The 46119-nt window shown below is 39.0% G+C and carries 43 protein-coding genes, 2 tRNA genes and 2 pseudogenes (1 of these 47 running past the window's edge); 33 read left to right on the top strand and 14 right to left on the bottom strand.

What is annotated here, in order from left to right; all coding sequences use genetic code 11:
• The 7 genes and pseudogenes from BO26_RS00955 to catA form a co-directional block, all read left to right on the top strand.
• Nucleotides 1-1037 (top strand): T6SS immunity protein Tli4 family protein (locus BO26_RS00955; RefSeq protein WP_036768175.1); only part of this gene is annotated, 1037 nt, incomplete at its 5' end.
• A gap of 84 nt (nucleotides 1038-1121) precedes the next feature.
• Nucleotides 1122-2249 (top strand): hypothetical protein, encoded by a 1128-nt coding sequence (locus BO26_RS00950; protein ID WP_036768154.1) that lies wholly within the window; start codon nucleotides 1122-1124, stop codon nucleotides 2247-2249.
• Between the two features lie 394 nt (nucleotides 2250-2643).
• Nucleotides 2644-2813, top strand: a pseudogene (locus tag BO26_RS21785) (mRNA interferase).
• A 50-nt stretch (nucleotides 2814-2863) separates the two neighbouring features.
• Nucleotides 2864-3286, top strand: a complete 423-nt coding sequence (locus tag BO26_RS00945) for a type II toxin-antitoxin system HicB family antitoxin (protein ID WP_036768174.1) — start codon at nucleotides 2864-2866, stop codon at nucleotides 3284-3286.
• 706 nt (nucleotides 3287-3992) lie between these two features.
• Nucleotides 3993-4523: a hypothetical protein gene (locus tag BO26_RS00940; protein WP_036768173.1), complete on the top strand. Its 531-nt coding sequence runs from the start codon at nucleotides 3993-3995 to the stop codon at nucleotides 4521-4523.
• A 170-nt stretch (nucleotides 4524-4693) separates the two neighbouring features.
• Nucleotides 4694-4882: a hypothetical protein gene (locus BO26_RS00935; RefSeq protein WP_036768153.1), complete on the top strand. Its 189-nt coding sequence runs from the start codon at nucleotides 4694-4696 to the stop codon at nucleotides 4880-4882.
• A gap of 487 nt (nucleotides 4883-5369) precedes the next feature.
• Nucleotides 5370-6008 (top strand): type A chloramphenicol O-acetyltransferase, encoded by a 639-nt coding sequence (gene catA / locus BO26_RS00930; protein ID WP_036768152.1) that lies wholly within the window; start codon nucleotides 5370-5372, stop codon nucleotides 6006-6008.
• 208 nt (nucleotides 6009-6216) lie between these two features.
• Here catA and BO26_RS00925 read toward each other — a convergent pair whose 3' ends face one another.
• The gene (locus tag BO26_RS00925) at nucleotides 6217-6633 is read right to left on the bottom strand and encodes a winged helix-turn-helix domain-containing protein (RefSeq protein ID WP_236637225.1); all 417 of its coding nucleotides are present in this window, start codon (nucleotides 6631-6633) and stop codon (nucleotides 6217-6219) included.
• A gap of 743 nt (nucleotides 6634-7376) precedes the next feature.
• Here BO26_RS00925 and BO26_RS00920 point away from each other — a divergent pair.
• From BO26_RS00920 to BO26_RS00820, 21 genes are all read left to right on the top strand, one after another.
• Nucleotides 7377-7826, top strand: a complete 450-nt coding sequence (locus BO26_RS00920) for a phage tail protein (RefSeq protein ID WP_036768151.1) — start codon at nucleotides 7377-7379, stop codon at nucleotides 7824-7826.
• Between the two features lie 63 nt (nucleotides 7827-7889).
• Complete coding sequence (locus BO26_RS00915; protein WP_036768172.1) at nucleotides 7890-8990, top strand: phage tail sheath family protein; 1101 nt, start codon at nucleotides 7890-7892, stop codon at nucleotides 8988-8990.
• Nucleotides 8991-9037: 47 nt separating this feature from the next.
• The gene (locus BO26_RS00910; RefSeq protein WP_036768150.1) at nucleotides 9038-10519 is read left to right on the top strand and encodes a phage tail sheath family protein; all 1482 of its coding nucleotides are present in this window, start codon (nucleotides 9038-9040) and stop codon (nucleotides 10517-10519) included.
• 53 nt (nucleotides 10520-10572) lie between these two features.
• On the top strand, nucleotides 10573-11772 hold the full coding sequence (locus BO26_RS00905) for a phage tail sheath family protein (RefSeq protein WP_036768149.1): 1200 nt from the start codon (nucleotides 10573-10575) through the stop codon (nucleotides 11770-11772).
• Nucleotides 11773-11785: 13 nt separating this feature from the next.
• On the top strand, nucleotides 11786-12244 hold the full coding sequence (locus BO26_RS00900; RefSeq protein ID WP_036768148.1) for a phage tail protein: 459 nt from the start codon (nucleotides 11786-11788) through the stop codon (nucleotides 12242-12244).
• On the top strand, nucleotides 12241-12420 hold the full coding sequence (locus BO26_RS00895; protein ID WP_036768147.1) for a DUF5908 family protein: 180 nt from the start codon (nucleotides 12241-12243) through the stop codon (nucleotides 12418-12420). The genes BO26_RS00900 and BO26_RS00895 overlap by 4 nt, the downstream gene beginning before the upstream one ends.
• Nucleotides 12407-13090 (top strand): CIS tube protein, encoded by a 684-nt coding sequence (locus tag BO26_RS00890; RefSeq protein WP_036768146.1) that lies wholly within the window; start codon nucleotides 12407-12409, stop codon nucleotides 13088-13090. The genes BO26_RS00895 and BO26_RS00890 overlap by 14 nt, the downstream gene beginning before the upstream one ends.
• The gene (locus BO26_RS00885; RefSeq protein WP_036768145.1) at nucleotides 13087-14688 is read left to right on the top strand and encodes a phage baseplate assembly protein V; all 1602 of its coding nucleotides are present in this window, start codon (nucleotides 13087-13089) and stop codon (nucleotides 14686-14688) included. The genes BO26_RS00890 and BO26_RS00885 overlap by 4 nt, the downstream gene beginning before the upstream one ends.
• A gap of 12 nt (nucleotides 14689-14700) precedes the next feature.
• Nucleotides 14701-15144, top strand: a complete 444-nt coding sequence (locus BO26_RS00880; RefSeq protein WP_036768144.1) for a GPW/gp25 family protein — start codon at nucleotides 14701-14703, stop codon at nucleotides 15142-15144.
• Complete coding sequence (locus BO26_RS00875) at nucleotides 15141-15554, top strand: hypothetical protein (protein WP_036768143.1); 414 nt, start codon at nucleotides 15141-15143, stop codon at nucleotides 15552-15554. The genes BO26_RS00880 and BO26_RS00875 overlap by 4 nt, the downstream gene beginning before the upstream one ends.
• A 68-nt stretch (nucleotides 15555-15622) precedes the next feature.
• On the top strand, nucleotides 15623-18358 hold the full coding sequence (locus BO26_RS23845) for a hypothetical protein (protein ID WP_036768142.1): 2736 nt from the start codon (nucleotides 15623-15625) through the stop codon (nucleotides 18356-18358).
• On the top strand, nucleotides 18351-21320 hold the full coding sequence (locus BO26_RS00865) for a hypothetical protein (protein ID WP_036768141.1): 2970 nt from the start codon (nucleotides 18351-18353) through the stop codon (nucleotides 21318-21320). Before BO26_RS23845 ends, BO26_RS00865 begins: the two co-directional genes overlap by 8 nt.
• Before the next feature lie 138 nt (nucleotides 21321-21458).
• The gene (locus BO26_RS00860; RefSeq protein ID WP_036768140.1) at nucleotides 21459-22307 is read left to right on the top strand and encodes a phage tail protein; all 849 of its coding nucleotides are present in this window, start codon (nucleotides 21459-21461) and stop codon (nucleotides 22305-22307) included.
• A gap of 62 nt (nucleotides 22308-22369) precedes the next feature.
• On the top strand, nucleotides 22370-24265 hold the full coding sequence (locus BO26_RS00855; protein WP_036768139.1) for a contractile injection system tape measure protein: 1896 nt from the start codon (nucleotides 22370-22372) through the stop codon (nucleotides 24263-24265).
• 9 nt (nucleotides 24266-24274) lie between these two features.
• Nucleotides 24275-26359: an ATP-binding protein gene (locus BO26_RS00850; RefSeq protein ID WP_036768138.1), complete on the top strand. Its 2085-nt coding sequence runs from the start codon at nucleotides 24275-24277 to the stop codon at nucleotides 26357-26359.
• Between the two features lie 24 nt (nucleotides 26360-26383).
• The gene (locus tag BO26_RS00845) at nucleotides 26384-27283 is read left to right on the top strand and encodes a Pvc16 family protein (protein WP_036768137.1); all 900 of its coding nucleotides are present in this window, start codon (nucleotides 26384-26386) and stop codon (nucleotides 27281-27283) included.
• A gap of 164 nt (nucleotides 27284-27447) precedes the next feature.
• Nucleotides 27448-28347 carry a cycle-inhibiting factor gene (locus BO26_RS00840; protein WP_036768136.1) on the top strand — a complete coding sequence of 300 codons (900 nt, stop codon included), beginning with the start codon at nucleotides 27448-27450 and terminating at the stop codon, nucleotides 28345-28347.
• A 306-nt stretch (nucleotides 28348-28653) separates the two neighbouring features.
• Nucleotides 28654-29583 carry a YwqJ-related putative deaminase gene (locus BO26_RS00835; protein ID WP_036768135.1) on the top strand — a complete coding sequence of 310 codons (930 nt, stop codon included), beginning with the start codon at nucleotides 28654-28656 and terminating at the stop codon, nucleotides 29581-29583.
• 68 nt (nucleotides 29584-29651) lie between these two features.
• Nucleotides 29652-30488 carry a hypothetical protein gene (locus BO26_RS00830; RefSeq protein ID WP_036768134.1) on the top strand — a complete coding sequence of 279 codons (837 nt, stop codon included), beginning with the start codon at nucleotides 29652-29654 and terminating at the stop codon, nucleotides 30486-30488.
• A gap of 339 nt (nucleotides 30489-30827) precedes the next feature.
• Nucleotides 30828-31721, top strand: coding sequence for a hypothetical protein (locus tag BO26_RS00825; protein WP_051690818.1), 894 nt, complete (start codon nucleotides 30828-30830; stop codon nucleotides 31719-31721).
• Nucleotides 31714-32115 (top strand): DUF1240 domain-containing protein, encoded by a 402-nt coding sequence (locus BO26_RS00820; RefSeq protein WP_036768133.1) that lies wholly within the window; start codon nucleotides 31714-31716, stop codon nucleotides 32113-32115. The genes BO26_RS00825 and BO26_RS00820 overlap by 8 nt, the downstream gene beginning before the upstream one ends.
• A gap of 29 nt (nucleotides 32116-32144) precedes the next feature.
• Here BO26_RS00820 and BO26_RS00815 read toward each other — a convergent pair whose 3' ends face one another.
• Complete coding sequence (locus BO26_RS00815; RefSeq protein ID WP_036768132.1) at nucleotides 32145-32624, bottom strand: Hcp family type VI secretion system effector; 480 nt, start codon at nucleotides 32622-32624, stop codon at nucleotides 32145-32147.
• A 453-nt stretch (nucleotides 32625-33077) separates the two neighbouring features.
• On the opposite strand from BO26_RS00815, the gene BO26_RS23355 reads away from it, so the two are divergent.
• The 3 genes from BO26_RS23355 (at nucleotide 33078) to BO26_RS00805 (ending at nucleotide 34529) form a co-directional block, all read left to right on the top strand.
• Nucleotides 33078-33251 carry a hypothetical protein gene (locus BO26_RS23355; protein WP_157835513.1) on the top strand — a complete coding sequence of 58 codons (174 nt, stop codon included), beginning with the start codon at nucleotides 33078-33080 and terminating at the stop codon, nucleotides 33249-33251.
• A gap of 116 nt (nucleotides 33252-33367) precedes the next feature.
• Nucleotides 33368-34099, top strand: coding sequence for a hypothetical protein (locus tag BO26_RS00810; RefSeq protein ID WP_036768131.1), 732 nt, complete (start codon nucleotides 33368-33370; stop codon nucleotides 34097-34099).
• Complete coding sequence (locus BO26_RS00805; RefSeq protein WP_236637224.1) at nucleotides 34092-34529, top strand: DUF1240 domain-containing protein; 438 nt, start codon at nucleotides 34092-34094, stop codon at nucleotides 34527-34529. Before BO26_RS00810 ends, BO26_RS00805 begins: the two co-directional genes overlap by 8 nt.
• 28 nt (nucleotides 34530-34557) lie before the next feature.
• Here BO26_RS00805 and BO26_RS24565 read toward each other — a convergent pair.
• The 12 genes and pseudogenes from BO26_RS24565 to BO26_RS00755 form a co-directional block, all read right to left on the bottom strand.
• Nucleotides 34558-34638: pseudogene (locus BO26_RS24565) on the bottom strand (type VI secretion system tube protein Hcp); the annotation flags it as partial.
• A gap of 231 nt (nucleotides 34639-34869) precedes the next feature.
• Nucleotides 34870-36255 (bottom strand): GntP family permease, encoded by a 1386-nt coding sequence (locus BO26_RS00800; protein WP_036768129.1) that lies wholly within the window; start codon nucleotides 36253-36255, stop codon nucleotides 34870-34872.
• 2 nt (nucleotides 36256-36257) lie between these two features.
• Nucleotides 36258-37223 carry a D-erythronate dehydrogenase gene (gene denD, locus BO26_RS00795; RefSeq protein ID WP_036768128.1) on the bottom strand — a complete coding sequence of 322 codons (966 nt, stop codon included), beginning with the start codon at nucleotides 37221-37223 and terminating at the stop codon, nucleotides 36258-36260.
• 207 nt (nucleotides 37224-37430) lie between these two features.
• Nucleotides 37431-38207: a DeoR/GlpR family DNA-binding transcription regulator gene (locus BO26_RS00790; RefSeq protein ID WP_036768127.1), complete on the bottom strand. Its 777-nt coding sequence runs from the start codon at nucleotides 38205-38207 to the stop codon at nucleotides 37431-37433.
• Nucleotides 38208-38218: 11 nt separating this feature from the next.
• A complete protein-coding gene (gene otnI / locus BO26_RS00785; protein WP_036768126.1) occupies nucleotides 38219-38998 on the bottom strand; it encodes a 2-oxo-tetronate isomerase in 780 nt (259 codons plus the stop codon).
• A 144-nt stretch (nucleotides 38999-39142) separates the two neighbouring features.
• On the bottom strand, nucleotides 39143-39778 hold the full coding sequence (gene otnC, locus BO26_RS00780) for a 3-oxo-tetronate 4-phosphate decarboxylase (protein ID WP_036768125.1): 636 nt from the start codon (nucleotides 39776-39778) through the stop codon (nucleotides 39143-39145).
• A complete protein-coding gene (gene otnK / locus BO26_RS00775; protein WP_036768124.1) occupies nucleotides 39771-41048 on the bottom strand; it encodes a 3-oxo-tetronate kinase in 1278 nt (425 codons plus the stop codon). Before otnK ends, otnC begins: the two co-directional genes overlap by 8 nt.
• Complete coding sequence (gene ltnD / locus BO26_RS00770) at nucleotides 41048-41953, bottom strand: L-threonate dehydrogenase (RefSeq protein ID WP_036768123.1); 906 nt, start codon at nucleotides 41951-41953, stop codon at nucleotides 41048-41050. The genes otnK and ltnD overlap by 1 nt, the downstream gene beginning before the upstream one ends.
• Nucleotides 41954-42330: 377 nt before the next feature.
• A tRNA-Tyr gene (locus tag BO26_RS00765) sits at nucleotides 42331-42415 on the bottom strand.
• A gap of 149 nt (nucleotides 42416-42564) precedes the next feature.
• Nucleotides 42565-42724 (bottom strand) — tRNA-Tyr (locus BO26_RS21780).
• 282 nt (nucleotides 42725-43006) lie between these two features.
• On the bottom strand, nucleotides 43007-43855 hold the full coding sequence (gene purU / locus BO26_RS00760) for a formyltetrahydrofolate deformylase (protein ID WP_036768122.1): 849 nt from the start codon (nucleotides 43853-43855) through the stop codon (nucleotides 43007-43009).
• Between the two features lie 60 nt (nucleotides 43856-43915).
• On the bottom strand, nucleotides 43916-44377 hold the full coding sequence (locus BO26_RS00755; RefSeq protein WP_036768121.1) for a YchJ family protein: 462 nt from the start codon (nucleotides 44375-44377) through the stop codon (nucleotides 43916-43918).
• 157 nt (nucleotides 44378-44534) lie between these two features.
• On the opposite strand from BO26_RS00755, the gene rssB reads away from it, so the two are divergent.
• Both rssB and galU read left to right on the top strand, forming a co-directional pair.
• The gene (gene rssB / locus BO26_RS00750; RefSeq protein ID WP_036768120.1) at nucleotides 44535-45560 is read left to right on the top strand and encodes a two-component system response regulator RssB; all 1026 of its coding nucleotides are present in this window, start codon (nucleotides 44535-44537) and stop codon (nucleotides 45558-45560) included.
• 443 nt (nucleotides 45561-46003) lie between these two features.
• Nucleotides 46004-46119, top strand: the beginning of a protein-coding gene (gene galU / locus BO26_RS00745) for a UTP--glucose-1-phosphate uridylyltransferase GalU (RefSeq protein WP_036768119.1). 808 nt of this gene lie beyond the right edge of the window; the window shows 116 of its 924 coding nt (coding positions 1-116); the start codon lies at nucleotides 46004-46006; its stop codon lies off the right edge, out of view.

The following is a 46119-nucleotide window of genomic DNA, read 5'->3' as shown; positions in this document are numbered from 1 at the left end:
ATTTCCCTGACCCTTATCACCCCAATTTAACTGAGAAGGAAAAGAAAGTGACAACAGAAATGTTAGCTAATATGCAGACCCGTTGTGTGGGTCGTTATTTGATTGATATCCCTGCGGCATTTGGCAATATTATTCATGATGGGATATTTATTGGTAAGGCGGCAATACAAACTGAACGTTTGTATCCACCGGAGTTTAAATATCGGATAGAGTCAAGGGAGCGGGAATTGAAGACGATGAAATATGTTAAACCAAAAGATATGCCTTTCTTAAAGAAAGTCTATCGCCTTCAGGATAATATGGAAGGTGTAATTTTCGACAGGAATGAAGGTCCTGGTGTTCCTGGTTATGCCCGAGTATTAGAAGCGCATTTATATAGTCATGGAGTTGCTTTTACCGTAACAATGGAATTTATTGAATTATCAGATGATAAGTACAAAGCAGACAGGGATGATTTTATCAAAGGTGGGTTTTCAGAAAGGCGGTACAATGAGTTGTATCAAACCCGGGAGAAAATGAAGGAATTGTTATCCAGAATCAGTGGCAGAAGAGATACCGAAATCCCGACAGTGGCAGGAACTTGCATTCCTGATGGGTTTATTGCTGGTAGTCATAATGAGAAAGAGAGTATGGGTTTTGTCTATCGGGGAAATAAGGATGATAATTTTTCGTTCAGTGTTGAAATCCTTAATTATCTGACAGGGGAAAGTACTTTGCTTGAACGTATTGATAAAATTGAAAAGGATTTGCATGCTCATCGTGGTGGAATAGCCAGAAAAGGGAAACGGGAAGTCAACGGCATTCATGCAGAGGAGTTATTAGCAATTGGTCTGCAACCTTTTGACAATAATCCCCGCTATCAATTTGAGTTAGTTGCGAATGAAACTGCCGGAGATTATAAAAATCCCTATGTCAGTATTATGTTAATGAATTATCAGTTACCCCCAACGCCCTATACGGGAGATGAACTGATTACGTTTTGGGATACGGTAATAAGTACCTTTCGTAAAAGGCCGGGGGCTTTTGAATCCCGATAAAATACATTTTTTTAAATAATGAACTTATGAGAGGTTGAAATATGATTTCAATCCTGTGTTTCATCACAATATGGAGTTACCGTTATGAGCTGGCCTATTCCTGAAATACCTGAACTTAAAGCAGTAGAACCTTTGCGTTATCGGCGGTGGTTTATCATTTTGCTTTTAATGTTGGCTGTTGGCACACTCGTTGGCGTCTTTCTGAACGGTACTAGTGATTTATTTCACATTGCGATTTATGGCAGCTTACCGGCTTTCTTTGTGTGGTTGATGTTATTTGGCGCGGTGCTGAACCGTTATGAGCGATATTGCTCGGCTGCGTATGCTTGGGAAGAGGCCAGCGCCGAAACTCATTTTCAGTGGCAGCAGTGGAGCAGAAAGCAACTGGCAGTAGTTGGTAATATTATTTTGACGCCTGAACAGCAAGGTATGGCGCCATTATTAGGTGATCCGAAAGATATTCCTGCTTTTCCTCATCAAGGACGGGCGCTGTATTTGCCATTGAAAGATATCCGGCAATTATTGGATAACATTGATCGTGATTTTGAGAAACAGTGTCCGGGTTATCGCTACCATTTGCACAGAGTTTACCTTGCAGAAACGCCTTCTATCGACTTGTATCCGTACCAAAAAGTTGTTCGTCGGAAGTGGAAAGTGGAGCTTGTACGTATAGCAAATAGGGATGAGATCGATAAGTTATACAATGAACCGGCTTTTGAGGGGATAGTAATGGTTATTGCATTCCAGTGCTGGCCCTCTGAAAGCGATAATAAGGTATATAGCGAATTTGTATCTGCTCAATTATTCTCATCGACAAAATTTGCTATCCAGAAAAAGTTAAACATCCTGGCTGGTATGGGAAGGGCATTACCTTCGTTACCGGGAGAAATAATACAAGATCTGCATATATTGTTTGAATATAACCGTATTGATAAAAAAAATATGTGGCATCTTTGGGGAACAGGTATTACTGATGATGTACTGACTAAACTGGCAATTTATAGCCATGAGCATTCACTTAATTTCTCTCCGGAAAACCCGATTCATTTAATTGACCGTACTTTTGGTCCACCGGGGCCGCTGTCTGCGTTTTTGGTATCCGCTATGCTAACTGAGGAAGTCAGTTTGACAAAGAGTGACCATATCATCATTAATCAACTACCCGAGGGTAGTGCAGTACTCTATTTAATGACAAAAGAATTACACTTGTGAGAAATATAAATTAATCTCAAAGAAATAATCAAAACATCTTCATAATGATGAATCATAATTAATGATTAAAGCGGCTCATAAATTTATGAAGTGAGCCGCAGGCGATAGTTGAATTAGTTTGATTGTTTCTTATTTAATTTACCTCCATTTGTGCATGTTTAATAGAATTAAAAAATAATATTTGGCAGAATAATAAATCTGCTAGAAACACCAGCAGAGAGTTATTTATGTAATTGGGGAATTATTAGGCGGCAACAAAAAAGCCAATATACCAACAGCTAAAGCTTAATTGATAAATGACTCTTGCCGTTTTGAATATGAAAGTAAACATAAATGCTGATCTGGTAATCAAAATTGTTTACTATAACTGCATGCTCAACAAACAGGAGGAGTGGTGAAGCAAAGCGAGTTCAGGCGGTGGCTTGAATCTCAGGGGGTTGAGGTTTGGAATGGGACAGATCATTTGAAACTGAGATACAAGGGAAAACGAAGCGTAATGCCAAGATACCTTTCCGCTGAGAAGAGCCACTCAGAAAAGCAATCATCAAGCAGTTAGGATTGTAACAAACCAGCTCCTTTTGGGGCTGGTACTTGCTATGCGGCACCCAATAATTATGCGATATCCAGTAAACTTGCAGCCAGTCGACGACGAGGGGGGCTTTGTGGTGTCGTTTCCCGATATACCGGAAGCCCTCACACAAGGCGATACGCGTGAGGAAGCGCTAGAAATGGCGCGTGATGCACTGATTACCGCCTTTGAATTTTACTTTGAAGATAACGAAAAAGTGCCGTTACCTAGTGAGGTAACGGGTGATTTTGTTGAGGTACCAATAAGTATCGCGGCAAAAATTGCGATGTTAAATACGTTTATCGATTCAGGTTTAACACAAGTTGAGCTTGCCGAGCGTATTACCGTTAAGAAACAGGAAATGCAACGTATCTTTGACTTACGGCATGCAACAAAAATCGATACGGTTCAGCGTGCCATGGGGGCAATGGGTAAAAGTCTTGAGGTATCCGTTGTTTCGTACTCATAACATAAGATTAGCATTTCTCACATCATAAACATTCCAGGCCGCGCATTGCGTGGCCTTTTTGTTATAGGTGAAATATGGAAAAAAAGATAATGAGCATGATAGGAAAATGCCGTGAACAAAAGCCTTAACTTGTTCTATACCCAATAGATTTCAATTTGCAGCACGGTGGCAAATGAACGCATCCCCAGGAGCATAGATAACTATGTGACTGAGGTAAGTGAACGCAGCCAACAAAGAGGCAACTTGAAGGATGAAGGGTATATATCACTTTTGTATTTAGGGTGATTGTCGATGGTTAATGTAAATGCAGATTCCAAGCTCATAATTTTATTGGCTGTTATTATTGCTAGAATAAGTAAGAGATGACCAAGACACGTATTCCATCTGCATTAGCAGAGTCCTTTATATGGATTGGTGTTTAACATTTGGGGTGTGGTTCAAACCCCGAGCCTTCTTCATATAGATTGTAGGTAAATAATGTTATTCTGTTTTAGAGTCTCTTAAGTCAAAACGTCGGAATTCCCCATCGGTTTGAAAATCTTGTAGCTGATAAAAGCGATGACTAACATATTTATCCCATTATTAATGTATTAAATGTATTAATTGTGGATAACTTGTCTTCTAATGCATAAATTTAAGATGTGACACGGTATTAAAATGTTGTATGATCAGTAATAATAATTATCAATATATTGGAGTGTTGATAGTGTCTGAAGATTACCAATCTGCTGTCTTCAAGAGTGTGCAAGATCGCTTGAAATCTAAGTACCCAGAGCCTTCATTAAAATTAGAATATCCGAGTGAGCAAGCCCTCCAAGATCTAGATGCTGTAAAGGATTTAGGATATTTTACGTGGGTTCCTTCGTTGAAATCGACCGTATTCACTAGCTACACTTATGATCACCCGATAAAATTAGTTGTTTATTATAGAGGGCAGCCTGTTGGCTATGCTTTTGGTGGGTATAATGATCAGTGTTCATCTGTTGAAATAAGCTGGATGGAAAAAAGGAAGGATGCTCATGCAGATTTAAAAAATCAAATGCTTGGGCTGGCATTGGATTCGTATTCTGCTTATGGCATTTTTTTGAAAAAAATAGGGTATTCTGTGGATAAGTTAGCAATTGTGTCGCCGCTGGAAGGTGTGAAGAAATATTACTTGGAAAGCGGGTTTAGATATGATGAGGACTACAACAGGAGCACTCCAGCGATGATTCTTAAGCTTAAAAATGTACAATAATGAACAAAATAAGTTGAAATAGCTTAGGTTATATTGCATATTAAGTAAACTTAAAACATGTGATACCACTCAAAGATAGGGTGGTTTTTTGTCAAGTAGAGTAAATTTCAAATACTGACATATTAAGGACGCTTCTTTTCTTAAGAAAGAGCCGTATCTGAGGGGATATCATGTCATACTCAATGCAGCGAATAGAGGAAATGGCTGAAGAGATCGTTTCTGGACTTTTTGCAGATGGTAGAACTCCAATGGAACAATTTGGTATTAATTGGAAGCAGGCTGAACGCTTAGAGCGTAATGCTCCCTGGATAGTCATGGGGCATGAGCCAGATGAAGATTGTTTACAACATGTGCGTTGAGGTGTATGAAACGCAAACCAGTCGTTAAAACCCTAAAAATATGAATTCATATATAGCCTCGCCTAGTTGCGGGGCTTTCTCATTGTCGGTTGTTGGAGTAACAGAATGGAATTGTCAGTCAGCAGGAGCGGATAAAACGCTTGTCTAATTTGGATGATAAACATACAGAGTAACTTGCTAAATACTAAATCTGAAATTGACGTTCTTCAGGCAGCTGAACAAGATTGTTTTGATTTCCGAAGATGATTGTTGAGAGCGAGAAGCAAAGTGTGAGTTTTTTATGGTGTGGAGTCTCTTATTGTCTAATTTATAAAGATAACATTGCATTGGTAGTTATTTATTTTTAGCTAATATATAATTTTTCTTCATCAGAAGCTGAGTATTTAATCCAATTTCATACCGGAGTGATTATGATCACAACGCAAACAGAAAGACTAGCCCTTCTAATTTAATCAATTTATTAAATTTTACATTAGAAGGGGCACATATGAGTTACTCAAAGGTTGATATAGATCTCTGGAATAGGAAAGAGCATTTCTTGCATTACCGTAATGTCGTGCAATGCGGATTTAGTCTGACAACAAAAATTGATATTACCCATTTGTTATCTTCGTTGGTAGAAAAACAATATAAATTCTACCCGACCATGATTTATTTAATATCAAAGGTTGTGAACTCTTACTCTGATTTCAGAATGGCTATAAAAGATGAAGAGTTAGTTGTATGGGATAGTGTGAATCCTGCTTATACAATCTTTCACAAGGAAACAGAAACATTCTCAGCGATTTGGACTGAGTTCAATTCCGATCTGCCAGAGTTTATGAAAAACTATTCTGCTGATTATGAAACTTATAAAGATGATCTTCGTTTTTTTTCTAAACCAGAACTACCTGAAAACCACTTTCATATATCGTCAGTGCCGTGGGTAAGTTTTGATGGGTTTAACTTGAACGTTGCGAATTTTACAGATTATTTTCCACCCATATTTACGATGGGAAAATTTTACAAGAATGGAAATCAAGCGCAGTTGCCTTTGGCAATTCAAGTGCATCATGCTACTTGTGATGGTTTCCATGTGGGGCGTGCTATTAATAAATTACAAGAGCTATGTGACGACTTTATTTAGTTAAAGTCAACCTGAATTTTCATAATGATGAATCATAATTAATGATTAAAGCGGCTCATAAATTTATGAAGTGAGCCGCAGGCGATAGTTGAATTAATTTGATTGTTTCTTATTTAATTTACCTCCATTTATGAGTGTTTAATAGAGTTGAAAATGAAAAATAATATTTTATTAATATTTCCTTCAATTATTAAAATATAAATCATAATTATTTCTCAGTTAAAAAAGGGGCGGTATATAAGATAGTCGATAACCAGATGCTTGCTGTGATAAACATAATAATAAACTTGGTAAAACGCCAATAAGATGATTTGGGGATTGTATTGGTGGGGATAAGTGATTTGGTATTTTTGCACTGACTATCTTCTTGTTCTTTATCTTGAAATGGCAAAATAAAACGATAGCCTTGTCGGTATACAGTGTGTATTGCTTCGCCTAGCTCACAATAGCGCAGTGTCCGGCGTAATTTACAGATCAATTGTAGTAGATTAGTTTCTGCTACTCCGTTTTTGCGTTCGGGCCAAACCAGAGGGATGAGTTGTTCCCGGTTTAAGATGTTCCCTTGTGATGCATGTTCCCACAATGCGAGTAGCAGGCGTTTCTCTTTCTCCGTAATGATAAACATATTCTTACCGTGGATTATTTTGTTGGAATCACAGTCCAAATAAACATCTCTAGTTATTTTCAGCATAATGCATTCTCTGCCTCTGTTTAGTGTTTATCTATCCGCCATAGCCAGGGGGCTCAAATAGGCTTATGCCTGCTAAAATTTATATAATTTCTGCATTAATAATGCAAGAAAATAAATAATTTAAAATTCTTTATTTTGTTTTGTAATGCATGTTATTTTCCTGCCTATTATTAAGAAGTAAAATTAATGATAATTATTTATTTATCAATTTTATTTATATTTTTTCCGGCGATTATTTTTTATTTATGAAATGAAAGAGAGTTTTATAATATAGATGAAAAATTTTTAGGTATTATTAAGTTTTTACAAGTCGTTTTTATGTAAATCAGAAAATAGATGGCTATGAGTAATAACCCAGTTGACAGGGAAGTATTGGGTGATTGTATTGCGTCATTGATCAAGAACAGCGATGCAAATAATTAGTTTTTATTTTTAACTTTTATTTAGGTATGGCTGAGTGATTATTGGTCAGTGAATGGCTCTAGTGTGATGTTTATCACGTATTAATTTAGTTGGTTCAGGTGTTAGTTAGGTCGCCTCATTTCTTCTATGAGGATTTGGATATAAAAGCCGGGCTAATACACCAGAGGAATTAGGCATGATACCTAAGGGCGGTAGCGTACCTGAAATGATGAATGTTTTAGCTCAATATAAATTTTTTTAGGAAGGAAATAACGATGTCTACAACTGCCGATCAAATTGCTGTTCAATACCCAATCCCAACCTACCGTTTTGTCGTTACCATTGGTGATGAGCAAATGTGTTTTCAAAGCGTATCAGGATTAGATATCAGCTATGACACAATTGAATATCGTGATGGCGTGGGTAATTGGTTACAAATGCCTGGTCAGCGTCAAAGACCCACTATTACCTTGAAGCGAGGTATCTTTAAAGGTCAATCTAAGTTGTACGATTGGATTAATTCCATTTCTCTTAATCAGATAGAGAAGAAAGATATTTCTATCAGTCTGACCGATGAAACAGGTTCAAATCTGCTGATTACCTGGAATATTGCTAATGCTTTCCCAGAAAAGCTGACTGCGCCCAGTTTTGATGCAACCAGTAATGAAGTTGCGGTGCAGGAGATGAGCTTGAAAGCAGATCGGGTTACTGTTGAATTCCATTAATACACTGTTTGGTGTCAGGAATAATCTGGCACGTCAATGCAGTGCTTTTTAAAGGCTAATATTATGACAATCGATACATCTTATCCGGGTGTCTATATTGAAGAAGATGCTTCATTGGCACTTTCTGTCCGTACAAGTGCAACGGCCGTTCCTGTTTTTGCTGTTGCAAATAACAATTCATTAATGTCGAAGCATACCTATATTCGCATTAGTAGCTGGTTTGACTATCTGACACGAAAAGAAGGGCAATTTAATTCAGCTGATATGCTTGATGTTTCACTACGTGCTTATTTTATTCATGGCGGTGGATATGGTTATTTGGTTAAAACCAAAGACTTAGTTAATCAGATTCCAGAACTTGACGATGTAACCTTGTTGGTTGCTGCCGGAGAAGACATCAAAGAGGCTGTAAGTACACTTTGTAAACCGGGTAAAGGATTATTCGCTATTTTTGATGGTCCGAAGGGTGATACCGAGATAAAAACACCAGAAAAAATACTTAAATCTTACCCAGGGACCCCTTATGGCGCAGTTTACTACCCCTGGCTAACGGCTGAATGGGGAGATAAAAAAGCTCCCGTTGATATTCCACCCAGTGCCGTGATGGCCGGTATTTATGCCAATGTCGATAATAGCCGGGGTGTTTGGCAAGCACCGGCTAACGTCCCTATCCAAGGCGGATTACAACCTAAATACCCGGTGACTGATGATTTACAAGGGGAATATAACAAAGGTAAAAATAAGGCAGATAAGGCGTTGAATATGATCCGTACCTTTCCTAAGGGCAGCACGCTTGTCTGGGGAGCCAGAACACTTGAGGGTAGTGATAACTGGCGTTATATCTCGGTTCGTCGCCTGTTTAACAGTGCAGAAAGGGATATCAAAAACGCCATGAGTTTCGCCGTATTTGAACCCAACAGCCAACCCACCTGGGAAGTTGTGCGCCGGGCTATTGATAATTATCTCTATTCCCTTTGGCAACAAGGTGGATTGGTGGGAAATAAAGCGGATCAGGCTTATTTTGTTCAAATAGGTAAAGGTACCACCATGACTGATGACGATATTAAACGGGGCAGAATGATCGTCAAAGTGGGTATGGCAGCGGTTCGCCCAGCCGAATTTATTATCTTGCAGTTTAGTCAGTCAATTGGGCAAGCCCGGTAAATCATGGTGGCCACTGTTAACCATCTAAATTAAATGAGGACGTTATAATGCCTTCTGTCGCATATACTACACCCGGTGTCTATATTGAAGAAGATGCTTCATTATCGTTATCAATTAGCTCCAGCCCAACAGCGATTCCGGTTTTTATTGGTAAGTTTTTCAGAAAAGATGGGTGTCCAATAGAACAGGGTAGCTGTATTAAAATCACCAGTTGGTTGGATTTTACCTCCCAGTTTTCATTTTCGCCTGTAGTGTCAATAAAGGCTGAGGCTACTAAGGTTGAGCCTCAGCTTGAACCTAAGCCTAAAACTACGGAACCCAAAAACATTCAGAGAGTTGCTGTTAATGAAGTTAATGATTTGCAGAATGAAGATAAAGATGAGGAGGAGGGCAAAGGTAATAAAAATAAAGGAGAGGAAAAAGAGGTTAAATACACCTATACCTATGTTGCCACTGTCACGGCCACGTCTTTAAGTGCCTTTGCTGTGCAGCATTATTTTAATAATGGCGGTGGTGTCTGTTATTTGTTGCCATTGGTAGCAACTGATACAGGTACTGCGACAACAGAATTAGCAACATTGCCAGATCTGATTGAAAAACAGCAGGAGATTACTTTATTGCTCTGTGCTGAAACGGATACGACGTTAGTAAACTGCATGAAACAGGATGTTTACAATGCGATAAATTCCTTGTTGCAAAAAAAAGTGGGTTATTTTCTGATTGCTGATGGCAAAAGTGAGACAGATAAACCTGATACCCAACCGGATAAAACCGCTGTCTATTACCCGGATTTAAAGACCTCTTTTACTTATAGCCAGCCAACGGATGCGGATATTGTGCTAAGTGGTTATAAGGGGAATAAAGAGGTGAATACGCTAGCTGCGCTAAAAACGGCTTCGTCAGATGAATATACTAAAGCTAAGGAAGAAGTCGGTAAAAAATGGCAAGCAGCTAACGTACCCACAACACCAATTACCTTGCCACCCAGCGCCGCAGTTGCGGGGGCTTATGCGGCAACCGATGCCAGTCGTGGTGTTTGGAAGGCACCGGCCAACGTAGTATTGAATAATGCTATACCAAACAAGGTGATCACGGATGATAAGCAAGGTGCTATGAATGAAGCTGGCATTAATGCTATCCGTCACTTTACCGGCAAAGGCACACTGATTTGGGGCGCACGTACCCTGAAAGAAAGTGATGACTGGTGCTATATTCCGGTACGTCGCTTATTTAATAGTGCAGAACGGGATATCAAACAGGCAATGCAAGTTGCTGTCTTTGAACCTAATAGCCAGCCAACCTGGGAGCGAGTACGGTCAGCCATTGACAACTATCTCCACCAACTTTGGCAACAAGGGGCGCTGGTCGGTAGTAACCCCCAGGAAGCCTATTTTGTGCAAATTGGTCAAGATATCACCATGTCCGAGACAAATATTAGGGATGGAGAAATGATCGTCAAGGTTGGGATGGCGGCGGTCCGTCCGGCTGAATTTATTATCCTGCAATTTTCGCAAAACGTAGCACAGTAACTGCATTAAGACGCGGTTTAACGCTGCGTCTGTTTACTGCTAAGGAGATAATAATGGAGATAATAAAACAGCCGGGCGTAACAGTAACGGAGAACCTGATATCCCAGAAACAGGATAATGAATTTATTGGTGTACCTGTCTTTATTGGCGATATACAACGTCTTGTAAATGAAAGCAGTAGCGATAAAGTCGTTAAACTTACCAGCCTGACCGATTTTACTCTGATATTTGCGCAGTCAGGATTAATGTACTATTCCGTGCGCCATTTCTTTGAAAATGGGGGGCAGCAAGCCTATGTATTGCCATTGGATCTTGACGAGCAATTAAAAGATTTTCAATCATTAATCGCAGCGTTACAACAGGATTGGATGAAACAGGCCATTTCCGCAGAGAGTGCTATCACATTGATTGTGATTCCTGATATTGCCCGCTTTAATCGGATGGGGGATCTCAGCGCAAAAATAGATCTTTGGTTGCAGTTTTGGCAATCAGTGCTCGATCTGTGTAAGAGTCGGCGTGGCATTATAGGCTTGCTGGATGCCCCTGATGACCCAGCATTGGCTGCTAAATGTTTAGCGCAGTTTTCCTCAAGTGATCGGCAATGGGGCGCGGTATATTGGCCGGCACTGAAAAGTGCTTATCAGGACGCAGGGCAAAATACTGTCGTGCTTTCGCCTACGGCTGCGGTTGCTGCCGTCATCCAGAATAACGATAATCAGAAAGGTATCTGGACAGCCCCCGCTAATGTGGCTTTAGCCAAAGTGGTTAGTCCGATACGTTCTTTTATTGAAGCTAATGCCTTCTTTAATCGGGATGACGATACTCCGCTGAATCTGATTCGCAGTTTTCCCGGCAAAGGGATTAAAATTTGGGGGTGTCGAACTCTGGACAACACACCCGACTCCCCCTGGCGCTATATCCAAATTCGCCGTCTGGTTTCCTATATTGAAGCTCATATGACCCGACTCGGTCATGCCTTCGTTTTCGAACCCAATAACCCGATCACCTGGATGAAACTTAAAGGCCAAACGTATAACTGGCTACATCAATTGTGGTTAAAAGGTGGACTGCGGGGGACTGAGGAAGAACGAGCATTTGACATCTTACTCGGTGTTGAAGAATCAATGAGTGAAGCGGATATACGGGCCGGGAGAATGATCATGAAAATCAGGCTAGCGCTGTTAATTCCGTCAGAATTTATTGAGCTGAGTCTGACGTTTGATACGCGTAACGGTACAACCAGGTTAAGTTAAACAGGGGCAAAATATGCAAAACTTCTACACCCCGTCAGTATCACACCGTTTTATCGCCAGTTTTTTGTTTAACAATATTCCCAGTCCACTTGATATTGCCTTTCAGCGGATATCGGGTCTGAGTCGTGAATTGCAAACCACTCAACACAGTCAGGGCGGGGAAAATGCCAGAAATATTTGGCTAGCCGATAAGATCCAGCATAGTAGTTTAGTGTTGGAGCGTGGTGTTATGACGGTGACGCCGCTCACTCTGGCATTTGATCATGTCTTGCGCGGGGAAAAAGCGATTTATACTGATGTGGTCATTATGTTGCTGAATGAAAATTATTTACCCGTGGCAAGCTGGACAGTGAGTAACGCATTACCGGTTCGTTGGTCTACTGGTGACTTTGATGCTAATAGCAATGCTGTTTTGGTGAACTCTTTGGAGTTACGTTATCAGGATATGCTCTGGTTAGGAGTGACAGCATGACGGTAGAAATTAAAGAACTGATTATTCAGGCAAAAGTCACTGATTCCACAGGTGATTTATCATCCCCACGAACATTAGCTCAGGAAGAGTTAGATAATGCCCGCCTGATTGAAAGGGTGAAGCGAGAAGTGTTAGAGGCATTACGTGAAGCAGGAGGCCATTATGAGCTTAATTGAGCGTAGTTTATCCAAACTCACACTAACGGCTTTTAAAGATCGGGAAGGGAAAATCTTGGTGGGCAGTTTACAAGTCATGTATAACCCTGATGCAATCCAGTTCAATTATCAGGCCAGTTATAAAAAGGGTGAAAGCATTACCAATACCCATCAAAGCAACCACTATATGTCATCTCAGCCTGCTAGCCTGTCGTTAGATCTCTTGTTTGATGCATCTATGCCCGGCAACAATACGCCCATTGAAGCCCAACTGACGATTCTGAAAACCCTCTGTGCCGTTGATGCCGGTACTAAAGCACCCCATTACCTTAAAATCAAATGGGGCAAAATGCGCTGGGAAAATAAAGGTTATTTTGCTTGTCGGGCCAACGGCCTCAACATTCATTACACCTTATTTGATCGGGATGCTACGCCGTTGCGGGCAACGGCTACCTTATCTGTGGTGGCAGATGAAAGTCTTGTTATTCAGGCTACCGAGCAACAATTAAAATCGCCACCGGTTACTGCGGTCAGTGTAACCGATATGCTTTCTCTACCCTTGATCGCATTGGGGGCTGGCGCTTCTCTGGCGGGCGGTATCGATTATCTTTCTCTGGCCTGGCAAAACGGTTTGGATAATCTGGATGATTTCACTCCAGGACAAACGCTGCAAGCACGGAGGAAGGCATGAATATACCCGAGATCGCCATTAAGATAGATGGCAAAACGCTCAGCCAATTTACGGTTATCAGTCTGACAATAAACCACCATATTAATGGCATCCCTTCGGCGAACCTGACTTTGGGCATTATTGGTGATGCGAGTCAGGTCTTCGAGGCAAAGGCTCAGGCTGAATTGGCAAGTTGCCGTCCGAATCATGAGCTTATCGTGCAGATCCAGAAAAATGTATTATTTAAAGGTGTCATCGTTCGGCAGACACTGGGACTTAAAGGTCAGGATAGTGTGATTATTCTGACGGCAAAACATCCGCTGCAAAAATTAACTCACAGTTTCCACTCGCAGCTATTTAGTAAACAGAGTGATGAGGCGATTATCAGAAAGCTATTCAGTCAGGTGGGCCTATCTGTGACGATAAAACAGGCTCCTCAGCTGAAAGCGGTTCATGAGCAAATGGTTCAGTTTCGCTGTAATGACTGGGCGTTCTTAAAAAGTCGGCTTAATGCCACTCATACCTGGTTGCTACCCGGTAACGATGCTATTACGTTGGTCACGCCTGAATCACTGAATCATTCAACCGTGCACACTATTCGTCAGCGTGGTAGCCATCAGGACGTTGTGCTGTTTGAGGCTAATCTGCAATGGGATAATCAGCGCAGTCCTAAAATAGTAAGTGTGCAGTCTTGGGATATTAGCCAACAAAAACTATCGAAAGCCATTCAGGTAAAAAATAGTGGACTGGGGAAAAACCAACTTGCTACAGATAATCTGAAATCACTGACCGATCAGGAATGGCAATGGATTTTCAGCTATCCGTTGGATAATGAACAAACGAAACATGTTGCTCAAGGCATCATGGACAACCGGAGAAGTCATAACATATCCGGCAGTTTTGAAGTTGAAGGTCATGATCGCTATCAACCGGGTCATATTCTGGCATTAAACGGCTTTGGTCAGGGGATGGATGGTCAGGCAATTATCACCGGTGTCAATCAGACAATCACTCAACGGCAAGGTTGGCGTACCCGGTTAACTTTAGGCATGCAATCAGATGCAGAACAAGCTGTCCCGCAAGTTAAAGAGTTACATATCGGTATCGTGGAGAAATACCAACAAGACAGCCAGTCACTGGAGCGTATCCCGGTTAAAATCCCTGCTTTTAACTTGACCAATGGTGTGCTTTTTGCCCGGTTGGGTAAACCTTATGCCAGTCATGAAAGTGGATTCTGCTTCTACCCTGAACCGGGGGATGAGGTGATTATTGGTTTCTTTGAATGCGATCCCCGTTTTCCGGTGATATTAGGCTCCATGCATAACCCTAAAAATAAATCGCCGTTAGAACCCAGTGAAAAAAATTTGGTGAAAACGTTAGTAATTAAACAAGGAGATAACCAGCAGGCATTGCTATTCGATAATAAAGAGAAAACCCTCGTATTTAATAGTGGAAAAAATACGTTATCTCTGCAACAAGATAAAGATATCACGATTAATTCTGCTAAAAATTTAATAGCTCATGCACAGGAAATTAATATTCAGGCAGAAAAATCCCTGTCCGCCGCTGGAAAGTCTGGGGTAGAGATTAAAGGGGCGAAAATTAATTTAACCCAATAATAGGACAGTAAAATGACAAACAAAATATTGGCTGATATTTATGGTCGCGGCTGGGCATTTCCGCCACAGTTTTTTATCGATGAAAATATTCTTGAAGCACAATCCGGCGTAAAAATGGCGGAAGGAGCAGAACATGTTCGCCAGAGTATGAAAATCCTGTTTTTAACGGAACCTGGCGAACGGATTATGCGTGAAGATTATGGTTGTGGCCTGAATGATTATATGTTTGAAAATATCAGTGATGAACTGATCGCACGAATTCAAACGCGCATAGAAGAGCGAATATTACGTTATGAACCCCGTGCAGAAGTGACAGAAATTCAGGGGAGCCAGAGAACCGATTTGCCTAATACCTTACATGTTCAGGTGACTTATGCCCTGAGAGGTAGCGAAATAAGCCAGCAAATTGAAGGTATTCTTGAGATTGGCGAAGGACCGATACAGGTGATCTTATGAGTAAACAACTGGTTGTTGATGGCGACATCCTGCTATTCGAACCGTTGTTTGGTAACCGGCAGGTCATCATTTTGGGACCCGCAACGATCAGAGGCAGCGGGCACGCGCAAATCCGGGGGAAAAAGATCGTTATTGCGGGGGACGAAAAAAAAGTACAGTTTCAAGCTCAGTATATTACCCCCAGCCACCCGATACCCGGTATGGGCATGGTCACTATTGCTCAGTTAGATGCTAGCCAGCAGATAAACTTTTGTCGCAGCCCTGTCACGATGATTATTGTCGGGCAACAATTTACTGCCCGTTTTACTCCGTCACAACTGGCAACTAGTCAGGCTGGCCTAGATGTGGCAACACCCAGTATGGGAAAAGGTCGTTTTATTGCCAGTCAATATGCCGTTAGTGCCGGGTAGATAATTCAAATAACCATGATCTCCTGAAAACATATTAAGGTTATATTTAAATAACAGGTGGCGTAAATATGGAACAGACCGGATTAAATAATAAACTTACCGCTATCGTACCGGATACCGCTTTTAAACTTGATGAAAGAAGTATATTGGATATTTTAAATTGGTTGAAAACATATGCGGAAAAAATCCCCTTTGATCAAAGGAAAAAACAATTCTGGGACAGTTTCTACTTTATTCAGGAAAATCATCCTCATCACTTAGCGGATATTTACCAAAATGCGAATAAAGCAAATGGCCTTTTACCCGCACATCAGGCATTTTTACTGGCTTTTTTAAAACTATTAGAAACGACTAAAATATTATTCAATACCTTCCCGGCACGACATCGTAATCTTTATTACCGGGAGTTATTGGGTTTGAAACCCAGAAATGCTCGGGCGGATCAGGTTGCGATAGGTATTACCCTGAATTCTGATTGTACTGAATATCTTATTCCGAAAGGAACGCTTTTTGATGCCGGGCATGATAGCGCGGGAAATCCGTTACAGTATGTGGCCGAATCCGATTTATTGGCGAATCAGGGAGTGTTGACCGATTTGTATTGGTGTCGAAAAGAGGGTGATGGCTGGAAATCGGCAATACTACTTAATCTTGCAGATGACATTAAATTACCTGAAAACGGTATCCAGCTTTTTAGTTCGACATCCCATGATGTTCCGGTTCTTTCTGGCTATCTGATTACTTCGCCTCTATTTGCCATGTCAGCAGGAAAACGCAGTATTAAAGTGACACTGGCGAGCAAGTGGAAGGGGAATCGTGATCACATCACCGCTCAGATCAGTTCGGGAGATCATTGGCTTTCACTACCGAAACCTTCTATAACAACGGAAATAAAAGGGGATACTGAAGTCTATTGCCTTACATTTTACTTGTCAGCTAATAATGATCCCATCACGCCTCCTGATGGCTTGGATAATATGACATTTAAGGTACCGGTATTAAAGCTAGGTACCACTCATGGCTCGATTTTGCCTGAGATTACCGGCATAGAAGTCAGTGTTAATGGTAACCGCAGTGTGTACTATGCCTCTGATGGCGGTATTGAACAAACGGATACAACCAGCTTTCCCTTTGGTCAATTGCCGTCGTTAGGCTCTGGTTTTAATTTGGTTGCCCCGGAATGGTATGGCACTGAAAACGCAACAGTGACAATGACTCCTCAATGGATTGGATTGCCTATAAGCAGTTTTTCAACATGGTATGACAAATATGATCCGAAGCCTGCCAGTAATGGGGTGTTCAAAGTGCGGGGTTACTTAGTCACATCTCAAAAGAGAAATGTTCTTAATGACGCTAAATCTCAATCATTATTCGGTGGAGATAAAGAACCCCAAGGACAAAGCCTAGAATTTACCTTACCAGCAATGGATTACCCTCTTGCAGACAGCCCAGAGCCTAATGATTGGCCTGCATCGGTGCGTATAGAACTGGTTGAGCAAGATTTTATGCACACCCAATACTGGCAAGCGCCTAAAGATAAGAATTTACCCTATACACCACAAATCAGTGCGTTACAGGTTCAATTCAGCGCTAAAGCTAAAGCTAAACAATTTGCTGTTTATCCTCTGGCACCTTTTGGCCGTGGCGAGGCAGCAGCAGAAACATCAGCATTCACCCATGAGGCATTTTATTTGGGATTTACGGGGATACTGCCAGGGCAAACGCTATCTTTATATTGGCAGTTAGAAGGTCTTAAGGCGCTTAATTTATCCTGGTTTTATCTCAACCAGCACAATATCTGGAGTCCATTGGATAAACTTGTTCACGACCAAACTCGTAACCTATTTGACCGGGGTATCTGGCGTGCCTTATTGCCGGAGGACGCGGCAAGTCAAGTCGCTATGATGCCGGCGGGACGGTACTGGCTGAAAGCAGAGATAACCAATCAGATTGAACCGCGGGATTATCCACGCATTAAGGGCCTGTTGTATAACGCCACAATTGCCACCTTAATTAATTCAGAAACAGTTGCACAGGATCATTTTATCAATGGATTGGCCGCCGACAGTATTAAACAACCGGTCACTGCATCCGTTGCGATCAGTGGTGTTACCCAACCTTGGGCATCCTGGAATGGTCATCCGGCAGAAACTGAGCAAGCCTTTTTGAAACGGATTCCTACCCGGCTATCTCATCGTAACCGAGTGTTGAGTTGGGGGAATATGGTGACATTGCTAAAAGATCATTTTATTAGCTTATTTGATGTCAGACACCATTCTGGCAATAAATTAACCACGATTCCGGCACCAGAAAAGCAACAATTGATCGTGATCCCAGACAACCGTCATAAAGATAACGATGATGCGCTACGTCCTGAATTGAACCAGTCTCAATTGAAAGAGATGGTTGAATGGTTAGGTCGATTAAGTAGCCCCTGGGCAGCCATTGAAATTAACAATCCTACCTACGTTAACGTCCTGATCCGTTATCAACTGGCATTTGTTGCCGGTATTAGTCCCGCCTATGGCTATTATCAACTACAACGAGAATTGAGTCGGCAATATATGCCATGGGGAGAAAATCCTATTATTGGTGTTGCAATCGGTCGTCACATTGATTATTACCAGCTGTTAGCCACGATTCAGCGATCACCTTTGGTCGAGCGGGTGATGAACTTAACGTTGGAAAAAGATAATCAGCTTGAGGCTAATACAGGTAAAAGTATTGAAGCTGACGATAATGAAGTACTGATTTTAGTTTGGCCTGAAAAGAATTCCTCAAACCAAGGAGTTAACAATGAATAATCAGGATGCATTGTTTTCCATCGTCAAAGATGATATTGCCTTTGATACCTTACTCACTCAGGCTAAGACGATTATTAAGCAACAATCCGGGCAATGCTGGAGTGATATGGGGGAAAATGATCCCGGTATTACTCTATTAGAAGCCTGTTGCTATAGTGCATCTGATCTAGCCTACCGCCATTCACTACCACTTCGAGATCTTCTCACGCCTGAACAAGAGGAACAGATATCCGGTGATGGTATTTTTCCACAAGAGTTTGGCCCGCAACAAATGCTGACCTGTGGCCCCATTACCGCGGAGGATTATCGCCGGGCATTGTTGGATTTGCACAGTGGCGACACTTTAAATAGTGACGACACAGTTCATGGTTATTTTTTATTTAATGATGTACTGCTGATATGTGAACCTGAAGGCCAACGCTATGAATACTGGTATAACAAAGAGAAGCGTGAATATAGATTTAAAAATTCTGGAACAGATGGCAAATTAACCCTAAGAGGAAACTACTGGCTTTATTTACTCCCAAGTCGGGAAACTGAAACCAATAAAACTCAGGCTGAGAAAATTCTGCAAGAATTCCTGAAAGACAACCGTAATTTGGGAGAATTCGTCAGTAAAATTATTTGGCTGGAACCCGTCGATCTACCATTACAGATTGATATTCAGCTAAATGATGATGTCAAAGATATCGCTGACATATTGGCTAAAATTTATATGACAGCGGAAGAAATAGTGATTGAAAAGCCATTACGCTATACCACTGAGGCAATGAAGGAACAGGGTTACAGTAATGAAGAAATTTTTGATGGGCCTTATTTACATCACGGTTGGATACCTGAATTACCACCGCTCAAAAATTACGACTGCCCGATAGAATTAAATCTCAGTCCTCTGGTTAACCGATTATTGACGATTAAAGGCGTTCAAAGTGTAACCCGGCTGGAATTAGGTAAGTATGATACTGGCGTTATTTCTCCGCTACTGAACGATAATTGGTCCTGGAAAATTGTTAAAGGATATTATCCCAGACTATGGGGTCAGGATCCGTTAGCGTTGATTACCTCACCAGACAGTCCACTAACTATTATTGCTAAAGGTGGCGTGAAAGTTTCGGTTTCTAAAGAAGATATAGAGAAAAAGCTCATTACAGAACCGCTGATTAATATGCAACCAGAATTATTAAACTGGGGAAAACATCGTAAAGTCCGGGATTACTATCCGGTGAGTAATAAATTACCTGCCTGTTATGGATTGCAGACTGACGCTAATACTCAACAACAAAAACAATTGCATCAATTTATGCTGCCTTATGAGCAAATATTGGCTAATGGCTGCGCTGAACTCGCTTTATTACCAAAACTATTGGCATTTAAACAGCGAGGAAATGCGGTATACGGTGTGCAATGGCCTTTTAAAACGAATACGATTAGTCAAAAAATGCATCAGGAAATAATGCCTGACTTAATTAAGAAGTTAAATGATGATGCGCAAATTGACAGTAATGACAGAAGTTATTCTAAGGAATTGGAAATTCTGGATTATCTGTTAGGCTATTTTGGAGCTCATCGTGCAGCCAGACCTCTGATACTCAGCCGACAGGATTTTCTATCTACCCAGCGTGGTTACTTAGCTCAACAGCCAGAATTAGCCTATCACCGTAATAATATTCGTATTGATAAAGTATCGGCACTGCAAAAGCGAATTGCAGCCAGGCTGGGTTTGGGGAAAAAATGTTTCAATGAACCGCCAGATCTGGCCGACTTGCCTTTTTATTTAATTGAGCATCGTCGGCTCTTACCGGTGAAACCTAATGTGAAATCCGACAAGGAACAAGAGCATCAAGTTCTGGATTTGGATATTAAGGATAACCCTGGTTCTAAAAGCCATCATTTAATTATTACCCAGAAAAAAGAAGTAGTAGGACAGTTACTGCGTGGGCAGATGATTGACCTGATTATTAAAGGTAAAAATGAATTCACATTGCGGGGCCAAATAATTACTGAGATTACAGAAGAATCATTTTATCTTGACACCCGTAACAGTGCGGTTTTGGAACACAGACTGAAAGAAGTGAAGGAGGCATGTAAGGCTAACAATTTATTCTGGTGTGATAGTCCGGTGTGGTTAGAAGACATGGATTATCAACTGGTTTATGACGATAAATTACATCAAAGCAGTAAAGAAGATGAACGATGGATTGTCTCTAATGCCCACAGCCCTTTCCCTGCAATGATCAATAAAGGTGATGAAATTACCCTGAAATATGTTATTACGCCGTATGTATCACCAACAGAAACGTCGACGGATTCGAATTCTTCATCTGTTTATAAGCTTAAAGCCAATATAGTGGATTTTGATCGTATTGAAGGTCGGATAAAACTTAAAAAAATAGAAGATAAAGAAAATGATTTTCCACCAGAGGCAGAAGCATGGCGTTATCGCTGGTATTTCTCCAGTGAAAAATATGCTCATACCGACCGTTTTTCATTTGTCGTCAGCATAGTTATTAATCGTCAGCTAATTGAGAATAGCAATGTTGATCCGCATAAACTGGAATCGTGGGTAAAAACCGAGATTTTAGCTGAATTTCCTGCTCATGTTTCTATGATTATTCATTGGTTGTCACCGGAACGTTTTGGCAATTTTGCCAGCACTTATAAACGTTGGCAAAATAATGGCTCTCCTTTAGGGGATGAAGCCTATCATATTTTAGAAATGTTAACCCTGGGACGTTTGCCCCCGGAATCAACTGGTACGGGAAATATGCGAATTGCTACGGAAGAACAGAAAAATGAAGTCATCAAAGCATCTGATGATGAGTTGCGCGATAAGATAATCAAAAGTAATCAGCTATTATATGTGCCTGGAGCTAAGATAGATGCGGGAACTAATGATAATGAAAAAAATAAATCATCTGAAAATTCTCAATCTCAGCTTGAAGATGATAAAAACAAAGATTAATTTACACATGAGAAAGGGTAATGTTTCATCATAATAGGAATCATTTATTTTACTATTAAATTAATTATCCTTTATTATTGAGTAGTAATATCCAAATGGGTATTTAAAAATAATTCAATATTATATGAGGTGATAAAGATGGAAAAAGAACATAATTTACCAAACAAAGAAAATACTAAGATTGAATTAAAAGATCTCTCAGCAGATGATTTAAAAGATCGTTTTAAAGCAGGTAGTATTCCATTGCAGACTGATTATAAACATTTAATTGATATGGCTGATATTGGCCGCAAAGCAACCGGGCAAGCGCCTGGGCAAGCTGATAATCCAAATTCAGCGCTGAAACTGGATGAGCATGGCAGATTAGTGGTTAAAGCTGGAAATGGTATCACTGTTGATGAAAATGGCATTAAGATTAATCCAGACCAAATTTTTCCTAAAGGAATGATCGTGATGTTTTCAGGTTCAGAGTATGAAATTCCCCTAGGTTGGGCTTTTTGTGATGGAGGAAATTATAATGGAATTTTAGTTCCGGATTTAAGAAATCGTTTTATTATGTGCGGTAATGACTTTTCTGAAAAAGGGAAAGGTAGTAAAGCCAGTGGTAGTGGAGATAAGAAAAATTTCTTCAAAGATACAGAATCAACTACGGTGTCTGTCAACGTTGAAATAAAAGACACTACACTGAATATCTCACAAATACCCAAGCATGACCATATTGGAGGGCTTCCCTATTTTAGAACTCAAGGATTTGCATATGGCAGTACTGTTATTGGATCAACAAAATACCAAATTAATAATGAATCGTCTCTTTCTTCGACAATTTGGCACCCAAATCCACATGGAAATGATTATCATCCACATACATCAGAAGTTGGGGAAGGAAAAGGACATAATCACTCAGCCACAGCATCATCTGAGTCACATAGCCATAGTGTTGATGTGGTTCCGCCTTACTATTTATTAGCCTTTATTATAAAAATTTAATTTTATTTCACACTGGCAGATTCACATCATCTATTTTTATTAATTAAAAAGGAAATATTTATATGATTTCTGAGAAAAATCTGCTGAATCGGATTACCATTAATATTGAAGCTGATAATCAACCAGAGGCTAAAAAAATATTACATGGTTCTCTACTAAATCAAACAAATATATATAAACTATTTAACTTATACTTTAATGAATATACTATCAATCAAAATGTTTATTTGGAAACATTATCACTGGATCTTGGTAAAATAAGCTTACATGATTTTAATTCATTGTTTCCGATTAGGCTTAATGCTGCTCTAAATAGAGTGTTTAGCCAATATTATCAGAATAATAATGAGGATAAAATCTTTCTAAAATATCCAGTTATAATAAAAAACACCCGTAAACCTTCTTTACCTAAAAATGATTGTTTAATTAACGCAGAGGAATTTATTCATTATTTATATCAAAAAGACTTTAAATTAAATTCAGAAAAAATAATGCTAAATAATATCAATGTCAGACAGTTAATTAATCAATTAACGCGAATGGAAAGTAAATTGACATTATTATTGGCAAAAATTTGTTTATCTGAATATAGTTTGCAGCGACTTCTTTCTATCAATCAACCGGTTTTATTGACTGCCATTAATCGCAAATTATCAGTGGATGAAAATATATCACAGCATCAGGGGGAATTAGTTTCCTCTGGTCAACTGATATTGAATGCACTGGGATATATGCAGTCGCATAATATACAGGAAATAATCAAGCCAGATACGCAAGTAATATCACGTATTATGGCTGATCTCAATCAGGGAATACTTAATATTTCGCCTGTTATTACGTTATTTCGTCAAGCTATTTTAACTCATCATTCCTCATTAAATGCATGGTTAGCGCAGCTTTGGCAAACAGATCCCATTCCACAACTTTGCAAAAAACACCTCTCTATTCAGCAATATGAAACTTTAGTTAATCGCTTTAGTTATCAAGAGCAAACTTTCAGGGAATATACTTTACAGCAGACAATGGAAGTTGATCCATTATTAATTCAGTTATTACAAATATTAGCGATAAAGCCTCAGCAAGATTTACCACCATTAAATCAGCATCAACTTTCATTAATAGCGACAGCGATCCAAACAGGGGAGGCCAAAACCGAAAATATTCTCCAACTATTGCAACATCCGGCGTTATATAACAGAGCAGGTACAGCATGGTTAGCACCATTATGGCAATCAGCTTCTGTTTCACAAATATGTAAAAAACATCTTTCTGCTGAGAAATATAACTACTTGTCGCGACGTTTTATGCCAAATAATGCAAACCAGATATTAACCTCCCAGGATCAGTCAATATTACCAGCACCAGATAACTTACACATTAAAAGTAATAACTGTAGTCAATTGCAAACTATTAACCGGTCGCGGGTTGAGCCGATTTTATTGACGGAAAAAACGCCTCTATATTCAGTGAGTAATGCTGGAATATTAATTCTATGGCCGATGTTGCCTGCATTGTTTAATCACCTTGGTCTGCTTGAAGCACAAAAATTTATTCATCATCAGGCTCAGTTTAGTGCGGTTAATTTACTGGACTACCTGATTTGGGGAGACGAAGAGGAACAAATAGAAAGAAAGGCATTAAATAACGTATTGTGTGGGCTAATGGTCAATGAAGATAATGAATCAATTTCCCTTGAGACAGAAAAACAGTTGATAACAGAGCAATGGCTGGATGCAATTATCGCTCAACTTTTTGGTTGGAAAAAATTAAGTCGTAATGACGTTCGTCAACTATTTTTACAACGGCCTGGTGAATTACGGATGGGCGAACAGGAAATCAAAATCACAATCCAACATCAGCCATTTGATCTGCTATTAAACGACTGGCCATGGCCGTTAAATATCGCAAAACTTCCTTGGCTGAATCAGCCTTTATCCATAGACTGGCAAAACATTTAAAAGGTTTATATGAATTCTTTACTTAAAAATAACCATTATATGATGGCTGAGTTACGTTGGATTTATCCTCATGTGGAACGTATTGATCTGTTGTTGCAGCATTACTATTATCAAAAGAGAGATAAATACGATTCCTTACCAGAGAGTTTTTTACTTGCCGAAGATAAAGTAGATCAATATTTGGCACAACCGCAGGGCATTCCTCATTGGTTATCTGAGATGAGTGATATTGTTAACTACCCGGAAACGGAAGAACAGTTTGCCACTAATGCTCTATTGCTATTGATCGAACGTTTTGAACTCACTGAATTTGAACGTGATGTTTTATTACTTGGCTTGTTGCCGCATTTTGATATTCGCTATCATGCGCTGTTTGCTTCTTTGCATGGTAATAGTAAAAGACAGTGGCCCAGTTTTGCTTTAGCGATTGAATTATTTAGTGAATGTCAAAGTGATCGGCAAGTACTGCAAAATAGCTTATTACCGCCAACGCCATTAATTAATCATCATCTATTACGACTCAATAATGACGAAGAGTCTATCTGGTTACAAACGCAATTTCTAACTCACAATGCAGTCTGGCATTTTTTATTTGGTCAGAGAGTTATTTTACCTCCTTTAATAACTTGTACTTACTGGTGTCCCCCTTCACCATTTACCTGGTATCCGCCAGCGCTTTGTCATCCACTTGAGAAAATATTATTGAATGAAACAGACAAAATACGTCCATTGGTAATACTCAGAGGAAAACAGGCTAGTGCCAGAGAATTAGCGGTGAGTAATATCATGGCGTTTCATGGCATCAATACGTTAGCCCTTGATTTGGCTCGTCTGCCAAATGAAGAAAACTTAACTGTAATATCTGACTTGTTAAAAAACGCAGTACGGGAAGCCCGGTTACACGATGCCTGTTTATTAATCCGCAATTTTTCCTTGCTGGCAGAAGAAAAGAAAATATTAAATAGCGAATTATCCATTTTGCTGAACCAACCAAAATTACGCGTGGTTTGTTTAGTAGAATCAGGGGATTCATTAGTGTGGATTAAACATCTGTCTATGGTGCAAATTAATATGCCTGTAGCAACATTGGCAGAAAAAGGAATCATGTTGAGAAGAAGCTTACCGAGTAATTCTTCAGATGAGATTAATATTGAAAAATTATGTCATCGTTTCTCATTTACAGCAGAAACATTACCATTAATTCTTAAAGAAGCAGGCCAATATCAAATACTTCGGCAACCGGAAGGTCAATTGGAGGAAATAGATTTGTACAAGGCATTAAGTTTCCGCGCTCAACAGAACTTCGGTAAATTAGCCCAGAGAATTACGCCTAAACGCCACTTTAATGATTTAGTAATTTCTGATGAATTAGTTCAACAATTAAAAGAAATTATCGCGGCAATTAATTACCGTGACCAGGTTCTGAGTTCTGGCTTTCAGGAGAAAATAAATTATGGTACCGGTATTAGTGCTTTATTCTATGGTGAATCAGGGACGGGAAAAACCATGGCCGCAGAAGTGATTGCAGGACATCTTGGTGTTGATTTAATTAAAGTGGATCTTGCTACCGTGGTGAATAAATATATCGGTGAGACTGAAAAGAATATTGCCCGCATTTTCGACCTGGCGGAAGCTGATTCCGGGGTACTGTTTTTTGATGAAGCCGATGCATTATTTGGCAAGCGCAGTGAAACTAAAGATGCTCAGGATAGACACGCTAATATTGAAGTGTCTTATCTGTTACAACGATTGGAGAATTATCCGGGATTGGTGATATTAGCCACGAATAACCGCAGCCATCTGGACAGCGCGTTTAATCGCCGTTTTACCTTTATTACCCGTTTCACTTATCCTGATGAAATATTGCGTAAAAAAATGTGGCAGGCTATTTGGCCAGAACAAATTAGATTATCAGACGAAATTAATTTTGAACATTTGGCTAAACGGACTGATTTAACAGGTGCCAATATTAGAAATGTTGCTTTATTATCATCGATATTGGCAGCCGAAAACAATAGCGTCCAAATTGAAAATAAATATATAGAACGAGCAGTGATACTAGAATTAAATAAAACGGGTCGCTTGATTTTTTAAATATTTAATAGAGTAGGAGTTAATATGATAAATATAATTGAACCTGATAATGCAATTGTTGAGGTTAATAATGCGTTGAATGGGATTTTATCTCATTATTTAAATGTTTCTGGTCAGAAAATTGATATCCGTTTTGATCTACCTGAAATGGAATCAATTCCATCATATCCTACAGTGAGTGTATTTCTTTATGATATACATGAAGATCTACAATTACGTTCTGCCGAATCCAGGAGTTATCATCCTGCCTCCAGCACATTATTGCCGGGATGGGTAAATATTAATTACAACTATTTAATTACTTATTGGCATTCAAATAAGCCATCAAGCGATAGTACTAATCCAGATAGCCAGCCTAATAGTCAAGCTGTGAAAGTTATGACATGTATTTTGAACGCATTAGTTAATAGCCGGCAATTACCTACAATTCCTGGAGCCTATACCAGAGTGATCCCGCCGCAAGAAAATCTAAATAGCCTGGGTAATTTTTGGCAAGCTCTCAGTAATCGCCCTCGACTTTCTTTATTATATTCAGTCACTGCACCGGTAAAACTATTAAATATTAAAGATGCGATAACACCAGTTAGCCGAATTTCCTCTTCTATAAATCAAAAATCGAGTCTAAATAGTTCACAAATAAATCAGGTTCTGACAAAGAAATTGTATTCAGATTTGGGGGGGACAGAAGATGCGTATCTTGCTCTTGCTAAAGTTAATCTGAAAACTGAATTCACCACAGAGAATAATGAAAGTCGGGAAAATAAAAACGTTATTCTTAATGTTTCTGGTATTACCCATTCGGATTATGTATTCAAAATAAGAGGTATTCTTGCGACCTGGAAAAATAGTCATAGTGCCATTGTTAATGTAAGTGACACCGGTATTATTATTGAGGAATATTCTGAAGAATTAATTGGCATATAAGAATAATAAGTGACTGTTTTTATATTAATTGTTCCATATGGAAATATTTTAGTGTATTCGTTTTAATGTATCGCCCGTTAATTAAAAATGGAATGTAAATAATTTATTGATTTATGTATTGTTCATTGTTGATATGTTTTTTTATTAAATATATAGGTGGTAATATGATGCGAAAATACAGTAACGAAGATGATTTTATAAAAGAAAAAACAAATTTAGTAAAATCTGAAAATGTAGAGGCAGATAACTATCTGGAAACGGAATATCTTACTTATTTAGCTAAATTAATTGGTATGACAGAGCGAGAAAATCATCATTTAAATTCCATAAAGTTAATAGATGATATTATAGAATTACATAATGATCGTAAAGGAAATAAACTACTCTGGAATGATAATTGGCAAGATAAAATCATCGATAGGGATTTGCAAAGCATATTTAAAAAAATTGATGAAATGGTTTCTGAATTTGGTGGACTTGAAGCTTATAAAGATATTGTTGGGGAAAATCCTTATGATCCTACGGAGCCAGTTTGTGGTTATTCTGCACAAAATATATTTAAATTAATGACGGAAGGGGAATATGCAGTTGATCCAGTAAAAATGGCGAAAACAGGAAAAATAAACGGTAATCAATTTGCTGAAAAACTGGAACATCTTAATAGTTCAAATAATTATGTTGCATTAATTAATGACCATCGACTTGGACATATGTTCTTAGTTGATATTCCATCGACGAATCGAGAAAGGGTAGGATATATCTATCAGTCAGATTTAGGAGATGGCGCATTACCCGCCCTTAAAATAGCAGATTGGTTAAAATCCAGAGGAAAAGAATCGATTAATGTGAATAAATTAAAGAAATTTTTAAATGATGAATTTACTATGCTACCTGATAATGAACAAAAAGGATTAATCGCGGAAATTTTTGATCTAAATAAAGATATAGATAGTGTGAAGTCAGGTAAAATTAAAAAAGATAAAGCGGTAGATATTTACTTAAGAGAATATGACATCAATGATTTCATTAGCAATATTGAAAAATTAAAAACTAAACTAGCTTAATTTATCTGTTATTTATATAAGCTTGAAAATATTTAAATTTCCTATATTAACAATAAGATATAATTTTCATGATATTTAAAATGTTAAATTTGGCAGTTTTTTATTTACTTGGCAATATTTTTCGTTATCTGATTTGTCAGAAATTTATTTGTTACTTTTGTAGCGTGTTGAAAAGTGTGACAATATTTTTTGACTAAAGTAGCTGTTCAGATCGCTCTTTATCTAAATTCTTATAATTGAGGCGTCAGAACATCGTAATGATAATTTTAGGTGTAATAGGATCAACCAATAATAGAGGGTTTATCAATGTTCCAGAATCGTATTCGTAATGAAAAAACAACTCAATCTGGCAAAGGAAAAACTTTAGATAGAATGACAGATTCATTATATCTGGAAATTCCTAATGTAGAAGCGGTAACCTTGGCTTATCAGAAGCTTACTAGTAAATATAGAAAATTTGATAATAAGACGAAGTTAATTCTCGATTCTTCAGATGAATTTTCGCAGTTGAAATCTGAAAAGCAACGTAAAGGCTTCTCTAAATCTGGTTTAAAAAATAATGGTGTTTCTGATAGAAAGTTTATTTATACAAAAAATGCTTTAAAGAACTTTGCTGCTCATGCAGGATATGAACATAATGGCCATTATGAAGATGAATTTGTCAATTTTAAGGATAATAATAAAAATCTAGCAAAAGGAAAGTTATTTCCTGGTATTAGCCTGATTGAACGTCGTAAGCTCTCAATAGTGAAAAATAAAGAAGGAAAATGGGAACACAAAGAAACTGACGAAGCCGAAGCTTATAAGGTCACTGACATTGAGAAATTTATTTCTGGGGTGAGGAGTATGTATCTACAGGGAAATACATTTTTGCATGCAAAAACAGAGGCTTTGATTAGAAAGCATATCGCTAACAATGAAAATATATTACCTACGATGGCGGGTATTGCTGGTTTGCATGCGGAGGTACAAGCACTTAATAATTTATTTATTTCAGGAGATAAAGGAACAAAGAAACGTGAAAAATGGAAATATATACGAAATATGTTGGAATCATCTATTTTTACCCAGCGATTGACAACAGGACAAGCAGGGAAAGATTTTGCTGCTTGCCATAATTGTTCTGGGATATTGTCGTCGCCAGTTAATGTTATTACCGGTAAGGTGGAAAGTGCGGGGGATAATTTTCTATCAACATTATCTCGATATAAGACGTCACAAGAATCTCCAATATAAAAATGTTGTGAATTTGCAAGTTAATTTTCCTAATATGTTTTTTTACCCCAAAATTAGTAGGTGAGAATATGGAAAGAGAATACAGTGAAAAACAAAAAAATCCCTCGAAGTTAAGTCGTAAGACTGCAATAAGTGAACGTATAGCAGCACTTGAGAGAAGCGGATTATCTAACAGCAATCAACCTGTCCCTCAGTTTGCAAGACCTTATACATCTAATAGACCTGTTGTAAATATTAATCCAGGAAGATCGTCGATTGCTGTAGCTACTGCAAATTCAACATCACCGGTTAATATCCCCACGCCAGCACCTGCAAGTCCTGATAAATTATTACCATCAACTAGTTGTGATACAACGTCTTCAATTTTAATTGTTGGCAAATATAATTTAGAGCTGACGAGTCAAGGAAAAATTGTTGTTTTTAGAGGCGATAATCGGACTCCTGAACAGATCGTAGCAGCAGGTGGGTTCTATCCATGGTCAAAACAGGATGTTGGCAAAATTAAGAAAGAACTTATAGATGAATTTATTGAAATTGGGCCTTCAGCTCATATGATGGGGCATGTCAGAAGTCCAAACAAAAACTATGTTTCGACAGGTATGAATATGGATTCAGGTGGATTCGGAGAGCAATCTAACTATCTGTATAAGATGGAAATCCCTGGATTAAAACCGCAGGATATGAATGAAAGAACTCTTGGTGAAAAAATTAGACAAGATAAAAGGGGAATTAATTACCCTCACTTTTTAATGAGCCATTTAACGCTTGCAGAGTCAGAGTTTGTCGCAATGATACCAGCACGCTCTGAAGAGCTTACATTTATCACTCCTATTCCCCTAAGTTATATAACTTCGTACAGGAAAAGAGGCACAAATACATGGCTTCCAATGCCACTTAAGAAATAAAATTCTGCAAAAATTACAGAGTTATTAATACGCTGTTCAGCCTCCCGAGTTAAGGAGGCTGGATGATAAATTATTAATGATTTTGTGTTTATAGCAAGGGGCTGCCGGCACGAATCAACAGATTACGTTTCCTTTTTAGCCAGTGCTTTATATGGTGTCGTTATGAGAAATGGACGATGCGCATAGCAGATATTCTTCATGACGATATTATCTAAAACAGAATGTCAGTCCTCAACAGGGAAACTTGATTAAGTTCACAAAAGTTCAGAAAAACTAAAGAAAAAATAGCTGAGTCCGATAAGATATGGAATATCAATTAAATATAAATGGAGTTATAAGATGAAATATGATCCACGATTAAGAACATGGGTTGAAGATGATTTTGATTATGAAAAGAATTTCAGAAAACAAATGGATTATATCAATTATAAAGATCTTGAAAAGCAACTGAATGAAAATATAGATTACCATGCCTTATTAGATCAGGATGAAGCTATAATTTTTTTGAAAACATTAGAAGGTGATTTTAAATCATATCTAGATGATATCTATTCAGTAGCTGATCCTTTGTCAAGTTTTGCTGGAAACATAAAAGATGCTCCTGGAGTTTTTAAAGTAGCAAAAAATTTTAAACCTATAAATATAGGAATAATTTCTCATATAATAAATGAACTAAAAGGAAAAGGTGTAATAGCTAAAGAATTCTTAGGTAAAAATGGTGTGAGATATATAAAATTATCTGGTTATCCAGCGGTTAGACAATATTTAAATGCAACAAGATACCTTATCAATAATAAAAAAATACTGGAAGTTGGAGTTGGTTCTGTGGCTATGGAAGGTAGTATTGCTTCAGGAGTTAGATTCGGTATTGTGTTTTCCGCTGCATATAGAGCAGTTGAATTAATGCTTAAGGATGAATATAACCTAATAGATTTTTATGTTAACTTATCAATGGATATGGCAAAGTTGATTGTATCGACAACAATAGCTAGGCTTGCTGTTGGAGCAATAGTAACTTCGCCAATTTTTGCTATTGGGGCTAGTGCTACCATTGTGGCTATTGGTATTTTTGCTCTTGGAGTAGGTATTGCTTATGTTTTATATTTGTTAGATAGCAAATATAAAATTAGTGAAACTATAATTAAAAAACTTAAAGAATATAAGATAAAACCACCTACACCTTATCACCCAGATCAATTTTTTAGCATGTGGGGTAGATATTCTCGTGGATAATGTAAGTAGATTAAAAGTATTTGTAGTCGCAGTAGCATTTATGTGCGTTGCTGTGATTGCTGGATTAGCATCAGTAAATGATTATATTTCGTTTATAACTAGAAATGAAATTGTTACGTTTTCAACCAAAAGCGCTTGGTTTATTTGGGTTAGTCCATTATGTATGTATTTTTCTTTATTATTATTCAAGTACCTTATAACTAAAGAAAAAGTGGTGTTCAATAATAAAATAGGGAGTATTTTTGGTATTTTAGCAGTGATAGGATTTGTTTTTAATTTGTTTTTTTCTTTTTATGTTGATTTTGAACTAAAAAATGAAAATTATTTTCTATGTGATAAATCATCATGGATGGAGCCTAATAAATATGTAAAAGATATATCACTATGTAAATGAGCATAGCATACTGCTATGCTCATTTTTATTTAATAGATTCGATCGTCCCATATACTATAAGCTGATGTACCGGCTGTTATATGATTCCATGAGATGGATTTGTAATTTAGAAAAACTCTTTCATATGGCATGGCATCGAAATTATTTATAGAATGAGGATATACACAGGAAATATCAGTAATAGTGGCTTCAATTATTTTAACCTCATAAAACAATTCTAATTGCCCAGTTTGACCTGTTCTGTAAAAAATAAAATTACCATTTAGAGATTCATTTGAATCTATTGCCATAGCTAACAATGGTGATGACTTATCTACTGGCTTAATGAACTGTATGGGTTGATGACTAACATTCTGCTGTCTTGTTATTGTATGGTTTAAACTCAGTACCTGTATTTGATCCTCGTGTCCATTTTGATACCTATTTCCTATTGAATCTAGGGTTGAACACCCAGCAGAGATCAGCCCTTGTTTTTTACCATTCAAAGACAAATAAATCATGTATGACATAAAATTACTATCCTAATTTTTTATAATTTAACCTAATATTCTAAGTATGTAACTTAATATATAAATGAAAGTTACAATAGTAATATAAATCAAGAAATAGAAATCTAAAATATTGTTTGTTACTTGCATTAAAGTTGAATGTAAAAATGGTGATCCAAATCACCATTTTTATTGATTTTGTGTTTATAGCAAGGAGCTGCCAGCACTTGCTACCCCGGGAATCAACAGATTACGCTTTCCTTTTTAGCCAGCGCCTTATATGGTGTCGTCATGAGAAATTGACGATGCTCATAGCAGATATTCTTCATGACGATATCATCTAAAACAGAATGTCAGTCCTCAACAGGGAAACTTGATTAAGTTCACAAAAGTTCAGAAAAACTAAAGAAAAAATAGCTGAATCCGATAATATATGAGGTGCTCATTAATAGTAAATATAAATGGAGTTACAAAATGAAATATGATCCACGATTAAGAACATGGGTTGAAGATGATTTTGATTATGAAAAGAATTTCAGAAAACAAATGGATTATATCAATTATAAAGATCTTGAAAAGCAACTATACCCAATAGATTTCAAGATGCATCGCGACGGCAAGGGAGCGAATCCCCAGGAGCATAGATAACTATGTGACTGGGGTGAGTGAGTGCAGCCAACAAAGAGGCAACTTGAAAGATAACAGGTATAAAAGAAAATGTAGATTACCATGCCTTATTAGATGAAAATGAAGCTATTATCTTTTTGAAAGAATTGGGGTGTGATATTAAATCATCTCTAAAGGATACTGTTTTTCCAGTAACTGATGTTTTGTCAAATTTCGCAGGGAATATAAAAGATGCACCGGGAGTTTTTAAAGTGGCAAAACATTTTAAGCCTATAAATATTGGAATTTTTACGCATATAATAAATGAACTTAAAGGAAAGGGGATAAAAGCTATAGAATATTTGGGGAAGAATGGAGAAAGATATATAAAACTAACTGATCGTCCAGGTATTAGGAAATATCTGAATGCTACAAGATATCTTATTAATAATAAAAAAATAATGGAAGTTGGGATAGGTTCTGTGGCTATGGAAGGTAGTATTGTTAAAGGGGCTAGGTTTGGTGTTATATATTCTGCTGCATATAGATCTGTTGAATTGATGTTTAAGAGTGAGTATGATTTAACTAATTTTTTTGTTAATTTATCGATGGATATGGCGAAGATAATTGTCGCAACTATAATAGCGAAATCAACAGTTGCAGCAGCAACTTCGTTTGTTGTTACTGCTGCTCTGAGTACTACTGCTATAGCTATCGGCGTTTTCATAATTGGGGCGCTTGTTGTTTGGGGGTTAATGTGGTTAGATGATGAATTTAAAATTAGTGAAACTATAATTAAGAAATTAAAAGAACATAAGGTAAAAACTCCTATAAGTACTTATCATCCCGATCAAATTTTCAATGCTTGGGGAAGGTATTATCGTGGGTAATAAAAATACTCCATCTAGAGTGAAAATATTTATTTCTGCATTAATATTTATGAGTGCTTCGGTTATTGGTGTGTTAGCGTCGACAATCGATTATCGAGGGTTTTTAACTAGAAGCGATATTATTACATCTTCAACTATAAGTGCTTGGTTTATTTGGTGTAGCCCATTGTGTATGTATATATCCATATTGTTATTTAAGTCTCTTTTAAATAATAATAAGGTGTTTTTAGGTAATAAAAAAAAGATAAATTTAAGTAGTAATAGAATTGGAGGGCTGGTTACCTTTATTGCGATATTTGGATTTGTTTTTGCTTTGTTTTTTTCTTTTTATGTTGATTTTGAACTAAAAGATGAAAGTTATTTTTTATGTGATAAATCATCATGGATGGCAACTAATAAGTATGTAAAAAATATATCACTATGTAAATAAGCATAGCATACTGCTATGCTCATTTTATTTAATAGATTCGGTCGTCCCATATACTATAGGCTGATGTACCGGCTATTATATGATTCCATGAAATTGATTTGTAATTTAGAAAAAACCTTTTATATGGCATGGCATCGAAATTATTTTAACTTCATAAAACAATTCTAATTGCCCAGTTTGACCTGTTATGTAAAAAATAAAATTACCATTTAGAGATTCATTTGCATCTATTGGGTATATAAATCAAGAAATAGAAATCTAAAATATTGTTTGTTACTTGCATTAAAGTTGAATGTAAAAATGGTGATTCAAATCACCATTTTTATTGATGATTTTGTGTTTATAGCACCAGATCCAGGATGATGACACCACATAAGCCAATTGCCCATGCAATAGTGGTTGGTATTGACCAAACGATCATCTGTTGTTTAGCATCTTTGATTCCCATCATGCGGTTAACGACCCAGAATAGGCTGTCATTAAAATAACCAAAGAATAGTGAACCCATCGTTGCTGCTTGTGCGGCGACCAGCATATTGATCCCCGGAATTTGACTAATAATTGGCGCAGAAATAGAAGCGGCGGTGATCATTGCCACAGTGCCGGAGCCTTGAATTAAACGAACCAGTGTTGCAATGATAAATGGAATCATCACCGGTGTCAGAGGTAGGTTTGCTATATGTTGTGCCAGAATAGTGCCGGTGCCACTTTCACGTAGTACCGCGCCTAATGCGCCGCCAGCTCCCGTCACCAATAAAATAATACCGGCAGTCTGTAAACCTTCTTCCAGTCGATTAATCACGTCATGCTTACTGACTTTGGGCATCAAGGTATAAACGGCCAATAATACGCTAATTGATAAGGCAATAACCGGTGCACCAAGGAAGTCAAATACTTGAAAATAGACGGTGTTTTCTTGTCCGCTAAAGGTTTCAGTACTGAGTAACAGTCCATTAATGGCTTTAATGAAGATTAAAACGATAGGAACGATAATCGGCAGTAAGGAAAGAAATAGATTTGGTAATGATTTGTTCGCCTTTTCTTCCATATAACGCTGATGGATTTCTTGTAGATCCTGAGCTTGTTCTGCTTCATCAATTGGCTGAAATTCTGGATATTTTATTGCCAGCCATTTGGCATAGAACACAATACCAATAACACAAGGAACTGCCAGCATCATTCCAGCTAGCATCATCGCGCCGATATCTACACCAAAGATACCCGCGACACCCAATGGCCCAGGTGTAGGTGGGACTGCGTGATGGGTAACAACCAATCCACCTGCCAGGGCTACACCGAGAGTCAGTAGATTACGTTTCCCTTTTTTTGCCAATGCCTTAGCGAGTGGGTACAGGATAACGAAAGCAGAATCGACAAAAATTGGAATACTGACGATATAACCGGTAATCGCTAAAGCCCATTCTTCGCGTTTTTTACCCAACCATCTAATAAAACTGTAAGCTATCTGTTCAGCAGCGCCAGAAACTTCCAGCACTCTCCCCATCATGACACCTAAACCGATAACAATACCAATACTGCCTAGTGTGGAGCCAAAACCTTTAGTCATAACATCAATGGTATTTGCTGCGGTTAACCCACCAGAAATTCCAGCAATTGCTGCGGCAATCAACATTGCCAGCAAAGCATGAACACGGGTACGTAGCACAAGAAAGATTAGAACAAATACAGCTACACCTAGACCAATAACTGGAATGTGGAGTTCCATACTTAACCTCCATTCTGGAACATGTTATTGGTGATAAAAGCGCGTATCGCATCGCTGAAATCCCCATCAGTGTAGAACCCCAGCGACAGACTACGACTGATATCAAAGTTACCCGGCCAACTGGCAACAATACGATCAATGTTTTCATCTGGTTCGAAGCGGATCAGATCCACTGCTTTTTGCCCGGCAACTTCTGCCAGCGCATCAATCATGGCCTGAACGGTCACGCTGATACCTGGTAAATTCACGGTGCGGGACCAGCCAAATTTTTCAGCCGGGATTTGAGCAGCATGAATAAAGTTGCGGATCACGGTTTCAGGGCTGGAAAGCCATAAAGTGAGATGGCGGGAAACCGGGCAAACGCCGATTTCACCATGTAGAGGTTCACGGATAATACCGCTGGCAAAGGAAGATGCGGCTTTGTTTGGTTTTCCTGGGCGAATACTGATTGTTGGCAGTCGGAGTACCCGGCCATCTATGTATCCTTTACGGGAATAGTCATTAATCATCAATTCACACATGGCTTTTTGTGTGCCATAGGATGATTGAGGATTAACCGCACATTGATCTGTGATGGTTGCCGGTAATTCTCCGCCAAATACGGCAAGGGAGCTGGTGAAAATAAATTTCAATTCTGGATTTCTGGCTCGGGCAACGTCCAATAAATGACGAGTAACATCAAAGTTAACTTGCAAACCAAGATCAAAATCATTTTCAGCGTGACTACTGACAATCGCAGCTAAATGGAATAGTACAGTACTATCTTCATCAATCAGCTTTTCCGCAGCATCTGGCTGAGTTAAATCCAGTGCCAGACACTGGACACGAGGATTATTAACCGGTGAAGTAGGGGGGTGAATATCGGTCAATATTAGCTGATCGAAGTTTAAATTTTGGTTATTTTTAAGCAAAGCACTAGCAAGTTGCTGGCCCAGAAAACCTGCGGCACCAGTGATTATCACTTTCATTGCGACTCTCCTTGTTTAATAGCTCAATAATTCTGGGCTATTTGTGCGTGTAAGGTAGATTTTTGGCTCTTATACCCGTCATCTTTCAAGTTGCTTCTTTGTTGGCTGCACTCACTCACCCCGGTCACAGAGTTATCTATACTCGTCATCTTTCAAGCTGCTGCTTTGTTGGCTGCGTTCACTTGCCGCCGCACTGCAACTTGAAATCTATTGGGTATGTATGTTGACGGAATGCAATATCAAATTGTGCTCTCGTAATTGTTGTTGTATTTCTGGAGACAGTTGGCTATCACAGACAATATCATCCAAACTCGAAAGCGGGCAGACACGAAACATGCCGTATTTGCCATATTTACTGCTGTCAGAAACTAAAACCCGGCGACGGGCGGTTTTTAGTACGGCTTGTTTGACTAATACTTTTTCTTCATGCGGTGTAGAGACACCATGTTCCAGATCCCAGGAACTGGTGCTAATAAAAGCAATGTCTACATTCAAGCTGCGAAGTAGCATGGCTGCGGTGCGGCCAACACAAGAATGATTTCTTTTATCGACTTGTCCTCCGGTATGGAACAGACTCAACTGAGGTTTGTTCATCAGGTATTGGGTAATGGAAAAATCATTAGTAATGATGGTGAGGTTAAAACGCTCAGCCAATACTCTGGCAATCTCAAATGTAGTGGTGCCGGCATCAAGATAAACAACCTGTCCATCTTCAACCATGGATACCGCATATCGGCCAATTTCTCGTTTATGCCGATGATTAAGCCGGGCTTTTTCATTCCAGGGTAATTCTTGGCGTAGAGCATCACTGAGTTGCACACCTCCACTGACACTGATGACTTTTCCTTCCTCTTCCAGAGTGCGGATATCCCGCCGTACTGTCATATGCGAAACGTTCATCAGTTCAACCAGTGCGCTGATGGAAATTGTGCGATATTCGTGTATGTAGCGATAAATAAAGTCTCTACGCTCTGATGGGAGCATATTTTCTCCTGTTATTTCTGTGCCTTGATCAACCAACCCAAACCATCTTCCGTGTAACCGATAGGGTGGTATTCACAGCCTAGCCAGCCCTGATAACCCATTTCATCCAGTTTATTAAACAACCATGGATAGTTTACTTCGCCGCTATCAGGTTCATGGCGTTCTGGCACCGAGGCAATTTGAATGTGACTAAATTTTCCCCATAAACGTTCAATAGTACGGAGTAAATCTCCCTCCATAATCTGGCAGTGATAAAGATCTAGCTGAATAAAAACATTTTGACGGTCAATGTCTTTAAGCAATATTTCAGCCTGATGCTGAGTTGTTAGAAAATAATCTGGCATATCACGAGTATTAATCGGTTCAATTAATATGTTAATGTTATGTTCTGCCATTATATCAGCGGAATGTTGAATATTTCTGATATAACACTCACGTTGTTGTTCCGGTGTAAATTGTTTATCCAGTTTTCCGGCCATAGTATGAATTTGCTTACAGTTCAAAGCCAATGCATATTTCAGGGCGGTCTGTACATCTGCGGCAAATTCTTTTTCACGGCCAGGAATAGAGGTGATTCCTCTTTCATTCGCTGCCCAGTTTCCGGCAGGCATGTTGAACAGAACCTGTGTTAATTGATGTTGTTTTAACAGGGCCGCAAGGTCTTCAACTGTTTCTTCATAAGGAAACAGATATTCAACGCCTTTAAATCCCGCTTTGGCTGCACGGGCAAAACGTTCTTTAAAAGGAACGTCGTTAAACATCGTACTTAGGTTTGCCGCAAACTCAGCCATGATGAATGCCTTTTATTCAGTTTTTGGGATATACCTGTTATCTTTCAAGTTGCCTCTTTGTTGGCTGCACTCACTCACCCCGGTCACATAGTTATCTATGCTCCCGGGGATTCGTTCCCTTGCCGTCGCGATGCATCTTGAAATCTATTGGGGATAACGAGTTTCAAGTTCCTGCACTTGTTCTTTATTTAAGGTAGTGAAACCGTGCGGCAATAATGTCAGATACAACCGGGCCGTATTTTCTAATTCTTCCGCATTGAAAAAAGCTTGCCGTAAAGTTTTGCCACTGACAACAGGTCCGTGGTTTGAAAGTAGAATTGCGTTGTGTTTTGCGGCCAGCTTCGCAATTTCTTCACCGATTTTCTCATCGCCTGGTGGGAGATACTTCACCAGAGGAAGTTTGCCGACTCGCATCACGTAGTAGGGTGTAATAGGCGGTAGACAGTTACTACTGTTCAGATTTGGTAGGCAGGAAAGTGCGGTTAACCAAGGTGAGTGGAGGTGTACCACTGCACGGCACTCGAGACGATTGCGATACATTGCCAGATGCATGGAAACTTCTTTCGTGGGTTTGTTGCCAGATAGCCAGTTGCCCTCTATATCCAATTTGCTCAGGCGATCAGCTTGTAAGTCACCAAAACTGGAGTTGGTTGGTGTGATGATAATCGTGCCATCATCCAGTTTGGCACTGATGTTACCTGCACCGCCGCTGCTGTAGCCGCGGTAAAACATTGAACGAGCCCATTCTACTAATTCTGTTCGTAGCGCTTGTTCACTCATAAAACATCTCCTGAGCATGCAGGAAAAAATTAATATCACCGAAGTTGCCTGATTTTAATGCTAGCCAATGATTGTGTTGCAGGTCATGTACCCAAGGCACTCCTGGGGCAATAGGTGCTCCGATATTGAATTGTTGGATATCTAAACTTTGTACTATTTTGCCGGCAGTTTCACCGCCAGCGATGATAAAGGTATTGAATCCTTGTTGTTTTAAGCTTTTTACAACGCTGGAGAATGTGCTTTCTATTGCTTCACTGGCGGTCGTTGCACCATATTGTTGTTGGATTTTCTGTAATGTTTCCGCAAGTTGAGTTGAATATAACATTGGTGCAAGGTTGTTTTCGGATTGCTGCATAATCCATTCCACCAGTTGACCAGCATATTGTGGATCATGGAGGCATAACCTAATATCCAGGGATTTGGTCGGTGCTAACTTCTGATACTGAGCAACTTGTTTGTTGGTCATTACAGAGCAACTGCCGGAGAGGATCACGGTACGTCTATTTTGAGCTGGGGGTATTGCACCTGCCGACTGAAATGGTGCCAATGATTTTCCGGTATTTGTACTGGCAAGTGCGGCACCAAGGCCGGAACCACCGGTTACTAATGTCAGTTCTGACACAGCGCTGGCAATAGGCAGCAGATCATTCATGGATATTGCATCTACCACTGCGTAGCGAATGCCTTGTTGTTGTAAGTTATTCAGCTGCTTGCGAATGGCCTGTTCTCCCTGATGAACACATACTAAATCGACCAGACCCGCTTTTCCTTGAGCTTGTTGTTCCATCAGACGTATCAGATTGGCGTCTTTCATTGGTGTTACGGGATGGTGTTGCATACCACTTTCATTGAGCAGTCGCCCATTAACAAACAGGTGTCCATGTACAACTGTACGTCCATTAACTGGCAGGGCAGGGCAGATCAGCGTGAGATCTGCGCTTAGTTCACTCATCAGAGCGTCCGTCACCGGCCCGATATTGCCGGTATTGGTGGAATCAAAAGTTGAGCAGTATTTGAAGAATATTTGCTGGCAACTCGCCTTTTGGCGTAACCAGCGGCAGGATTTCAGTGAGTTGTTCACCGCTTCATCTACCGGGCAAGAGCGGCTCTTCAGGCTGATAACAATGGCGTCAATATCCTGTGGAATATCTGTATTTTCATCAGGTGTAACTAGCAACTGAACAACCTGCCAACCGCTTTGTACCATAAAACTTGCGATATCGGTTGCGCCGGTAAAGTCATCGGCAATAATACCCAATTTGATGGTCATTATTCTTTCTCCGGTAAAGTGATACCTTTAAAAGTTTTGATAACTGCGCTGTCATCCCATTGACCTAAACCTTCGTTACTGGCTGCAAGGAACATTTGATGTGCAGCGGCTGATAGCGGTAATGGGAATTTCAACGCCTTACCTGTTTCCAATACTAATCCCAGATCTTTGACGAAAATATCTACGGAAGATTTTGGTGTGTAATCTCCCGTCAGAATATGAGGAACACGGTTTTCAAACATCCAAGAGTTACCAGCAGCATGTGTGACAATGTCATACATGAGATCTAAAGAAATGCCTGCTTTTGCTGCTAACGCCATACTTTCTGCTGCGACAGCAATATGCACGCCTGCAAGCAATTGATGGATGGTTTTAACGGTGGAACCCAGGCCAATTTCATCTCCAATACAATAAAGGCGCTCTGTGGTGGCATTAAATATGGGTTTTAATTGTTCAAATAATGCTGGTTCACCAGAAGCCATAATTGTAAGTTGACCTTGTTCAGCTTTTAGTGCTCCACCAGAAATGGGAGCATCCAGCATTTTGATATTGTACTGGCTAAGGCGGTGGGCAAAGTCTCTAGCTTGTTCTGCGGCAACGGTACTGTGAAGTACAATGACTGTCCCCGCTTTTAGCTGGCTGACCAGCGGTGTTTCTCCACCGAATAGTATGTTTTCTATCTGAGCACCGTTGACTACAACAAGTAAAATGATATCTAGTTCTGATGCCCATTTTGCTGCATTGTTTGCAGCAACTTTAGCCCCCTCTTGCAGAAGTTGATCACAGGCTTTTGGATTTAAATCGAAGCCGTACGTGGGAATGCCCGCGCGTATTAATGAACGCGCAATCCCCATGCCCATAGTGCCCAATCCTATAATCGCTATTTTTTGCATTGATTGGTTCATAATGGTTCCCTGGTGTTGCTGTTATAATTTGTTATTTTTTATGATTATTTCACACGAAATTTCACAAATACACGACAGTTATCACATTCGTATACCCTGTTTTTGAAGCTGATTTTTCTTGTAATACTATGATTTATAGTTTTTTTATTGGATTTTTATGGGATGGTAAATTTCACATAAAGATGTGATAAAAAATATGATTGGAGTTGCGTAAAGTTGGGTGTAAGCACAGTCAATTCAAAAGTATGTAGGTTCAAATATGGTTTTTGGGTTTAGCTACGCTCAACTCGAACCTTGGCGAAGGTTCTCGACCTTCCCCTGAATGGGGGAATATGTTGCTGCTGACTTCTGGTAATGTTCAGGGAAGTACTTAATCGTGGTGGTGGGGGAAGGATTCGAACCTTCGAAGTCTGTGACGGCAGATTTACAGTCTGCTCCCTTTGGCCGCTCGGGAACCCCACCAAGTTTTGAAATGTATCACTGTTGATTACAGCGGGCGGAATCATATCAAATGGGCTGTTACTGTAAAGTATATATTTAAAAATAAGTTACCGTGTGATGTTTTTTTATCCTTATTGATCCTGTTGTGAACAAATAAGTGGCCTGTTTGCTGGTGGTGGGGGAAGGATGACTCGTCACTGCGTTCCTCGCCCTTGCGGGCCAACGCGTCGCAAGCGCCGCATTGTTGTTTCGCTGCGCTCAACTCGAACCTTCGAAGTCTGTGACGGCAGATTTACAGTCTGTTCCCTTTGGCCGTTCGGGAACCCCACCAAGTTTTGGAATGTATCACTGTGGCTTACAGCGGACCGAATCACATCAAATGAGCTGCTGCTGTAAAGTATATATTTAAAAATAAGTTACCGTGTGATGTTTTTTTACTCTTATATTGATCCTATTGTGAACAAATAGAATCCCACCAGGTTTTGAAAAGTATCATTGTCGTTTACAACCGGCGGAGTCATGTCAAATGAACCGCCGCTGTAAAGTATATACCCTTCATCTTTCAAGCTGCTGCTTTTCGGATGCGGCTCTTATGTCACAATTGATTTAGTTTCACAGAATTATAGTACGGTTCCCATAAACGAAAACACGCTGAGCAAGAACCCAGTATAAAGCATGACTTAGGACATTTTTTTCAACATCTCTGCCCGCTCTCATCATATCTTCAGCAGTGTATGTATGGTCTATGTTAATGACATTCTGAGTAATAATCGGACCTTCATCCAAATTGTCATTCACGTAGTGAGCCGTTGCCCCTATGATTTTTACACCTCTTTCATAAGCCTGATGATAAGGGCGTGCCCCTATAAATGCAGGTAAGAAGGAGTGGTGAATGTTAATAATCTGATTTGGATAATGTTGAACGAATTCTGGTGTCAGTACCCGCATGTATTTGGCTAGTACCACGTAATCAGGTTTGTATTGATCAATCTGTGCAATCAGTTTTTCGTCGTGCTGTTCACGGGTTAAACCTTCGTGACTGACTAAATGGAAAGGGATACCAAATTGCTCAACCAATGATTGTAATGTCGCGTGATTGCCAATAACTGCGGCAATTTCAACATCAAGCCCGTCATAAGCGCTTTTCATAAGTAAATCACCAAGACAATGCGCTTCTTTTGTCACCATAATAACAATACGTCGACGCCCCGCAGGGTTTAATTCCCGTTGAGAGCCAACCGGGAGTGCGTCATCTAAATCAGCCAGAAATGTTTCATCGTTGAAAATTCCTTCAAGTTCAGTGCGCATGAAAAAACGGCCAGTGCAATGATCGACGAATTCATTATTCTGAACTATGTTTAGTTGGTGTTTGTAGCAAATGTTGGTAATTTTGGCGATTAATCCTTTCGCATCAGGGCAAATAGTGCGCAGAATTTTCTTTTGTATATTTTTGTGTGGCATGAATGGGATGGTTCCTTAAATCTTTTTCGTTTCGTTTGTCTGGTTTTAGTCTGTGGTTTTTTAGCCACAACATTTTTTGTATTTTTTACCCGAACCACATGGGCAGGGACTATTGCGACCAGTTTGAGGCTTTACCCCATCAATATAGTACCAATGCTGGTCTATACGAAGAAAACGTGAGCGTTCATGGATAAGTTGTTTATCTTGAGCTTTCTGATCAAGAAAGCAAGCTGAAAATTCAACATAAGCTTCGTTGTCATCTTTGCCTTTTTCAGTCGCAATTACATTTAATCCAAGCCACTGAGTCGCAATAAAACTTTGCTCTATATCCAAACGCCATTTTTCAGCCTGGCAATCAGGATGCCAACTGGTGATAAGGTAATCAGCGTTATGTTTTACGTAAGCACTGTATCTAGAGCGCATCAATGATTCAGCATTGGCAGCAAATTTTATGTTTTGCAGATAGGGAGAACAACAATCTGTAAAGTTTATTCCGCTACCACAAGGGCATAATTCTGTCAAAATAACTCCAATCGCTTAAAGGTGAAATATCATTTTGTGAGTTTTCTATTGAAAAGAAACGTAAGAGAACAAATGATAGTCACTTAATTGAACTAATATAATTGATAGTACCTAAGAAAAGGTGAAAGTCGCAATATAAAGGTAAGGGAGCGCGTTTATGGAAAAAGCATTGGCAGGCAAAGAGATTTTGATTGTAGAAGATGAACCCGTTTTTAGTTCTTTGCTGGCAGGATATTTGCGGATGTTGGGCGCTAAGGTGTTGGTTGCATCTAATGGGGCTGTTGCATTACAGATGCTGGAAAGTGAAGCGCATATTGAACTTATTTTATGTGATTTAGATATGCCTGTTATGAATGGTATTGAATTTGTTGCAAAATTGACTAATGAAGGTGTGAGTATTCCAGTTATCATTATTTCAGCAACTAACAAGATGGCAGAAATTGATGAAGTACTTCGTTTAGGGGCGAAAGATGTTTTATTAAAACCCGTTTCAGATCTAAATGAGATAAAGAAAGTCGCGTTGGCCTATTTGCATCCCATGGTCTTTATGTCTGGTGCGATTGAACAGAATAATTTGAATAAAGATTGGTTAACGTTAAAACATAATTCAGATGAAGCATTAAATATGCTTAAGCAGTTACAACCCCCAGTTTCACAGGTGATTGCTCACTGTAGGGTCAATTACCGAAAATTAAATATGATTGATAAACCAGGGTTAATTCTCGATATGGCGGCATTGTCCGACAATGAGTTAGCTTTTTATTGTCTGGATATTAGCCGCTCAAAAGAGTATGGTGTAATTTCAGCATTATTACTAAGGGTAGTATTTAACAGTTTATTACAAGAACATATCATCCATCATTCTCGGCGTTTACCCAGTATGGCCGGTATTCTGAACAGGATTAATAACTTGTTGGAGAATGCCGGGCTGCGAGGTCAATTTCCATTGTTGCTCGGGTATTATCATACCGTTAATAAAACGGTTTTACTGACGTCTGCGGGGTTACATGCCAGTATTAAATCAGGTAATCGTCAAATTCAATTAGATAGTGGGGTTCCTCTTGGAACGTTGCGAACGATTTGTTCAAACCAGGTTTGTTCTCATAGCGCTGAATGGCAATGCCGGATTTGGAATACAGATAGTCAAATAAAATTGATGCTTTCTTCAATGTATTCCAGATGAATATTACTAAAGTAATATTTTGCTTAAAAAAGCAAATATTAAACATCATGTCACGGTGATGTAATTAAACAGAATGGTGCTGTTTATTGGATAGAATTAGCTGGTATACTCAGCCGATTATGCTTAGAGCCTATCTCAATTTAGGCTATATTTATTGGCTGTTCTTTGTAGTAAAAAGTGGATTTGATAGTGCTTAGATAAAAGCGTTAGCTTTTGGATGTGCTTCGTATAGCCCAAAAAGCGAGTGAAGTGACGTACTATACCCAATAGATTTCAAGTTGCAGTGCGGCGGCAAGAGAACGCATCCCCAGGAGCTGTCTGTATCCATAATTTATTGGCAAAAGGTAATAATGTCTTATTGGTATAGGTTCTGAAAGAGTTAGTGCTGATTTTGCGTTGAAGACGGATTTGTTTCAGCCAAAAACATCAGGAGATTAAGATTAATGCCATCAGTAAACAAAATAGTTAAAAAAGCCGTTATTCCCGTCGCGGGATTAGGAACCAGGATGTTACCCGCTACGAAAGCGATTCCTAAAGAGATGTTACCTTTAGTGGATAA

Source organism: Photorhabdus australis DSM 17609 (genome assembly GCF_000711895.1).
Classification (GTDB): Bacteria; Pseudomonadota; Gammaproteobacteria; order Enterobacterales; family Enterobacteriaceae; genus Photorhabdus; species Photorhabdus australis.
This window is presented reverse-complemented; position numbering and strand designations above follow the sequence as displayed.

Bases quoted from the DNA above. Each gene is read 5' to 3' on its own strand.
- BO26_RS00950 (WP_036768154.1), top strand. From the start codon at position 1,122: ATGAGCTGGCCTATTCCTGAAATACCTGAACTTAAAGCAGTAGAACCT.
- BO26_RS00945 (WP_036768174.1), top strand. From the start codon at position 2,864: ATGCGATATCCAGTAAACTTGCAGCCAGTCGACGACGAGGGGGGCTTT.
- BO26_RS00935 (WP_036768153.1), top strand. From the start codon at position 4,694: ATGTCATACTCAATGCAGCGAATAGAGGAAATGGCTGAAGAGATCGTT.
- catA (WP_036768152.1), top strand. From the start codon at position 5,370: ATGAGTTACTCAAAGGTTGATATAGATCTCTGGAATAGGAAAGAGCAT.
- BO26_RS00925 (WP_236637225.1), bottom strand. From the start codon at position 6,633: ATGTTTATCATTACGGAGAAAGAGAAACGCCTGCTACTCGCATTGTGG.
- BO26_RS00920 (WP_036768151.1), top strand. From the start codon at position 7,377: ATGTCTACAACTGCCGATCAAATTGCTGTTCAATACCCAATCCCAACC.
- BO26_RS00915 (WP_036768172.1), top strand. From the start codon at position 7,890: ATGACAATCGATACATCTTATCCGGGTGTCTATATTGAAGAAGATGCT.
- BO26_RS00910 (WP_036768150.1), top strand. From the start codon at position 9,038: ATGCCTTCTGTCGCATATACTACACCCGGTGTCTATATTGAAGAAGAT.
- BO26_RS00905 (WP_036768149.1), top strand. From the start codon at position 10,573: ATGGAGATAATAAAACAGCCGGGCGTAACAGTAACGGAGAACCTGATA.
- BO26_RS00900 (WP_036768148.1), top strand. From the start codon at position 11,786: ATGCAAAACTTCTACACCCCGTCAGTATCACACCGTTTTATCGCCAGT.
- BO26_RS00895 (WP_036768147.1), top strand. From the start codon at position 12,241: ATGACGGTAGAAATTAAAGAACTGATTATTCAGGCAAAAGTCACTGAT.
- BO26_RS00890 (WP_036768146.1), top strand. From the start codon at position 12,407: ATGAGCTTAATTGAGCGTAGTTTATCCAAACTCACACTAACGGCTTTT.
- BO26_RS00885 (WP_036768145.1), top strand. From the start codon at position 13,087: ATGAATATACCCGAGATCGCCATTAAGATAGATGGCAAAACGCTCAGC.
- BO26_RS00880 (WP_036768144.1), top strand. From the start codon at position 14,701: ATGACAAACAAAATATTGGCTGATATTTATGGTCGCGGCTGGGCATTT.
- BO26_RS00875 (WP_036768143.1), top strand. From the start codon at position 15,141: ATGAGTAAACAACTGGTTGTTGATGGCGACATCCTGCTATTCGAACCG.
- BO26_RS23845 (WP_036768142.1), top strand. From the start codon at position 15,623: ATGGAACAGACCGGATTAAATAATAAACTTACCGCTATCGTACCGGAT.
- BO26_RS00865 (WP_036768141.1), top strand. From the start codon at position 18,351: ATGAATAATCAGGATGCATTGTTTTCCATCGTCAAAGATGATATTGCC.
- BO26_RS00860 (WP_036768140.1), top strand. From the start codon at position 21,459: ATGGAAAAAGAACATAATTTACCAAACAAAGAAAATACTAAGATTGAA.
- BO26_RS00855 (WP_036768139.1), top strand. From the start codon at position 22,370: ATGATTTCTGAGAAAAATCTGCTGAATCGGATTACCATTAATATTGAA.
- BO26_RS00850 (WP_036768138.1), top strand. From the start codon at position 24,275: ATGAATTCTTTACTTAAAAATAACCATTATATGATGGCTGAGTTACGT.
- BO26_RS00845 (WP_036768137.1), top strand. From the start codon at position 26,384: ATGATAAATATAATTGAACCTGATAATGCAATTGTTGAGGTTAATAAT.
- BO26_RS00840 (WP_036768136.1), top strand. From the start codon at position 27,448: ATGATGCGAAAATACAGTAACGAAGATGATTTTATAAAAGAAAAAACA.
- BO26_RS00835 (WP_036768135.1), top strand. From the start codon at position 28,654: ATGTTCCAGAATCGTATTCGTAATGAAAAAACAACTCAATCTGGCAAA.
- BO26_RS00830 (WP_036768134.1), top strand. From the start codon at position 29,652: ATGGAAAGAGAATACAGTGAAAAACAAAAAAATCCCTCGAAGTTAAGT.
- BO26_RS00825 (WP_051690818.1), top strand. From the start codon at position 30,828: ATGAAATATGATCCACGATTAAGAACATGGGTTGAAGATGATTTTGAT.
- BO26_RS00815 (WP_036768132.1), bottom strand. From the start codon at position 32,624: ATGTCATACATGATTTATTTGTCTTTGAATGGTAAAAAACAAGGGCTG.
- BO26_RS23355 (WP_157835513.1), top strand. From the start codon at position 33,078: ATGAAATATGATCCACGATTAAGAACATGGGTTGAAGATGATTTTGAT.
- BO26_RS00800 (WP_036768129.1), bottom strand. From the start codon at position 36,255: ATGGAACTCCACATTCCAGTTATTGGTCTAGGTGTAGCTGTATTTGTT.
- denD (WP_036768128.1), bottom strand. From the start codon at position 37,223: ATGAAAGTGATAATCACTGGTGCCGCAGGTTTTCTGGGCCAGCAACTT.
- BO26_RS00790 (WP_036768127.1), bottom strand. From the start codon at position 38,207: ATGCTCCCATCAGAGCGTAGAGACTTTATTTATCGCTACATACACGAA.
- otnI (WP_036768126.1), bottom strand. From the start codon at position 38,998: ATGGCTGAGTTTGCGGCAAACCTAAGTACGATGTTTAACGACGTTCCT.
- otnC (WP_036768125.1), bottom strand. From the start codon at position 39,778: ATGAGTGAACAAGCGCTACGAACAGAATTAGTAGAATGGGCTCGTTCA.
- otnK (WP_036768124.1), bottom strand. From the start codon at position 41,048: ATGACCATCAAATTGGGTATTATTGCCGATGACTTTACCGGCGCAACC.
- ltnD (WP_036768123.1), bottom strand. From the start codon at position 41,953: ATGAACCAATCAATGCAAAAAATAGCGATTATAGGATTGGGCACTATG.
- purU (WP_036768122.1), bottom strand. From the start codon at position 43,855: ATGCCACACAAAAATATACAAAAGAAAATTCTGCGCACTATTTGCCCT.
- rssB (WP_036768120.1), top strand. From the start codon at position 44,535: ATGGAAAAAGCATTGGCAGGCAAAGAGATTTTGATTGTAGAAGATGAA.